Origin of the sequence: Kushneria pakistanensis, assembly GCF_014652795.1 — a bacterium.
GTDB lineage: Bacteria > Pseudomonadota > Gammaproteobacteria > Pseudomonadales > Halomonadaceae > Kushneria > Kushneria pakistanensis.
In genome coordinates, this window is record NZ_BMZM01000001.1 from 115,344 (window position 1) to 170,831 (window position 55,488).

Sequence of the window (55,488 nt, forward strand, 5' to 3'; positions counted from 1 at the left end):
AACAGCTGATAGGGGCACTGTCATGTCACTGATTGCACGCAGTGCCACGACCGATGACGTCGATGCCATTGTGGCCATGGCAGAGGCTGCCCGGCCGGCGCTGACCAACCTGCCGGCCGACCGTGCGCGTCTGTCCGCGCGACTGGCGTCGAGTCAGGCGGCGCTGTTTGCCACCATCGAGCGCCCCGGCGACGAGCAATATGTGCTGGTGGCCGAAACCGATGAAGGCGAGATCATCGCCACGGCCACGATCAAGGCGCAGGCGGGGGCACGCGAGGCCTATTACACCTATCGGCGCGAGACGCTGATCCACGCCTCGCAGCAGCTCGATGTGCGTCGCGAGGTGGATATTCTCTCCATCTCGCATGAGATGTCGCACGCCTCGCTGCTGTGTGCGCTGGCCACGACCGATCATGCCTGCGCCGATCACGCCCGACAGCTGCTGCGCGCGGCGCGCCTTGCCCTGATCGCCCGCTTTCCCGAGCGCTTTGCCCCGACGGTGTTCGTGGCGCTGTCCGGCTATCGTGACGCCGGGCGTACGCCGTTCTGGGATGGCGTGGGGCGGCATTTCTTCTCGCGGGACTTTGACGACATCCACCGGGCGGCCAGTCTGGGATCGAGAAGCTTCATCGGGGAAGTCATGCCGCCGTTTCCGCTCTACCTGCCGCTGCTGGACGACCAGGCCCGCAGCGCCATCGGCCGGGTCGGTGACAACCACGCCAGTGCGCTCGATGTATGGCAGCAGGAGGGCTTTGCGCTGTCGCGTCATGTCGATCTGCTCGATGGTGGCCCGCTGCTGGAGGCCTCGCGCAACCATCTGCCCCGCGGCCAGTGGCTGACCGTCCAGATCGGTGAGCGCCCAGGCGAGGGGCGCCCAGGCGAGGGGCGCTGTGCCGAGTCGCTGTTGATCGCCAGCCAGCGCACGGGCGATTTCAGGGCGCGGATCGTTACGAAAACCATCAACGAGCGCGGGCAGTGCGTGCTGGACGCCGCCAGTGCGCGGGCGCTGGCGGTAGCCGCCGACGAGCCCGTTCTGGTCCTTCCCGTGGGGCAGGCCGGCAATACGGAGGCCCTGTCATGCTGATTCGTCCCATCGAAGAGGGCGATATTGATGCCCTGCAGGCGATCGCCGTCGAGACCGGCCCCGGATTCACCTCCCTGCCGGACAGCCGCGACTTCCTGATCGACAAGATCGCCCACGCCCGCGAGAGCTTTGAGCGCTCTCACGATGTTTCCAGGAAGACGTCTGATGCGGCGCTTTACTTCTTTGTGCTCGAGGATGAGCGCCAGCCCCCGGGCAGCGTCGAGCGGTTGGCCGGCTGCTGCGCGATCGAGGCACGCGTCGGGCTTGAGGCGCCGTTTTATCATTACCGCATCGGGCAGCTGGCGCACTCTTCCAGTCATCTGGAGCTGCATCGCACGCTGGACACGCTCTTTCTGTGCTCTGATCACACCGGCTCTGCCGAGGTCTGCTCGCTTTATCTACGCGCCGCCTGGCGCGGCGAGGCACAGCGCCCCATGCGCAACGGCACGCTGCTGTCCCGGGCGCGGTGGCTGTTCATGGCAGGCTTTCGGGAGCGTTTTCCGGAGCGTGTGCTGGCCGAAATGCGTGGCCGCTTTGATGATCAGGGCAAAAGCCCGTTCTGGGAGGCGCTGGGACAGAAGTTTCTGCCCATCGAGTTTCGGCGTGCCGATCATCTGACCGGCATGGGCGAAAAGGGCTTTATCGGCGAGATGATGCCGCGCCACCCGATCTGCACCTCCTTTCTGCCCCAGGCCGCCCGCGAATGCATCGGCCAGGTGCATACCCAGACCCGCCCGGCGCTGGCGATGCTCAACCGCGACGGGCTGCGATTCGAGGGCTATATCGACATCTTTGACGGCGGCCCGACCGTGGAGGCCTACATTGATGATGTGCGCTCGATTCGCGACAGCCGGACGGCCCGGGTGGTCGTTCAGACCGGCCTGGAGCAGGACGAGCGGCCCGGCTGGCTGGCGGCGACGACCGGCGCCGCGATCGACTTCCGGGCCGGCTGGGTCGGTCGCGGGCCGCAGGCGGAGGTGATTGCCCTGACCCCTGAAGAGGCGCAGCGTCTGAACGTTGCAGAAGGGGACACGCTCAGGCTGCTGGCGACCTGAGCACGCCATGTTCACGGAGGACGAGATGAGTATCGAGATCACGCAGCAGCTTCTGGTAGGTGGGCAATGGGTGTCAGGGGAAGGCGACGCTTTTGACAAGCACGACCCCGTCAGCGGCGAGCGGCTCTGGCAGGGCAGAGGGGCCAGCGCCACTCAGGTGGACCGCGCTGTTATCGCCGCCCGGGAAGCCTTTCCCGCCTGGGCACGACAGCCGCTTGAAGCGCGTATCGCGCTGTTGGAAGCCTTTCGCGAGCGTCTTGAGCACTACCGCAACGTGCTGGCCGATACCATCGCCCGGGAAACCGGCAAGCCGCGCTGGGAGGCCGGCACCGAAGTCCAGGCCATGATCGGCAAGATCGCCATCTCGATTGCCGCCTGGCATGAGCGCACGCCCACCCGAGTGCGGGACAACGCCGGCGTGCGCGCGGTGGTGCGCCACCGACCACATGGCGTGATGGCGGTCTTCGGTCCCTACAACTTTCCCGGGCATCTGCCCAATGGCCATATCGTGCCGGCGCTGCTGGCCGGCAACACGGTCGTATTCAAGCCCAGCGAGCTGACCCCGGCCACGGCCGATCTGGTGCTCTCCTGCTGGCAGGAGGCCGGGCTGCCGTCGGGCGTGATCAATCTGGTGCAGGGCGGTATCGAGACCGGTCAGGCACTGGCCGGTCACGCCGGTATCGACGGGCTGCTCTTTACCGGCAGCGAAGGCACCGGCCGGCGGCTGCATGAGGGTATGGGCGGTCGGCTGGAGACGGTGTTGGCGCTCGAGCTGGGCGGCAACAACCCGCTGCTGGTGCATGACGTGCCGGACAATATCGAGGCGGCGGTGTTGACCATCGTCCAGTCAGCCTATCTGTCGGGTGGCCAGCGCTGCACCTGTGCGCGACGTCTGCTGGTGCCGGAAGGCGACCAGGGGGATCGACTGATCGAGGCCCTGCAGCGCAGTCTTGCCACGCTGGTGGTCGGACCGCAGTTTGACGGTCTCGACGGCCACGGTGAGCAGGAGCCGTTCTACAGCGGCCTGGTATCGCCCGCGGCGGCGCAGAAAATGCTCGATGCCCAGCAGCAGCTTGAATCGATGGGCGCGCGGGTGCTGTCACGCATGGCGTTCGTGAAGGAGGGCGCCAGTCTGGTCTCGCCGGGTCTGATCGATGTGACCGGCATCGACGTGCCGGACGAGGAGTACTTCGGTCCGCTTTTGAAGGTCACCCGTTTTAAAAACTGGGAAGCCGCCATTGATGAGGCCAACAATACCCGCTTCGGGCTGGCGGCCGGGCTGATCGGCGGCACGTCAGACATTTGGGAAGACTTTGTGCTGCGCATCCGCGCCGGCATCGTCAACTGGAACCGTCAGACCACGGGTGCGGCCAGCGATGCGCCCTTTGGCGGCGTGGGGGCCAGCGGCAATCATCGTCCCAGCGCCTGGTACGCCGCGGACTACTGCGCCTGGCCGGTCGCGTCGATGGAAAGCGACACGCTGGTACTGCCTGATCAGCTGCCGCCGGGTGTCACGCTGGCAGGCCTTGATGGCCCGGAGGCAACCTGATGAGGGGCGACATGAGGAAAAGACGCCATGAGTGATGCCCTTGAGATCAACTTTGATGGCCTGGTCGGGCCGACGCACAACTACGCGGGACTGGCACAGGGCAATCTGGCCTCGAAACGCCATGCCGGGCTGATCTCCAACCCGCGTGAGGCCGCGCTGCAGGGGCTTGAAAAGATGAAGGCATCCATGGATGCCGGCTTTCCCCAGGCGGTGCTGCCGCCGCAGCAGCGCCCCGACATGGGACTGCTGCACCGTCTCGGCTATCGCGGTGCGCCGGAGGAGGTACTGCCGCGGGTGGGCAGCGAGTCGCCGGAGCTTTTGTATGCCGCCTGCTCGGCGGCGGCGATGTGGACTGCCAACGCCGCCACCATCACGCCGTCACGCGATACGCTCGATTCGCGTGTGCATGTCACGCCGGCCAATCTTCAATCGGCGCTGCATCGCTCGATCGAGTCCGCTCAGACCGCGCGAACGCTGAAGGCGATCCTTGCCGATGACAGATACTTTGCCCACCATCCGGCGCTGCCTGCCACGCCCTGGTTTTCCGATGAGGGGGCGGCCAACCATACAAGGCTGTGCGCTGAGCATGGCGGGCCGGGCGTGCATCTTTTCGTCCATGGCGACCCGGCCCCGGACACGATCGCCGCCCCGCAGCGCCATCGCCCGCGTCAGACACTCAGAGCCTGTCGGGCGCTGGCGCGTCAGCACGGACTGAGCGATCAGCAGACCGTTTTTGCCCAGCAGCATCCGGCGGCCATCGACGCCGGCGTGTTTCACAACGATGTGATCTGTGTGGGCAACGGGCCTGTCCTGCTCTATCACGAACGCGCCTTTTTCGATGAGCGCGCTGTCCTTGAGGCGCTGCGCGACCGGCTGGCCGCGCGCGCCGACGGCCAGCCCCTGATTTCCATTCGAGTGCCCGAGGAGGCGGTATCGCTGGACGCGGCGGTGGCGAGCTATCTCTTCAACTCCCAGCTTCTGAGCCGGGACGATGGCAGCATGACGCTGGTCGTACCGGGGGAGTGTGAAGCGGATGAAGCCGTCTGGATGACGATCCAGAGCCTGCTGCTGGGCGGCAACAATCCCATCAGCGAGGTAGTGGTGCGCGACGTCAAGCAGAGCATGCGCAACGGCGGCGGCCCGGCGTGTCTGCGCCTGCGCGTGGTACTCAACGACGCCGAACGCCAGGCCATGAGCGGGCGCGTCATGCTCGATGATGATCTGTACCGGGATCTCACCGACTGGGTCGGGCGTCACTATCGCGACCGATTGACGCTTGACGATCTCGCCGACCCACAGCTGGCGCACGAGTCGCTGACAGCGCTGGACGAACTCACGGGGCTTTTGACGCTGGGCTCGATCTACCCCTTTCAGATGGAAGGGCCGGCGGGATAGGTCCATGTTAAAACCATGGTAGTCGCGTGCGGGCGTGCACCAACGCTGACACTGCAGGGCAGTCCATTGCGACGACATTCCATTGCAACGACAGTCCACTAATACGACAGGGAGGTCATGACATGAAGGCAAGGGCACTGGTACTGGAACGACAGAACGAGCTGGCACTGCGCGAGATTGATCTGCCTGACGAGGTCGGCCCCGATGATGTGCGCATCAGTATGCACACCGTGGGCATCTGCGGCAGCGATATTCACTACTACACCCACGGCCGCATCGGCCCCTTTGTGGTCGAGGAGCCGATGGTGCTGGGCCACGAGGGCGCCGGCACCGTTACCGAAGTCGGCGCCAATGTCACCACGCTCGCTCCCGGTGATCGGGTCTGCATGGAGCCGGGCATTCCTGACTCGACCTCGCGCGCCTCGAAGCTTGGCATGTACAACGTCGACCCTGCCGTTCGCTTCTGGGCCACGCCACCGGTTCACGGCTGCCTGACGCCCGAGGTCGTCCACCCGGCGGCGTTTACCTTCAAGCTGCCGGACAACGTCTCCTTTGCCGAAGGCGCGATGGTCGAGCCGTTTGCGGTGGGTATGCAGGCGGTGGTCAAGGCGCAGCTTCAGCCGGGCGATACCTGCGTGGTGACCGGCTGTGGCCCGATCGGAATGATGGTGGCGCTGGCCGCACTCGCCTCCGGCGCCAGCCGGGTGGTGATCTCCGATGTGGTCGACGACAAGCTCGACATTGCTGCGGGCTACGAGGGCCTGATCCCTGTCAATGTGGCTCGCGAGTCGCTGACCGAGCGTGTCGAAGCGCTGACCGGCGAGGGATGGGGCGCCGATGTGGTGTTTGAAGCCAGCGGCAGCCCGCGGGTGTATGACGATGCCCTCGCCTGTGTCCGTCCGGGCGGTGCCCTTGTGCTGGTGGGCATGCCGGTCGAGAAGGTCAGCTTCGATGTGGTGGTGGCCCAGACGAAGGAAGTGCGCATCGAGACAGTCTTTCGCTACGCCAACGTCTATGATCGCGCCATCGAACTGATTGCCTCCGGCAAGGTCGATCTCAAGCCATTGATTGCCGAGACCTTTGATTTCGAGCAGAGCGTGGCGGCCTTTGATCGCGCTGTCGAGGCGCGTCCGACCGACGTCAAGCTGCAGATCCGCCTTGCTGACGACGAGCCACGGTAACCTGACGTTCAAGGGCGGCCTGCCGGTACTTCGACGGCCAGGACGTTCGGGCCCGGGTGCGTTAAGCTTGATCACTTTTGTGAACTGTTCTGGAGTAACCCGATGTTTCTGGTCTGCGGTGAGGCCCTGTTTGATTTCTTTTCCGATGAAGGGCAGATCGCCCCTGAGGCGTCATCGCTGTCGTTCACGGCCGTGGCCGGCGGCTCGCCCATGAATGTGGCCATTGGGCTTGCACGTCTTGAGCGGCAGTCCGCCTTTTTTACCGGCCTTGCCCCGGACGCGCTGGGCGAGCGTCTGCGCGCGGTGCTTGGTAGTGAATCGGTCAATACCGACTTCATGGTCGAGATCCCCGGTAGTGCCACCACGCTTGCCATGGTCACCCTCGATGACAACGGCTCGCCGCGCTACGTCTTCTATAACCAGTGCGGCGCCGATCGCATGCTGGAGACGTCGCATCTGCCGTCAAACGTTGAGGCGGTACATGCCATTCACGTCGGCTCCTACGCACTTGCCGTCTCGCCCACCAGTGAAACGCTGGAGACGCTGGTCGCTCGTGAGCGTGAGCGCTGCCTGATCTCGCTGGACCCCAATATTCGTCTCAAGGTCGAGCCCGACGTGGCGCGCTGGCGCGAGCGTATCGACACCTTTGCGGGGCATGCGCATCTGATCAAGATCAGCGATGAAGACCTGGCTGCCCTCTATCCGGAGAAAAACCCCGAGGATGTGATCCGCGGCTGGCTCGGTGAGCGCTGCCCGATGGTGATCATGACCCGCGGCGGCGAAGGCGTGACGCTGTTCACGAAAGACGGCACCGAGTCGTTCACGCCCGAGTCGATCAGGGTGGTGGACGCTGTGGGCGCCGGCGACAGTTTCATGGCAGCGCTTCTGGCATGGCTTGACGAGCAGGGGCTCGCGACGCCTGAAGGCCCCGGGCAGCTGACGCAGAGCCAGCGCCGCGAGATGGTTGAATTTGCCATGCGCGCGGCAGCACATACCTGCCAGCAGCGCGGCCCGGATCTGCCGCGTCGCCACGAGATCGTGACGGCGTAAATATCATTGCAACGGTTCACTTGAGACGACAAGGAGGCGCTCAATGCCATATCGCATCGTATCGCTGATCGGGAGCGTACTGATCTCCACCGTGGCGCTGGCGGACGCGCCCGCCTCGCATGATGCTCATGCCAGGGGTGGTGAGGCCGACCAGGCCGCGCATGCCTTCAGTGAGGCCAACCAGCGCATGCATCACGACATGGCGATCCGCCCCAGCGGCAACGTCGACATGGACTTCGCCCGCGGCATGCTGGCCCATCACCGCGGCGCGGTCGACATGGCGCGCATCGAGCTTGAGCACGGCAACGACGAGCAGATGCGCGCACTGGCGCGTGAGGTGATCGATGCTCAGCAAAAGGAAATCGATCTGCTGGAGCGCTGGATTGCCGAGCATGACGACCAGTTGGAAGAGTAAGCCCTTCAATCATTGTCCGTCATGATGGCGCCAGGCATGGCAGTGAGGCGACCCTTGAATACCCCTGTTCAACAATGAGAAAAAACGAGAGGACCCATGAAAGTCGGTCTGCTGCAATGTGATGATCTGGCGCCCCATGTGGCCCGCGTGCATGGCAACTATCCGGCCCTGTACTCGGGTCTTTTGCATGCAGTGGACCCGACTATCGAGTTCGTGACCTGGCGTGTGCATGACGGGGAACTGCCCACCGATCCTGGCGCGGTGGATGCCTGGCTGATCTCCGGCAGCAAGGCCGGCGTGTATGAAGATCAGGCGTGGATCAGGTCGCTGCTGACGCTGATTCGCCGCCTGTATGCGCAGAATCGAACGGTGGTCGGCATCTGCTTTGGTCATCAGGCCATGGCCCAGGCGCTCGGCGGGCGTGTGGGCAAAAGCGATCGTGGCTGGGGCGTGGGGGTGTCGTTCAACACCGTGGTGGGTCACACATCCTGGATGACGCCCTGGCAGGCGGGGCTGGATCTGATCGTGAGCCATCAGGATCAGGTGCTGGCACTGCCCGAGGGCGCCGAGGTGCTGGCGGAAAGCCCGTTCTGTCCGTATTACCTGCTGCAGTACGGCCCCCGCTTCATGAGCGTGCAGGGCCACCCCGAGTTCTCCAGGGCGTGCAGCGCTGATCTGATGGCCGACAAGGGCGACAGATTGCCCGACCGGCGCCGCCGCGAAGCCCTGGCCTCGCATCACGCGCCGGTAGATGATCACGTCATGGCGCGCTGGATCGTCAACTTCATGCGCGAGGGCCTGGTACCCTCGCGCCATGCCTCTGACGCCGAGTCCGGCGGTTAGCCTGCCATCAGCCAGTCACCGGGCTCCGCCACGCCGGCAAGCGTGGCGCCGTCTTGTTCACCGAGAAGATCAAGCGCCTGAGGCCCGTCGGGGAGTGCGGCGATATCGCCCATCAGCGAGGCCATGATAGCGGCAGGATTGAGCGCGGGTGGCAGCAGTCCGAACCCCTTATCAAACGATGGCTGGTCTGGTGCCTCGGTGGATGCGTCATCAAACGCCAGTGCGAGGGCAATGAACTGGGTGCTCTGGCTGTCGCTGAAGTTGTCATCCGAGGTCAGAATCAGGCTCTGGCGGCCATCGGCCAGTACCGGGCCGAACGTCATGCCTTCGACGTTGTCCGGCTCGAATCCGTAGTCGTTGAGGCTGGTCAACAGCGTTTTCTGGACCGGGCGAATCATGCCAGCGGCGTCTTCAAGGCTGTCGAGGTGACTGATATCGGTGGCCTGTGAGAGATCGATCTCGTAGAGGCGAATATCGTTGCCGGCGCCTTCGGCAAAGCCGCGCTCCAGCGTCAGCAGATGGTGCTCATCGAGTGCCAGCATCTCGACCAGCCCGTTGGTCGAGAACCCATCCTCAGCAACAGGCGCCTGCGGCGTCGGCTCGACCGGGTAGAGATACTGCCCCAGCGCCTTGCCAGTGTCGGGATCGAAACTCAGGATGCGCGACGCACTACCGGTATCGAGCGCTGCGGCGGGGCCATCCTGGGCCAGAGCGTTTTCGGTGGCGGTGAACAGGCGCTCGCCGTCCGGCGTCAGGGTGACGCTTTCCAGCGCCAGATTGTTGCGAACGCCCCAGGTGCCGTCGCCATCAGGGCTTAAAATCTCCGGCAGTTCGATGGCATCGATCTGCTCGCCGTCCCGGGCGAACAGATTCACGAACGGATCAATACGCTGGTTGCTGTCACCCTCGGAGGCGATATACAGCGTGCCGTTGTCGGTGAGGGCGATCGCTTCGGGGTCGATCTCGCCGGCCGCCCAGGGCTCGCCGCCGGGCTGGCGCAGGGTGGTGACATCGGTCAGGCGGACATCGCCATCATCGAGATGGCCGTCTTCAAGGTCGATACGCAGGCTGTAAAAGCGCGCATCGTTGTATTCACTGCGATCATCGGAAATGGCCAGGTATTCGCCGCTGACCGGGTCACGGGTCAGCCCCGACAGTCCGCTCAGGGTGGTGCCCTGAAACTCGGTGCCGCTTTCAAAGGCGGTCTGGCCGATGAAGTCAATGTCCTTGACCTGCGTGTCGCTGTCATCAATGGCGAGATCAGCCCATACCAGCCGGTGATCGGAGGCGTCCGCCTGTTCGTGACCGGCTTCCCCCTCGACCGGCCAGAACACGCCGCCGTCCAGGCGGGTCAGGCCGTGGGCCGAGGGCAGCACGTAGTCCACGCGCAGGTTGCCGGGCGCCTCGTCGTTGAAGTCGGCCGTATCAAAGCGCGGATCACCGCGATGGGTGGCATTCGCGCCGCCCTGTTCAAGTGCGGCAACCACGCCGCCCTCGCTGTCAGGCGTGAGGCCGGCGGCAATCAGCGGATGGCCGAGCAGCTGCTGGGCGGCCCCCGGCAGGCTGTCGCCATCGAGCGGATCGACGTTCTGATCGCCGGCAATCACGAAGCGCGCATGGGCATCAAGGCCACCGCTGCGCCCCTGGTCATCCATGAGGTAGTCACCCTTGCCGGGGGTGACGTAGTCGGCCCAGAGGCGAATTTCGTCGGCATTGCGCAGGCCATTGCGATTCTCGGGGCCATCAAAGGTCGGCGGGGTGGGGTGGGAGGCGAGCAGGTGCACGATCTCGCCGTTCACGTTGATCGGAATGTCCCAGTGGCTCTTGGAGGAGAGCGGCAGCACGTCCAGTGCCGCGTCCGGGTAGTAGTCGCCTGACTCGGGCGTCTCCGGATTGCCCGGCAAACGGGCTCCCGGCATGTCCTTCCAGAGGAAGTCGCCAAAGGTGCGAATGTCTTCACTCTCGAGCGGATAGCGTGACAGCACCAGCATGCCGTACTGCCCGGGAAACTGACCAAACCCCAGCGCATCATCGGCGTAGCCCGGCGCGCCGGGAGTGGTCACTGCCTCACCGTTGCCATCCAGATCCACGCCGGAGGCCACGCCGGTGTTGACCGGGGCGCTGAAGGCATAGGGGTAATCAATGCCCGGCGCATCGCCCTGGGGCGTGCTCAGGTAGTGCTCGCGAAAGAGTTCGGCGGCGGCAGGGTCGTAGTCGAACTCGTTGATCAACAACACGTCCGGTCGGGACTGCTGGATGACAGCGGCGATATCGCGTGCCTGAGCATCGCCGTCGATCAGATCCTCGCGCAGTGCACCGGCGCTGTCACGGTTGAGGGAGGCATTATAAGTGGCAACGCGGATACCCTGGGTCGAGGCGGTCATGAGAGCTCCTGGCAGTCGTGGGGCAGAAGAACACCGCTTGAGTATTGGCGCTCGTCATGACAGTGCGATGGCGCTCCGGTATCCGTGGGTAACGCGATGCGGCGTTTGCGTTACCCACGGATCGGCTTGGGTGCCTATTCCAGCGTGAGCTGTTGACTCTCCTTGAGGGCGGCCGTGCGGCTGTAGGCAAAGTCGTTATCCCCGTGGCGTTCGATGAAATAGACCGGTAGTCCTTCGCGGTCGGCCACGCGGGTACCTTCCTCGCGTCCCAGACAGAGCATGGTGGTGGCCCAGGCATCGCTGACGGCGGCCTCGGTACCAAAGACGGTGGCCGACACCAGATCGTGGGTGGCAGGGGTGCCACTGCGCGGGTCGATGATGTGGCCATAGGCATGGCCGCTGTCATCAAAATAGCGCCGATAGGTCCCTGATGTGTTCAGCGACAGCCCCTCGCGGTCGGTAAGGGTCACGATATTGCCGGCCCGACGTTCGCCCGGCGTAGGTGATTCGATGCCCACACGCCAGGGCTCGTCGTCGGGCTTGGCACCGCGAATGCGCATGTCACCGCCCAGCTCTGCCAGATAGTCATGGATGCCATGGGCTTCCAGCATCGCAGCGATGCGGTCCACGCTATGGCCTTCGCCCATCGAGGAGAGATCCAGCGAGAGCTCGGGCACCGTTTTGCGAATCCGCGACTGATCGGCATCGATCTCGAGATGCTCAAGACCCGTATGGGCCATCACCTCGTTAATCTCGTCCTCCGAGGGCACCCGGAAGTTCTGATTCTGAAAGCCCCACAGGGCAAATAGCGGGGCGACCGTCGGGTCGTAGCAACCTTCGGAGCGTTCATGCACCCGGCGGGCAATCTGCAACAGATGGATAACATCCGGTGGTGCCTCCTGCCAGTCAGTGCTGCGGCTGGCGTTGAAGCGTGAAATCCAGGAGTCGTCGCGATAGGTCGAGATCTCCTGATCGATCTGCGCGAGCACATTGGCCAGATCGGTTTCGATGGCATCTTGAGACGGGGCGTCCTCGCCCCACCACTTGACGTGATAGGTGGTGCCCTGCGCCTCACCCTGGGCCAGTTCGATCTCGGGGATGCGGTCACAGCCTGCCAGCAGCAGGCCGGCAATGATGGAAGCGAAGGGGACAAGCGCGCGTGTATTCATGAGCAACCATTGACAGAAGTGAACCCGGTCTCACGATCATGACGGTCGTGAATCGGCCATCCATTGTGCGTCATCGCGACGCGCAGCTCCATTCAGGTTACGCTGAGGGCTTGTCGCCACGTCGAAGGAGGGGAATATGCCACTGGATTCGCAGTTTGGACGCTGGCTACAGGAGGCTGCCGACAGGGCGCCGGATGTCAGCGCCATGAATGTTGCCCAGCGTCGCGCTGCCGCCGATCAGGCCAACCTGAAAATCCAGCGCCCGCCGCTGGCCTATCCGGTGGCGGAAATCCGGGATATCAGTATTCCCGGCCCTGCCGGCCCCATGACGCTGCGCCTTTATTACCCCTTCGTGCATGGCTCGGGCGGTCCGCGACCGGTCACGGTGTTCTTCCATGGCGGCGGGTTCGTGACCGGCTCGCTTGCCACCTATGACGTGATCTGTCGCGCGCTGTGTCGGGCATCAAAAACCATCGTGGCCTTTGTGGAATATCGTCTGGCCCCCGAGCATCCCTTTCCGGCGGCACCGGACGATGCGCTGGCAGCCGTACGCCATATCGGGCAACACGCTGCCGATTTCGGCGGTGACGGTGAACGCCTGGCACTCGCCGGTGACAGTGCCGGCGGGCTTCTGGCAGCGCTGACGGCCCTGCGGGTACGAGATGAAGGGGGCCCGGCGTTGTGCGGGCAGTGTCTGCTCTATCCCATGCTGGATGTGCAGCGCGAGGGAACGGATTCACTGACCCGCCATGCCAGCGGTTATGGTTTCACCCGCGAGGCCCGCGACTGGTATGTCCAGCAGTATCTGCCCGATGAAGCGGCGCGCGCGCATCCCTTCAACACGTTGCTTGAACGACAGGATCTGGCGGGCCTGCCGCCGGCGCTGGTCATGACGGCCGAGTTCGATCCGGTCTGTGACGAGGGCGTGCGCTATGCCGCGCTGCTCGCCGGGCAGGGCGTGCTGACACGCCACAGTCACTACTACGGCATGATCCACGCCTTCATTCGTCGGCTCGGCCAGCATGCGCAGGCCGACCAGGCCATCGATGAATGTGGTACCTGGCTGCGCCGCGTGCTGGTTTCTCCTTCCAACTGAGATCATCTCGGCTTCCTTTTTGCCGACGGTGACCCTGGTCTACACCACCAGGGTCCATCGGTTAGATCGCCCGGCCGTGTGATGAAGGCTAAATGGCACCGTTTTTAACGACTGCGACCTTGGTCTATGCAACCAAGGTCCATCTGTTGACGCCTCCAGCGTGTGAATAAGCTCTGCGGGTTACAAAAACCTCACAGGTGACCGTGGCCGCACTTTACCGGATCGGACTGATCCGGGATGTCGCGTGCGCAAGGGTCAAGGAGAATATTGATATGGTGACCTTTCTGGCAGGGATCGTGCTGCTGGTGGTGGGGTATTTTACCTACGGCAAGTTTGTAGAGCGCGTCTTTGAATCCAATCATCGTCGTCCCACCCCGGCGTATACCATGCGCGACGACGTTGACTACCTGCCCATGGGCACCAAGCGCAATGCGCTGATCCAGCTTTTGAACATTGCCGGTGTCGGGCCGATCTTCGGGCCAATTCTGGGGGCGCTGTATGGACCGGTGGCCTTTATCTGGATCGTGGTGGGCTGCATCTTTGCCGGCGCCGTGCATGACTATCTCACCGGCATGATCTCGATTCGCAATCACGGCGCGCATCTGCCTCAGCTGGCCGGCAAGTTCCTGGGCCGGGTGATGAAGCATGTGGTGAATTTCTTTGCGCTGCTGTTATTGCTGCTGGTGGCCACCGTGTTTGTGACCGCGCCGGCCACCCTTTTGGCCAACATGCTGCCCGTTTCATTGACCGTGATTACGCTGGCAATCTTTGCCTACTATCTGCTGGCCACGCTTTTGCCCATCGACAAGGTCATCGGACGAATTTATCCGTGGTTTGGCGCGCTTTTGGTGTTCAGCGCCGCCGGCATTGGCATCATGATGATCGTGCGCGGGGCGCCGATTCCGGAACTGAATTTCACCAACATGCATCCGGACAATACGCCCATCTTCCCGCTGCTGTTTCTGACCATCTCCTGCGGGGCGCTGTCGGGCTTTCACGCGACGCAGACGCCGATCATTTCGCGCACCACCGGCAACGAGAACAACGGGCGCAAGATCTTCTACGGCATGATGATCACCGAGGGCGTGATTGCCATGATCTGGGCGGCAGCAGCCATGAGCCTGTTCCATGGTGACACCAGCCTCTCGCAGGTGCTGGCACAGGGCGGGCCGGCGGCCGTGGTCCAGAGCGTGTCGGTCAATCTGCTGGGCGCCGTGGGCGGTACGCTGGCCGTACTGGGCGTTATCGTGCTGCCGATCACCTCGGGTGATACCGCGTTTCGCAGTGCGCGCATGATCATTGCCGACTATCTCCACATCGGCCAGCGTCCGCTCGCCAAACGCATCATGGTGGCCGCACCGTTGTTCGTGATTTCCTACGGTCTGACCCATATGGACTTCACGCTCCTGTGGCGCTATTTCTCCTGGGCCAACCAGACCACGGCGGTCATCGCGCTCTGGGTCGCCACCATGTATCTGATCCTGGCCAAAAAGCCCTACTGGCTGACGCTTCTGCCGGCGCTGTTCATGACCATGGCGACGTTTACCTATATCGCCTGGGCACCGATCGGGTTTGGTCTGCCATTGACCGTAGCCTACATCGTGGCGGCGCTCGGCACGGCTGTGGCACTGGCGCTGTTTATCAAGCGGGTGCGCAGGCTCTCGGGCGGCATCTTTGCCGTGGATGAACCGGCAGAGCCTGCCTCACGCGGGGAAACACTTGCCGGTGCGGCGGTCTGATCGCCTGATCGTGACTGCCGAGACAAAAAAAGCCCCGTCACTGACGGGGCTTTTGTCGTTCAGGGCACGATCACGGCAGAGCGGTCGTTATTCCTGCGCCTGCGGGGCGTTGGTGCCGTCTTCGTTGAAGTATTTATCGTGGATTTCGTCATAGGTCCCGTTGGACTTCAGCGTGGCCAGTGCCTCGTTGAATTTCTCGGCAAGCGCCTTGTCGCGCTGACGGAAAGCAATGCCGAAACCGTCGCCAAAGTACTCCTTCGGCTCGGTCATCAGCTCACCCATGGTCTTGTACTTGCCGCCCTTGAGCAGGGCCGCCTGACCGGTGGGGTAGTCCAGAAAGGCGATATCAAGACGTCCGGTTTCCATATCGACCGCCACGTCATCGGCGCTGGCATAGCGCTGGATATTGGCCACATCGCCAAATTTGTCGGTCACGTAGCTGTCCTGCACGGTGCCACGCTGTACGCCAATGTTCTTGTCCTTGAGGTCACTGGATTCAACGCCTGCCATCTGCGTTGAAGAGGGCGCAAACCAGGCAGACGGCGGGACCAGGTACGGATCGGAGAAGAGTACCTGTTGGCGGCGTTCGTCGTTGATGGTCATCGAGGACATGATGGCGTCGAACTTGCGCGACATGAGTCCCGGGATGATGCCGTCCCAGCCCTGCTCGACCCAGTTGCACTTGAGTTCGGCCTGTTCACACAGGGCGTTGCCCAACTCGATGTCAAAGCCTGCCAGCTCGCCGGAGGGCGTGCGGTACTCCATGGGCACGTAGGGAATATCCACGCCGATGCGGACCGTGTCGTAATCACGCGCCTGTGCCGAACCGGCAGCGATCGCTGCCCCCAGCAGTGAAACCGTCAGTAGTCTTTTCATCATTGTCTCTCTTTTAAAGGGGCCGCCCGGCGCCCCGGGACGACGCTGGATTATCACCATGATCACCCCGATGGATGCAAGTGCTGTAACAGCATGTAAGGGATGATCATGGTGACAGCGTGGCGCGTCAGCGCGGCTGTAGATGTGCCAGCATGCGCTTTTCCAGCAGTCTGAAAAGGCCCTGGATCGAGAAGCTCAGCACCATGTAGCACACCGCCACAAAGATGAACGCCGAGAAGGGCGCATAAAAGCGTGCATAGATGTTGTAGGCCACGCCGGTCAGATCGGCAATGGTCACTACGCTGGCAATGGCGCTGGCATGCAGCATGAAGATGACCTCATTACCATAGGCCGGCAGGGCGCGGCGCAGGGCACTGGGCAAAATGATGCGGCGATAAGCCATCATCGGCGACATGCCATAGGCGCGCGCGGCTTCCAGCTCGCCGCGCGGCATCGCCTTGATCGCACCGTAAAAGATCTCGGTGGTGTAGGCCGCCGTATTGAGTGTAAACGCCAGCAGGGCCGGGTAAAGCGGGTCCTTGATCAGCGGCCACAGGATGCTTTCGCGAGCGCCGGGAATAAAGGCCAGCCCGTAGTAGGCGATATAGAGCTGGATCAAAAGCGGCGTGCCGCGAAAGACCCAGGTAAACAGCCAGATGCTCTTGCTGATCGCCCGGATCGGGCTGGCGCGGCCGATGGCCAGCGGGACAGCCAGAAACAGGCCAAGCACCAGCGAGATAAAGACCAGCTGGACGGTGTTGACGAAACCCTCCCAGTACTGGGCCAGCGTCGATGGCGTAAAGATGGCGTTGTCATTGAGCCAGGGGGCGAGGGACTGCAGCAGTTCCTGCATCAGTGCTCCTCCTCGAACCCGGCGTTATAGCGCTTTTTAAGCCACTGCATGCCGATTTCCGAAAGTGACGTGATGGCCAGATAGCCCAGTGCTACCGGAATCATGAACAAAAAGGTCTGATGGGTGGCACGGGTCGCTTCTGCCGCCACGCGGACCATGTCGGACAGGCCAATGATCGACACCAGTGCGGTGGTCTTCAACAGCACCATCCAGTTGTTGCCCAGACCCGGCAGGGCATGGCGCATCATCAGCGGAAAGCGGATGCGACGAAACAACAGCCAGTTGCTCATGCCAAAGGATTCGGCCGCCTCGACCTGGCCGCGATCCACTGCCAGAAAGGCGCCGCGAAAGGTTTCGGCCATATAGGCGCCAAAGATCAGCCCAATGGTGATGACGCCAGCCACGAACGGATCAACGTTGATGAAGATGTCCCAGCCCCAGCGGTCGTAGATCATGTCGGTGAGCTGGTTGATACCGATCTGGGCGCCATAAAACAGCAGCAGCATCAGTACAAGATCTGGCACGCCGCGAATGATAACGGTGTAGATAATGGCCGGCAGACGCAGGATGGCCAGCCGTGACAGGCGTGCGCTGGCGGTCACAAGCCCCAGCACAACCGCCAGCAAGAGCGACAGCACGGCCAGCTCAAGGGTCAGCAGGGCGCCCTCCAGCAGACGCGGCCCATAGCCCTGAAAATCGATCATGAGAGCCTCCTCAACGCCCGCGCGGGGCAAGGAACTGACGCAGGCGTGCCGAACTCGGGTTGCCCAGCACTTCCGAGGGATGCCCCTTTTCCTCGACCATGCCCTGATGCAGGTAAACCACCTGATTGGAGACGTCGCGGGCAAAGTCCATTTCGTGGGTGACCACGATCATGGTGCGTCCTTCATCTGCCAGTTCACGCATGACCTTGAGCACATCCCCGACCAGTTCCGGGTCGAGCGCCGAAGTGGGCTCATCAAAGAGCATGACCTCGGGCTCCATGGCCAGCGCCCGGGCAATGGCGCCGCGCTGCTGCTGGCCGCCGGAAAGCTGCGCCGGATAGTAGTGGGCCCGGTCGGCAAGCCCGACCCGCTCCAGCAGCGCCATGCCCTGTTCCATCGCACGGGCCCTGGGAATGCCGCGCACGTGGACGGGCGCCTCGATGACGTTGGCGATCAGCGTCATGTGCGCCCAGAGATTGAAGCCTTGAAAGACCATCGACAGCCGCGTGCGAATACGCTCGAGCTGGCTTCTGTCGGCAGGTTCGCGCCCACGACGGGTCTGGCGAAAGCTGATCGGTTCACCGTGGACGATGATATCGCCGCTGTCAGGGCGCTCGAGCAGGTTCATGCAACGCAAAAAGGTGCTTTTGCCTGAGCCGGAAGCACCAATCAGGGTGATCACATCGCCCTTTCTGGCTTCCAGCGAAATACCCTTGAGGACTTCGTTGTCGCCAAAGCGTTTATGAATATCGCTGACGATCAGCGGAATGGAGGCGTCGGCCAAGGCACTCTCCTGAATGTTGTCATTCGTGGTATGAAATCATGCGACAGGCCGTTTTCGATGTGGCGACCCGAGGTGTTTGGCGGCGCATGTTAACAGGCCCGACCGGTGCGCGCCCGTCTGATGGAATCATCTGCTGTCGCAGGGCGCCTGTGGCACGGGCCGGGCCAGCAGCAGGGCACGAGCCCCACGCTCGACATTGGCATTGGGAAACACCACATGGACTGGCGCTTCCCTGACGATCCAATCGCCCTGGATGCCGTCACGGGCCAGACAGGCGCCCGGCGCGAATTCGGTAAAGTTGGCGATATCGTCGGCAAGGCAGAGGCTGAAGTCGTCACTTTCGCGCATGACTTCATCCACCACTTCAAAGCGCACGAGTGACGCCCTGCCCGCTGTCTTCAGGGAAGTGCCGGCAATGCGCGCGCGCAGCAGATCCAGCATCGGCGAGAGCGGTTCAAGATCATTGCTGCCAAAGGGCGCTACCCGCCCCAGTTCCAGCGTAAAGCTCATGGCACCGTGATAGTGGCGCGTGTAGTGCGAAAAGGTCCAGCTGTGCTGATGCTGTGAAAGCCCGGCCTGAATGCCGGCCTCGGCCAGCAGCTGCCAGACATCATCCGGGGTCGGGGTCTCGCTGAAGGGTTCCACCGCAAAGCGGGGGTAGCGGCTGTCACGAATGGCGGTATGCATGTCCATATGCAGCACGGGACCGGAAATGTCCGTCATGAAGCGATCCACTGCCTGCATCAGTTCCCGGGCGCGCAGGCATTCAAGGCGCTCGTCATCGCGCAGCAGCGTGTCGCGCTGAAAGCGCCGATTGAGATTGGTGTCGATATAGCGTTTGCCGGCGGCAATGGCACGACGGTTGCCCATGATCAGCAGGGCAGGCGCTCCGACACGCAGCTGACCGGCATCAAGGGCTGCCAGCAGCTCGCCAAACAGCTCGATCGGGGCGGTCTCGTCACCATGGATGCCGGCCGAAATAATGGTGGCACCCGCTGCAGGATCAGGCGCTTTGGGCATGAGCGCCAATACCCCGGGGGCATGCTCGATCACCGATACGCCTGGCAATGTGCCGGCATCCGACCACACTGTCAGCTCATCGGCTGCAATAAAATCAGCAAAGTAATCACTCAGCGACATGTCCGCTCCCCGTCCGTTGCAATAAGCATCGTGTAGTGTATGCCAAAGCCTGCGTACCAACGCCTGTTGTTGGAATTGCCTGTTGTTGAGATCAGCTGTCAGAACTCTGGAGAATCATCATGAATGCCCGGCTGGAGCAGCAAACGCTGAAGCGCTCGATCGTGGCAACGCTTGTCGTGTCACTCATGGGGATCGGCTTTGGCGTGTTATCAGGCTCGGAGTCCATCCTGTTTGACGGCATGTTCTCGGCCATTGATTCGGTCATGTCGGCGCTGTCGCTTTTTGTCGCACGCCTTGCCATGCGCGAGACCAGTGATCGGTTTCAGCACGGCTTCTGGCACCTGGAGCCGCTGGTGGCGGCACTCAACGGCGCCATTTTGACGCTGTTGTGTCTGTATGCCTTTCTCAATGCCGTGCAGGGCATCCTCAAGGGCGGTCACGATCTCGCTTTCGGCCCGGCGCTGGGTTATGGCCTGGTGGTCGTCGTAATCTGTTTTGCCATGTATCGCATGGAACAGCGCGTCAACGCACGCATCGATTCGGTCTTTATCCGCATTGATGCCCAGAGCTGGCTGATGGCCGGACTGATCACCTCAGCGCTGATCGTGGCCTTCGCGCTGTCGCTGGCCATTGAGCACACGGCCTGGGCCCGCTATACGCCCTATGTGGATGTGGTGCTGCTGGCCGTGCTGACGCTGTGCTTTTTGCCCGTGCCCGTCGGCATCGTGATCCGGGCCATGAAGGAGGTGCTGTTGATCGCCCCGCGCGAGCTGGACCAGCAGGTGCACGCCGTCATGGAGACGATCATGCAGCGCGAAGGGTTCCGGCACTACTACAGTCATGTGGCACGCACCGGGCGTGGTCATTTTATCGAGATTCACATCCTGACCACGCCGGACTTCGCCGCGCACGAGGGTGTGGCCACGCTGGATGACGTTCGCACACAGATAGGCGCTGCGCTGGACATCGCCCCGCAGCAGCGCTGGTTTACGGTCTGCTTTACCGCCGATGAGCGCTGGATGTAATCAAGAGGGCGGGCATGGTGTGATGTGTCATGTCACCACCAGGGTTTCAAAGACGACAGTGTCGAACACAAGGGCTTGAAACACGAACGCTTGAAAGGAGTCACGGTGATGAGAGAGCGAGGCAGAACCCGCAGATTGCTGGGCATGGGCGCCCGTACCGGTGGCGCCGTATTGCGCTCGCGGATGGGACGTGACGCCGGCTGGGACGTGCTCGGCGAGCAGCTTTTCAATGAGCTTTCCGAGCTCAAGGGTCCGGCCATGAAGCTGGCCCAGATCATGGCGCAGTGGGATGACCTGTTGCCCCCGGCGCTTGCCGAGCAGCTGGCACGGCTGCAGCGTCAGGCCCGACCCATGCCATGGGAGGATATTCGCCGTACCCTGGTGGATCAGTTTGGTGATCTTGAGGCGGCCTTTGAGAGTATCGAGACCACACCCTTTGCCAGCGCTTCCATGGGCCAGGTGCATCGTGCGGTCACCAACGACGGCGAGACGCTGGTACTCAAGGTGCAGTACCCGGGCCTTGAGCGTGTGCTCGAGCAGGATCTGGTGCAGGTGCGTCGCATGATGCGTCTGATGCGCTGGATGAAGGTGCCCCAGGCACGTCTTGATGCCATGTTTGACGAGTTTGCAGACAGCCTGCGCAAGGAGCTTGATTATCGCGCCGAGTTCGACGCGCTCACGCGCTACCGGGAACGCTACGCCGACAACGATGGTCTGCGCTTTCCCGAGCCGCTGGCGGACTATTGCGGTGATCGCGTACTGGCCATGCGCTATCTGCCGGGCATCCCCATGCGCGAGGCCGAAGGGCTGGATGACAGCGTGCGTCAACGGCTGTCGGCCAATCTGGGCGACTGGCTTACCGAGGAGCTTTTTACCCATCGGGAGCTGCACGCTGACCCGCATGCCGGCAACTTTGCCACTGATGAAGAAGGGCGCTTGATCGTCTATGACCTTGGCGCAGTCATCAGCGTGCCCGAGGCACGGCTTCGCTCGATGATGTTATTGCTGGGCGCGGCGATCGATGACGATCCGATGGGCATGGACGAGGCGCTGCGCTCGATGGGCGGACGCCAGGGCGAGGGGGCGCCTCTGGCGCTCTATCGCGAGTCGGCGGCGGCCATGCGACCGCTGTTCGAGCCCGGCGAGCAGGATTTCAGCGATACGCGCATTCACTACCGCCTGCGCGAAATCAGCCCGCGGGTCTGGTCGGCCATGGACCGCCTGCAGCCGCCGGCCGATACCATGCTGCTCTCGCGTACGCTCAACGGCCACTACTGGAACATGGTGCGTTTAAAGGCGCGGCTGGACATGCACGCCCGTACCCGACCGCTGCTGGCCTGGGCACGAGAGGAGCAGTGACGATCAGGCAGCGTCACTGACTGCCGGAGACCAGTTTGAGCCCGACCACCGAGGCAATGATCAGCGCAATAAAGCCCAGGCGGATCGGGCTTTTCGATTCGCCCCAGAAGAACATGCCCAGAAGGGCACTGGCCACCGTGCCAATGGCGGTAAAGACAGCGTAGGCGATTCCCAGACTGATCTCGCGCATGGCAAGGGAGATGAACAAAAGCGACAGGCCGAAGCCGACGATCAGCATGGCAAGGCCCTGCCGGCGCGAGCCGCGGTTGAACTTCTCGATGCCAGTCACGCCGACCACTTCCATCAGTCCCGAAATGATCAATGCGAGCCAGTACATGTTGCCTCCTCATCGCTGGATGAGCCGCTGGAGGAATAGAGCTTGAGGCCGATCACGCCGGCCAGCAGGGTGGCAATCAGTATCAGCGTCAGGGCATTGAAGGGGGCGCCCAGAAAGGCGATATCCACCAGCACGGTACCCATCGCGCCCAGGCCGACAAACACGGTGTAGACCGTGGTGGTGGGCAGGGTGCGTGCCATCCAGGTCGCCAGTCCCAGGCTCAGGGTAACCAGCACCAGTGTGGCCAGCCACTCGACCGGGCCCTGGGCGTATTTGGCGCCCAGGGCCCAGCCGATTTCACACAGTGTGGCCGGCAGCATCAGCCACCATTTTGATGTCAGCAAAAAAGCCTCCAGCCTGCGCCGGGCAGGAGTAGGTAAATGAAAGCGGTATGGAAGATGGATCTACGCGGGGGCATGTGACACCGACATCAACGCCTGCGTATCAAAGCCGTTGTTCTCGGCAATCCGGTACATGTGCGACAGCGTGGTCTGATCCACGTCGGGGCGTCGTGCCAGCAGCCAGAGATAGCCATGATTGGGGCCGGCCACGATGGCATGCTCATAGGCCTCATCGAGCCAGAGAATGTTATAGCCGGCATAAAAGGGGCCGAAAAAGGAGACGCGAAAGCGCCCAACGTTGTGGTCCTCTTCAAAGAAGGCCTTGCCCTCGGCTTCATCCCACTCGTTGTCATCGGGGTTAAAGCCGCGATTGGTCACCGCCACGCCACCATCATCGCGCAGGGCGTAGTGCGCCGTGACCTGTTCCAGCCCTCGCTCGAAGCTGTGATCGAGTCGCGCCACCTCAAACCACAGGCCCAGATAGCGATCCAGCTCGAAGTCTTCAACGGCCCGACACCCTTTCGGGATGCCTGTTTCACCGCCCATGGCGCTCGCCAGACTTCCCAGTAATCCCTTCAGATCGGCCATGTCAGGCATGTCATGCTCCTGTCAGTGACAATGGATGCAGCATCGATTTATTCGATGCATTCGGTTCGGGTCGCCTCAAGTCTAGCCATTGCCGGCCGATGTTGTGCATTGAGTCGCGCCGTTACGGTGCAGGTGATGGGCACGGGGCCCGCAGGGAGAGACACATGGCATCGCAGGCAGGCTGGAGCGAGATCTCATCGGAGGAGCACACGGCTTCTCAACATAACGCGAAAGCGACACAGCGTCGCCGCGCCGGGTTCAGCCTGGGTAACTGGACGCTGAGAAAGAAGATGTTCGCCATTCTGGCCCTGATGTGGGTTGGCATGCTGATCCTGGTGACCAGCATGGCCTGGAATGCGCGCAGCATGATGTTTGAAGAGCGCCAGCGCAGCCTTCAGGCCACCGTAGGCGTGGCGCATACGCTGTTTGAGCTTTACCAGGAGCGCGCCAATGCTGGCGAGTTCACCATGGACGAAGCACGTCGTCGGGCGCTGGACGCGCTGGGCGGTCTGCGCTTTGGTGATGATCGCCAGAACTATATCTTTGCCTTTGATGATCGTGCCCGGGTGCTGTATCACCCGCGCCGTGCCCAGGGCGAAGACATGTCCACCTATACGGATCCCAACGGCGTTGCCGTGTATGGCGAGCTTTTGAAAGAGGCGCTGGCCAGTGGCAGCGGCTTTGTCAGTTATGACTCCCGCGATGCCAATGGTGAAGAACTGCTGCCCAAGCTGGGCTATGTTGAGCGCTTCGCGCCCTGGCAGATCAATCTGGCAGCCGGGGTGTATACCGACGACATCCAGAGCGCCTTCATGGCCAAGCTTTTGCAGTACATCGGACTGCTGGCGCTGGTGGGTGCAGCGCTGACCACGGCGTTTTTGCTGCTGACCCGCAATATCTATCGCGGCCTGGGCGGCGAGCCTGCCTACGCCATCGAACGTGTGCGTGAAATCGCCGACGGTCGACTGGGGGCCCGACTTGAGCTGCGAAGCGGCGATCAGACCAGCCTTCTTTACCATATCGAGCATATGCGCGCCGAGCTTGCCGAGACCATCGCCAGCATTCGTCAGGCCAGTGAATCGATCGATGTAGGTGCGCGTGAAATCGCGGCCGGCAACAATGATCTGTCAGCGCGTACCGAGCAGCAGGCTGCTTCGCTGGAACAGACAGCTGCCAGCATGGAAGAGCTGACCGCTACCGTGCGTCAAAACGCCGACAATGCGGCTCAGGCCACCCGTCTTTCCCAGACGGCCTCCAGCGAGATGGATGGCGGGCGTGAGGTCATTCAGCGTGTGGTAGCGACCATGGGTGAAATTCGCGAAAGTTCCAGCAAGATCAGTGAAATTATCACCATGATCGACAGCATTGCCTTCCAGACCAATCTGCTGGCGCTCAACGCGGCGGTGGAAGCGGCGCGTGCCGGTGAACAGGGTCGCGGCTTTGCAGTCGTGGCTGGTGAGGTGCGTCAGCTTGCCAGCCGCTCGGCAACGGCTGCCAGCGATATCAAGGCACTGATCGAGCGCTCGGTATCGCAGGTGGCCAGCGGCACCACGCTGGTCGATGAAGCTGATGCCACCATGGCGACCATCACGCAGAGCTCGCGTCGGGTCAACGATCTGATGGCCGAGATTGCAGCGGCCTCGAAGGAGCAGACCAGCGGTATCGAGCAGGTCAACCAGGCTGTCAGCCAGATGGATCAGGTGACCCAGCAAAACGCTGCGCTGGTCGAGGAGGCCGCAGCCGCTGCGTCCTCGCTGGAAGAGCAGTCCGGTCGTCTGTATCAGTCGGTGGATCGTTTCAGGATCTGATTCCGGCTATCTGCCGACATGACAGGGGCCGCATCACGACAGTGATGCGGCCCTTTTTATTATGGTGATCGCCGGCTATCGCGGTGACAGCCGGTGGTTATGATGATAGCCGGCGAGAGCCGGTCAGCCGTTTTTGATCGCCTCGGCAATCACCTCGCCCAGCTCGCCGGTCGTGCCCCTGCCGCCCAGGTCCGGCGTCAGCGGGGCGTCACCCGGGCCTGCGGCCAGTACGCGCTCGATGGCCTCCACCACCGCCTTGCCGGCGTCCATATGGCCCAGGTGCTCCAGCATCATCGCCGCCGACCAGATCTGGCCGATCGGGTTGGCAATCCCCTTGCCGAAGATGTCCGGCGCGCTGCCATGGACCGGCTCGAAAAGGCTCGGGAAGTGACCTTCGGGATTGATGTTGGCCGACGGCGCCACGCCAATGGTGCCGGTACAGGCCGGGCCCAGATCGGAGAGGATGTCACCAAAGAGGTTGCTGGCCACGACCACGTCGAACCAGTCCGGATGGAGCACGAAGTTGGCGGTCAGAATGTCGATGTGGAACTTGTCGACATTGATGTCCGGGTAGCCCCTGGCCATTTCCACCACGCGCTCGTCCCAGTAGGGCATGGTGATCGAGATACCGTTGGACTTGGTCGCAGAGGTGAGCTTTTTGCGCGGGCGGGTCATGGCCAGTTCAAAGGCGAACTTCAGGACGCGGTCGATGCCGGTGCGGGTCATGACCGTATCCTGGATCACCACTTCGCGGTCGGTGCCTTCAAACATTTTGCCACCGACGCTGGAATACTCGCCTTCGGTGTTTTCCCGTACCACGTAGAAATCGATATCACCCGGCGCACGACCCGCCAGCGGGCTCTTGATACCGGGCATCAGCTTGCAGGGGCGCAGATTGACGTACTGATCAAAGGCGCGACGAAACTGCAAAAGCGAGCCCCACAGCGAAATGTGATCCGGCACGCGATCGGGCATGCCAACGGCGCCAAAGAAGATTGCGTCCATGCCGCCAAGCTGGTCACGCCAGTCATCAGGCATCATTTTGCCGTGGCGCTCATGGTAGTCGCAGCTGGCGAAATCGAACTCGGTAAAGTTCAGATCCAGACTGAAGCGGTGCGCGGCGGCTTCAAGCGCGCGAATGCCTTCGGGCATGACCTCGTTGCCGATGCCGTCGCCGGGGATGACCGCGATATTGTGGCTCATGTGCTTCTCCTTGTAGTGACTGTACAGCCAGTGATCGATCAGACAGCGCCCGCAGGGGCGTTAAAAAAGGACAGCGTTTCGTCGATGATCTCGTCGGGACACTCTTCGGGCAGGTAATGACCGCAGGGCAGGGCGCGACCGCTGACGTCCAGTGCGCAGGCGCGCCACAGCGTCATGGGATCAAAAAGCTTTTCGATGACGCCGTGTTTACCCCACAGCACCCTGAGCGGACAGCGAACGTGATGGCCGGCCTCGCGGTCGTGTCGGTCATGCTCGAGATCGATGGTGCTGGCGGCGCGGTAGTCCTCGCACATGGCGTGCGCCGTACCCGGCAGCGCCATGGCGTCCCGGTAGGCCTGCAGGGCCTCATCGGAAAACGGCGCGAGCCCTGCGTGGCGGTTGCCCATGACGCCGTCGATCCAGGCGCGCGGGTCGGCCTCGATCAGTCGTTCCGGCAGCGGCGCAGGCTGAATCAGCATGAACCAGTGGAAGTAGGCGCTGGCGAAGGCGCGATCGGTGCGCTCGTACATGTCCAGCGTCGGTGCGATGTCCAGAAACATGGCGCGCTCGATACGCTCCGGATGATCCAGACACAGCCGGTGGGCCACGCGGGCGCCGCGGTCGTGGGCCAGTATCGAGAAACGATCGAGCCCCATGGCCTGCATCAGCGCTACCATGTCACAGGCCATGGTGCGCTTGCTGTAGGTGACATGCTCGGCATCGCCGGTCGGTTTCGAGGAGTGACCATAGCCGCGCAGGTCCACCATCACGACATGAAAGTGTGCCTTCAGTGCAGGTGCCACCCGGTGCCAGATGACATGGGTCTGCGGATGGCCGTGCAGCAGTAGAAGGGGCGGCCCCTCGCCACCGGCGCGCCCGTGCAGGGTGACGCCATTTACCTCCAGATCGAACGTCCTGAACATTTCGAGCATGACAGGCTCCTGCCGTGGCGGACTCATGGGGTGACTGGCGCATGAAAGTACTGGCGCATGAAAGTACTCTAGAGGATTCGTCGGCGTTTATAATCAGGCCATCAGGCAATTGATTATTGAACAAGAGTGGATAATTGACGGAGAGCAGTCATGAAGGCCATCAGCGATCTGCACTTCTTTCAGGTGCTGGCCCGACATGAGTCGATGACGCAGGCCGCGCAGGCACTGGGGCTGTCGCTGTCGGCGGTCAGCAAGCGGTTGGGCCAGCTGGAGAAGCGTCTGGGGGTACAGCTGATGCGCCGGACCACACGGCGTCTGGCGTTGACCGGCGAGGGAGAACGCTATCTGCAGCGTGGTGCCGTGCTGCTTCAGGAGCTTGACGAGCTGGAAGCCTCGCTGGGCACTCAGCGCCATGCCCTGTCCGGTCGGCTGCGGGTCAACGCTACCTTTGGTTTCGGGCGTGCCCATGTGGCCCCGTTGATCGAGCAGTTCACCCGCAAGCATCCGGAAGTGGACGTCATGCTGGATTTAAGCGACTACCCGCGCGATCTGCTGGCACACGAGCTGGATATCAGCATCATCGTGGGACCGCCGCCGGATTCCCGATTGCGGGCCAGACGGCTGCTGGCCAGTCGACGCATTGCGTGCGCCTCGCCCGAGTATCTTGAACGCGCCGGCTGGCCAGAGACGCCACAGGCGCTTGCCCATCACAACTGTCTGGTCGTGCGCGAGCGTGAGGCCGGCTTTGATGACTGGCGCTTTATAAAGGGTGGGCAGGAAAGCCGCGTGCGGGTCAGCGGCACAATGAGCAGCAACGACGGTGAGAGCGTGACGCGGTGGGCCATGGCCGGGCATGGCATCATCTATCGTTCCTGGTGGCAGGTACAAAAGCCGCTGGCGCAGGGCACACTCAAAAGACTCCTGCCCGAGTTTGAGACGCCGCGCATGGATTTCGTGGCGGTGCATCGCCAGCAGCGTTTTATTCCCGAGCGAATTGCCCGTTTTATCGATGCCATGGCAGCGGGGCTTGCCGAGCGTCTGCCGCCGCTGCCGTCATGAGGAGCTGATCAGCTGTTCAAGCGTTCCATTTCGCTGCGATATTCGCGACCCAGACGCGTTTTCTCATCTGCTTCAAACTTCTGTCCGGCCGAGATGAAAAACTGGCTCTCTTCATCTTCAAAGTGATGCAGCGCCATGTCCTGCAGCTTTTTGGCATAGCCAAGCCAGGCCGAGGAGCTGAAGTCGGTGCTTTCCATCAGCTCGATGACCTCATCCATTTCGTGATGCTCGGCGATGCCATGGCGGGACTTTTCGATGCCATTGTCATAGGCCATCAGCGGACTGTAAAAGTAGCGCTCTTCGGCGGCTTCATGGGTCTGCAGGGCGGTCTTGACGCGCTTGAAGAGTTCTTCGCGGCCGTCACTGTCACCATGGGTCTTGACCAGCAGGTCCAGCAGCGTGCGCTGGATATCGTGGTCCTTGCGGATTTCTTCAAAAATGGTGCTCATGGGGCGACTCCTCGAATCAGGCGCTCAACAGGTCGGGGGTAATATCACGACAGTCAGGTTATCGGATATTGTATTTTATGATGCAGGTTAACAAAGTGTTGCGATGTCGCCTGCAGTGTAGTTCTCGCCGCACCGAAATGCCTGTCACGGTACGGCTCTGGTAGACTCCGTCGGCTACAATGCGCGCATGGTATCGAGTCCTTCGATACGTTTGCGCAACCAGGTTTGTCAGGTGCAGTCATCGGCCCTTTTGCAGGCCAGCACCAGGAGGAATGGCTTGAACATTTTGATGTTCACCAACACCTATAGCCCCATCGTGGGGGGCGTCAGCGAATCCGTGCAGCGGTTCGTTGAATGTTTCAGGGCATCCGGTCATCGGGTGCTGGTCGTGGCACCCACGCTTGACGGTCAGCCCGAAACGGAAACCGATGTCATTCGCGTGCCCGCCATGCAACGTTTCAACGGCAGCGATTTTTCCCTGCCGGTCACGATCCCCGGCTCACTCGATGACGCCATTCGGGATTTTGCCCCTGATATCGTGCATTCCAATCACCCCTTTCTACTGGGGGATACGGCCGTGCGCGTGGCTCAGGGGCGTGGTTTGCCGCTGGTATTTACCCATCACACGCTCTATGAGCACTACACCCACTACGTTCCGGGCAATTCACCGGTGATGCAGCGCTTTGCGCTGGCACTTTCCAACGGTTATTCAGAGCTCTGCGATACCGTGATTGCACCCAGTGACAGCATTCGCACCATTTTGCGCGAGCGCGGTGTGCAGACCACGCTGGAGGTGGTACCCAGCGGTGTGGATATCGAACGCTTTGCCCAGGGGGATCGTGGCCGCTGGCGCACGCATTTTGGTATTGACGACAACGTGCACGTGGTAGGCCACGTCGGGCGGCTGGCCCAAGAGAAAAACCTGCCGTTTCTGACGCGCAGTGTCTGCCAGGCCCTGAGTGACTACCCCGACATGCACTTCATGGTAGTTGGCGATGGCGATGAGCGGGATGCCATCCTGACGCAGGCGCATCGGATGGGCGTGGGTGATCGGGTTCACCTGACCGGTGTGCTCAAGGAGCAGGCACTCATTGATGCCTACCACGCCATGGACAGTTTTGCCTTTGCCTCGTTTAGTGAAACCCAGGGGATGGTGGTGGTCGAGGCGATGGCGGCCGGGCTGCCGGTGGTGGCACTTGATGCCACCGGCGTGCGGGAGGTGCTGTCCCATGAGCACAACGGGCTTTTGCTGTCAGAACAGGACGAACAGGCGTTTGCGGCAGCGCTGGGCAGCCTTGTGGATCCGGCGCGTTGTCAGCGTCTGCGCGAAGGGGCCATTGCCACGGCGGCGAACTTTGAGACCTGCAAGTGCGCCGATCAGTGTCTGGCGGTCTATCAACGGCTCTTGAGTGCCCATCAGGCAGAGGCCGACCGCTCGGACAGCGATCAGACAACCTGGGAGCAGGCGCGGGCGCGCCTTGAAGCGGAATGGAACCTGCTGTGTCACCGCGGCACGGTATTGCGTCGTGTCTTTGGTGGCTCAAGGCGGGTGGTGCCCCGCATGCGCCCGGCACCGCCTACCGGTCAGCGCGTCCCCATGATCGAGGGCAGCCTGACCTCACTGTCCAGAACACCCGGCGCACACGCTGACGCCAGCACGCCGACCACGCCCGGGGCGGTGACCCTGATGCAGCTCAGGGACGACCTTGAAAGCAATGCACACTCCGAGGGCGACAAGCCCTGATAGCGCGGCACCGGCAGCGCTCAGATCCGCTGCCGGCGCCGTGAGACCCACCGAAAGAAAAGCCCCAGCACCATCACGCTGGCCACCGCTGCGACCAGCCAGACGAGATCGTCCAGGCTGCGTGAGCGGATCAGCTCGCCCAGTCGACTGCCGGCCACCGTCACGGCAGCAAGCCCCGGCACAATGCCGATGACCGAGCCAATCATGTAGACCCCGTAAGGCATGCGGCAGGCGCCGGCAATCATGTTGGTAAAGGTAAAGGGTGCCAGCGGCAGCAGGTTGAAAACGATCATGGTCCGGATGCCGTGACGCGAGACGCTGCCGGCCAGACGATGAATGCGCTCGCCGCCATAGCGGGTCAGCAGTTCCCGGCCCAGCGCTCGCCCCAGCAGCCAGGTGGCCGTGGAGGCCACCATGGTGCCCAGCAGTGCATAGAAAAGCCCCCACCAGGGGCCGAAAATCAGCCCCGTGGCGCCGACCAGTACCGTCAGCGGGAACATGATCAGGCTGCCGATCATGTAGGTCAGCATCAGCACCGGCGGTGCCCACCATGATTCGCGCAGCCGCATGGTTTCACCCAGCCACTGCTCGAGTTTTTCGGGCGTGATGGCATCACCCATGGCCAGCCACTGCCAGAAGCCGCCCAGCGCCACCATGAGCGCAATCACAATAATGACAAGCCACACACGCCTGGTCATGACAACGTCGTCCGCAGCCGATAAGGGCCACGAGTCTAGTCAGGCCGGGCAAGGGCATCAACCGATGCTGTCATCATAATGTCAGATGCCTGTGGCAGGTCAGGGTGTCGATGCTGCAATCGGCACAGTTGCCGCGTTGAATGAGGTGTGCCAGGACATGCTCAGCGCCCAACGCTGACCAGCGAGCGTATCGGACGAGCGGACTCACAGCCGGACGCGCTGGCGGCGCGTTCAAACAGATAAGCGTCCATGGCCAGGGCCTGGTGCGAGACAACGGCATTGAAGCGCTGCGGGGCACGAGTATCGCCGGCGCCCAGCGCCACGAACAGGGGCAGCAGATGCTCGTCGGTGGGATGGGCGCGTACCGCTGCCGGTGCCTGGCGGCGATAGTCCAGCAGCGCGGCATCGTTGCGCTGCGCCATCTGTTGACTGATCCAGGTCTGGAAGGTGTCCACATAGCCGGCAACATCGGCTTGATCACCCCGGGTATCGCTCAGGTTGTGAGTAATGCTGCCCGAGCAGATCAACAGGGTATCGTCATCCAGCGCCTGTGCCAGCTGTTGTCCCAGGTAGTAGTGCCAGTCGGTATCATGACGCGCGCTGATGGAGATACCTACCACCGGGATGTCAGCCTCGGGGTACAGATGACGCAGCGGTACCCACATGCCGTGATCCAGCCCCCGCTCGGGGTCGACCCAGGACTGCAGGCCGGCAGCACTCAGGCGACAGGCGATGCTGCGCGCCAGTGTCGGCTCGCCTGCAGTCGGATAGTCAAGGTCATACAGCGGCGCCGGAAAACCGTGAAAGTCATGAATCGTGGCAGGCTGCATGCTGCCGGTCAGGCGGGTAGGAAAGCTCGACCAGTGTGCCGAGGCAACCACAATACGCGATGGGCGCTTGAGCTGGTCGGCCAGTGCCCGCCAGGCGTTGGCGCTTTCGCCCTGGTCCAGGGCTTCCATGGGCGAGCCATGAGAAATAAACAAAACCTGTGCCATGTCAGGAACTCCGGTCGTTGGACAATCAGCGCTGTTGGATAAGACGAGAGAGGGTCAGTCTTCCGCCATCCAGCAAGCTCAAAGCCAATGCCGTGACGGCGAGAAATACCGGATATTCCCAACCACCGTCGGGTGCGGTGAACATCCAGCCATTGGCCAGGTGCGGCATGCTGGCGCCGGCCAGCTCGGCGGCCAGAATCAGCGCTACCCAGCGCACTCGAACGCCCAGAATCAGCAGGACACCGCCGATCAGCTCAAGACCGGTGATAGGCCACGCCACCCAGGCCGGCAGTCCGATGGACTCGAAAAACTGACCCGTGCCTGCCAGGGTCCAGACCAGCAGCTTGGTCAGGCCATGGGCAATGAACATGGTGCCCAGCGCCAGGCGCAGCAGCAGGGCGGCGACATCCTGCCCTGCAGGACGGCTGGAAGCTGTCATGGTGGAGGTGGTTGGCATGGCATTCTCCTGAATGTCTGATTTCTGAATGCCCGCAGTTTGATTGCTTCCTTATGCAAGATAAACATGCTAATCAGAGAGTATTGGTTTTCAATCCGGAAACAATCATGGATACCGTCGCAGCACTGAAGGTCTTTATGGAGGTGGCACAGCAGGGCGCCTTTATTGGCGCCGCCGAACGTCTGTCGATGTCACGCTCCTCGGTCAGCAAGCATGTCGCCTTTCTGGAGCAGCGTTTCGGGGCGCGGTTGATCAATCGCACTACGCGACGTTTGAGTCTGACCGATGCCGGGCGGGAGGTGCTGGCCCGCGGGGAAACCATTGTGCGGGAACTGGCAACGCTTGAGGGCGCGCTGCACGATGATCAGGCATTGCTGGATGGCCGGCTTCGCATCAGCGCGCCGCATGCCTTCGGGATTCGCTATCTGGGCCCCATTCTGACCCGCTACCGACAGGCATATCCGTCCGTTACGCTGGAGCTGGTGCTCAGCGACCGCCAGGTGGATCTGGTCGAGGAGGGCTTTGACATGGCCCTTCGCATTGGGACACTGGAGGACTCGTCGCTGGTGGCGCGTCGCATCGGTGACATTCGCCTGACCCCGTGCGCTTCTCCCGAGTATCTGGCACGTGAGGGGACGCCTCAGCACCCCTGGGAGCTGTCATCGCATCAGGGGCTTCACTATCGCTACGCTCGTCACGGTCAACGCTGGCACTTCAAAAAAGGGGCTACTCACCATAGCGGCACGCCTCAGGCCGGCGTCACCGCCAATAGCGGTGAAGTACTCTGTGATATGGCCATCGCCGGCATGGGGATTACGCTACAGCCCGACTTTCTGCTCCACGAGGCCCTGGCCAGCGGACAGCTGGTGCGCGTGATGCCGGATTATGACCATGACGTGCTCGGGCTTTACTGCGTGTATGCCCATCGCGATCAGGTCACCCCCAGGCTTCGCAGCATGCTGGATCACCTGCATCAGTGGTTTGAACATCACCCGCTGTCCTGAAGGGACCTTTTGATCAGCCCAGGGGCGTGGTCACGCGACTGTGCTCAGGCACCAGGCGATGTCGTTCAAGCGGATTCTGGCCGAAGTAGCGCACCAGCAGCGCGTAAAGGTCGGGCCAGACACCCTCGAGCAGATCAGGCGCGCTGAAAAAGTACTCGCAGCATACGGCGAAGAACTCGCTCGGGTGCGTGGCTGCATACTCGTCAATGGCCGGGACCTCGCCGCGCTCAAGCGTGTCCTGCAGGGCATCCCAGGCGCGCATGAAAGTGTCGTACCACGTTTTTGGATCGATGTGGGCCGGCAGGGCGGGCTGGCCATCGACGGCCATGTTGCCGGTCATGTCGAGCTTGTGGGCAAACTCGTGAATGATGACGTTGAAACCGTGCCAGTCTCCCGAGCGCTCGATGTCCTCCAGCGACAGCACGACCGGCCCGCCCCAGGAAGTTTCCCCCGCGCGCTCATCATCAAACTCGTGCATGACACCAAAGTCATCAAGCTCCTGCACATGACGGCGAAAGGCGCCCGGCACCACGATGATCTCACGTGTATCTCCCAGGCTGGCAAGCGCCTGATGATCCGACCAGCCAAGGCTCATCAATGCGATCTGCGCGGCCAACTCAAGGTGGGCCTCGATGGACCACTCGAGTTCACGGGGCAGTGACAGACGCAGCTCGAACAGCACGCGCCAGCTGCGCACGCCCAGTCTAGCCAGCATGGGCTCGGACAGCCCGGCCAGCAGGGGCAGGTTGGCGTGAACATTGCGCCATGCCGCGTCAGGTAGCGGATGACGCGCCTGCCATCGCTGCCATTTATGCTCCTGCCACCAGCCCATGCTTGCCTCTCAAACCGCTTGTTGATGTCCTGATGATAGAAGAGGAATGCCCGGAAGGTCATTACAGTCCCGGGGATGGCGGCGTCAGGCGCCTTTTACCCATGAAAAAGGGCCTCCCGACAGGGAGGCCCGATGCATGGATGGTTGATCCATCAGGCAGGGATCAGGTGGGTGACCAACCGCGACCTTTCATGCAGTCATCATAGGTCTGATCGTTGTCAGCCTTGTTTTCCATGACCTGGCAATCGGCCTGGTCGGAATGCAGCTGCTGAGAGGTACCATCCGGCTTTTCCCAGTCCGGCCCGCCGGCGCAGCCGCCAAGCCACAGTGTGGTGAGTGCCAGGGTTGCACCGGTCATTAATGCTTTTTTCATCATCGCCTCCTGCTGATAGGAGGATTGGCAGGCATGCCTACCAATCCTTGCAAAAGCTTAGAACAACGGCGTACAAACACAATGATCCACTGGCAACCGATCGTATCAATATGAATCGGGGTTGGAGCCTGATTTCCATGACCAGTCGCGCCAGCGCAGATCAAAAAGATCCTTGCGTCGATCCTTGAGATTGGTCACCGAGCCTTCGCTTCTGACCACGCGCAGGCGTGTCAGGTCAAGATCGGAAAACATCACCATCTCGGTATTGGGCGTGGTCTCGGACATGACAGCATCGTGCGGGAAGGCAAAGTCCGAGGGTGAAAAAACCGAGGACTGGGCATACTGAATATCCAGATTCTCGATCGAGGGCACGTTGCCAACGCTGCCGCAGGCGACCACGTAACACTCGTTTTCGATCGCGCGGGCCTGGCTGCAGTGGCGCACGCGCAGGTAGCTGTTCTTGGTATCGGTCCAGAATGGCACGAACAGAATATCCATCTCCTGCTCGGCCAAAAGGCGCGGCAGCTCGGGGAATTCGACGTCATAGCAGATCAGGATGCCGACCCGCCCGGCATCGGTCTCGAATACCCGCAGCTCGTCGCCGCCTTCAACGACCCAGTCGCGCCGCTCCTGCGGGGTAATATGCAGCTTGGCCTGACGTTCGATGTTGCCATCGCGATGACAGAGATAGGAGACGTTATAGAGCTTGCCCTCGCTGTCTTCCTCCATCATTGAGCCGGCAATGATATTGATGTTGTAGGAGATTGCCATGCGCGAGATTTCGGTCTTGAAACGCTCGGTAAAGCCGGCCAGAAAGTGAATGGCCTTGATCTGATCGGATTGATCGGTCAGTCCCATCAGCGGCGTGTTGAAAAGCTCCGGGAAGACGGCGAAGTCGCTCTGGTAGTCGGCGATGGCGTCAACGTAGAACTCGACCTGCTGCAGCACCTGCTCGACCGAGGCGAATTCGCGCATCTGCCACTGGACGGCGCCGACCCGCACCTGGGTCTTGCGTGATTCCAGTACGCGCGCCACCGGCTCATAGAGGATGTTGTTCCACTCAAGCAGGGTGGCATACCCCTGCGAGCGTTCGTCTTCCGGCAGATACTTCTTCAAAAGGCGCTTGACCAGGAAGTCGTTGGCCAGCTGGAAGGAGAGAATCGGGTCGTAGATCTCCTTGCGCGAGACCTGATCGATGTACTGCGTCGGCGACAGCACGGCGGCGTGCTCGAAGTAATTGGGAATGCGACCACCGGCCAGAATGGCGCGCAGGTTCATGGAGCGACACAGGTCCTTGCGCGCTTCATACAGGCGTCGTCCCAAACGATAGCCGCGGTAGGCCGGGTCGATCAGCACATCAAGACCGTACAGGGCATCGCCCTTGGCGTTGTTGAGAATGATCTCGCGGTTGCCGATCAGGTCATCATACTTGTGGGGATTGGAGAAGGTTTCATAGTCGACCAGAACGGTCAGGGCGACGCCAACGATGCGCTCCTCATCCTCGATCACGATCTGACCGTCGGGGAATTCGGCGATCAGTCGGTCAATGGTGTGCTTTTCCCAGGCCCCGCCAATGTCGTTATAGACAACATCCATCAGCACCTTGAGTTTGGCGTAATCCTCGACTTCAAGATTACGCAGATTGAGATGCAGGTCTTCGATCGACATGGCGATCCTTGCTCCAGAAAATGTCGGTCACGGTAGACCTCAGTCTAGCATGAGGCAGGACAGGCATTTAAAAGTGATGCCTCCGGTCGGGATGCACATGCCAAAACCGCGCCAGACCGGGCGTTTGTGATAGAGTGCGCGCGCCCTTTTTGCAAGGGGCCATGAACCTCATCCCGACCCTGCTGGATCGGGCCTCACTCTCTGCCTGTGGTTGCTGCGTCATGAATGCCATTGTCATCTCCATTCTTGTCATGGTCGGCCTGAGCCTGGCACGCGTGCCAGTCGTGGCGGCCCTGATCGTGGCCGCGCTGTCCGGTGGTCTTTATAGCGGTCTGTCCGTCCACGAGGTGCTTGATGCCTTCAACGATGGCATCGGCGACGGTGCCGGTATCGCGCTTTCCTATGCCTCGCTGGGCGCCTTTGCCGTGGCGCTGGCGCGTTCGGGCATCACCGAAGGCGTGGCGCAGCGTTTCATCAGGGCACTTGAAGGCGAGCGGACGCAGCCAAAGACGCTGAAGATACTGCTGATCGTGGCGCTGCTGACGGCGGCCGTCTGCTCGCAGAATCTGGTCCCGGTGCATATTGCCTTTATTCCCATCGTGGTGATTCCGCTACTGCCGGTATTCAACCGCTTGAGGCTCGACCGGCGGCTGGTAGCCTGCGTCATCACCTTCGGGATCACCGCGCCCTACATGCTGCTGCCGGTGGGTTTTGGCGCCATCTTTCTCAACGATATCCTGCTGGCCAATATCAACTCGGCCGGTGAGGCCGCAGGGCTTGAGATCACCGCCGGCCAGGTGCCAATGGCCATGGCGCTGCCCATTTCGGGCATGCTGGTAGGGCTTTTGATTGCCGTGTTCATCAGTTATCGCAGCCCGCGCGTCTATGAGGACCGCGCCGTGGCCACTCAGGCGGATGCCGCAGCGCCTGAAAGCGGCACCGACAGGCGTGAGGCCCGCGCCCGTCTCAGGCCCTGGCAGTGGGGGGCGCTTGCGGTGTCGATTGCAGCCACGCTCACCGTGCAGCTCTGGCTGGATTCCATGGTGCTGGGCGCGCTGGCGGGCTTTGTGGTGCTCTCGGTCAGCGGCGTGTTCCGCTGGCGCGAACAGGATGGCGTCTTCACCGAGGGCATGCGTCTGATGGCGACCATCGGTTTCATCATGATTACGGCCGCGGGGTTTGCCAGCGTCATGCAGGCCACCGGCGAGATCGATTCACTGGTACAAAGTGCCCATGCCTTTGGCAGCAGTCAGGCGCTGGCGGCACTGGCCATGCTGATGGTCGGGCTTTTCATTACCATGGGGATCGGTTCGTCGTTTTCGACCATTCCGATCATCGCCTCGCTCTACGTGCCGCTGGCGCTGAGCTTCGGGTTCTCGCCCATGGCGACGGTGGCGCTGGTGGGCACGGCCGCCGCGCTGGGTGACGCCGGCTCGCCGGCATCCGATTCGACGCTGGGACCGACCTCCGGGCTCGCCGCCGATGGCCAGCATGATCATATTCGCGACTCGGTCTTACCGACCTTTGTGCACTACAACCTGCCGTTGCTGGCCTTTGGCTGGATGGCGGCAATGGTGCTTTAAGCGCCTCACATGACCCACGAAGGGCGCCCATGAGGCGCCCTTTTTATTATTACGCAGGGGGCTTGTATGGGCCTGCTATAGTGAGGGATCGAAGGGCAGCAGTCGCGCTGTCTGCAATGAATACCGATATGGGAGGTGCCATGGCACGTATCATGTACGATCTCTGTGGAGAGGATACTTCGCTGCGCTTTTCTCCCTTTTGCTGGCGTGCGGCGCTGGCCATGCGCCATAAGGGACTGACGCTGGAAACCCGTCCCTGGCATTTTACCGACAAGCAGGACATTGCCTTTTCCGGTCAGGAGAAGGTGCCGGTTATCGTCGATGAAGACGAGGAGGTAGTCACCGACAGCTTCGAGATCATGGCCTGGCTGGATCGGAAGTATCCGGGGCCAGCGCTGCTAGGGGATGACATGGCGCGCGCGCGGGCTCGCTTCATGAAACACTGGTCCGAGACGGCGCTTGCCCCGGCGCTGATGAAAATCGCCATTCTGGACGTGTTCTCGATCATTGATCCCAGGGATCAGGATTATTTCCGGCAGAGCCGCGAGCAGCGCTTTGGCATGACGCTGGAAGAATTTCAGGATACCGAGCAGGGCCTTGAGATGCTGGAAAAGGTGCTGACACCGCTGCGTGCCCAGCTTGAAGGCTCTGCCTTTATCGATGGGGATCATCCGGCGGGCGCCGACTATCTGGTGTTCGGGATGTTCATGCTGGCGTATGTGGTCCATGACGGCGCGCTGCTCAAATCCGACGACCCGGTGGCGCAGTGGCACGAGCGCATGCTGGATCTGTTCGGCGGTCTGGCTCGTCAGGCCCCGCGGGTGGGATCACGCTGATCAGGTAGATGTGGCAATGAAAAGGGCCCCGATTCGGGGCCCTTTTTCATGCATTGTCGGAAGGTTTTGCCAGTGCCCGAAGCGCCCCCTGCAATAACGAGAGTTCCTTGCGGGTGGGAGCCGAGCGCTGAAAGAAGTTCTGCAGTCGCTCCAGTGTCTGGGCATGGGGCTGGTTGAGAAAACCGGCGTCTTGCAGTGCCGTGGCCAGAGACTGCTGGAAATGCTGCATCTGCTCGCGACTCGGCGGCAGATCCTTCTGGCGGCTGCTCTCCTGCGTGGCTGTCTCCCGGGTCGGCTGGTGATGTCGAAAGGCCCGATAAAGCTCATGGGCACAGACCTGTACGGCCTGGGAGAGATTGAGAATCGGATAGTCGGGATTGGCCGGCAGACTCAGCTGATGCGTACAGCAGGCGATTTCATCGTTGGTCAGTCCCGAGCGTTCACGGCCAAAGACCAATGCGACCGGCATTTCTTCGGCCAGCGGTATCAGCGCGCGCGCCATCTCGTCACCTTCCTCAAACTGCGGCAGAGGCAGATTGCGAAGACGTGCGGAAAGCCCCACTACCGCGCCGCAGTCAGCGACAGCCTCTTCGAGGCTTTCCACCACGCGCGCTTTTTCCAGCAGTGATTCACCCCCGGCGGCCATGCGGGTGGCTTCCTCATCCGGAAACCTGCGCGGATTGACCAGCACCAGCTGCTCAAGCCCCATGGTTCTCATGGCCCGGGCCGCCGCGCCGATATTGCCCGGATGCCAGGTCTGCACCAGCACGATGCGGATATTTTCAAGCGTTGAAGAATGCTCAGTCATGATCGGACGCTCCCGCGCGGGCAAACTGCTTCAGGGCATCACCTTCCAGACGATAGGAGAGCCACTCCTTTCGAGGCTTCGCGCCAATGGCATCATCAAAATCGATCGCCGGCTGGTTCCAGTCCAGCACCTGCCAATCAAAGCGTGGGCAGTTGTTATCCACGGCAATCGCGGCCAGTGCCTGCATGAGCGTCAGCCCGGCGCCCTGACCCCGAGCACGCTCGGTGACAAAGACGTCCTCGACATAGAGTCCGCGGTGGCCCAGCCAGGTCGAGTAGTTGAAGAAATAGACGGCAAGACCGATCGGCTGGTCGTCCTGTAGCGCGATAAGGGCATGAGCATGCGGACTGTCGCCCAAAAGCGTGGACTGAATCATCGCCTCATCGGCCTTCATCTCGTGCTCGGCACGCTCATAGATGGCAAGTTCGGTGATGAAGTGCACGATGGTGGCGGCGTCCCCGTGGACGGCAGGGCGAATGGTAATGGTCATGATAACGGGCGCATCTAAACGAATTGGGAAGTGCAGGGAGCATAACACAGGCATGAAAAAGCCCCGCGCGTGGCGGGGCTTTCGAAGGGGCTCAGGGAGCCGGGCTTCAGGGGGATGATTACATCATGCCGCCCATGCCACCCATGCCGCCCATGTCACCACCACCGGCAGCTTCCTTCTCTTCCGGATCGTCAGCGACCATGGCTTCGGTCGTGATGATCAGGCCGCCAACGGAACCGGCAGACTGCAGGGCAGAGCGCGATACCTTGGCCGGGTCAAGAACACCCATCTCGAACAGGTCGCCGTACTCGCCGGTCTGAGCGTTGTAACCGAAGTTGCCTTCGCCATCACGGACACGGTTGAGAATGACAGAGGCTTCTTCACCAGCATTGGTGACGATCTGGCGCAGCGGTGCTTCCAGTGCGCGGATGGTCAGCTGAATGCCGTGGGTCTGGTCTTCATTGGCGCCCTTCATGTCACGCAGGCGAGCCGAGGCACGTACCAGGGCAGTACCACCACCGGGGACCACACCTTCTTCAACGGCTGCGCGAGTCGAGTGCAGCGCGTCTTCAACGCGTGCCTTCTTCTCTTTCATTTCCACTTCGGTAGCAGCACCAACGCGGATAACGGCAACACCGCCGGCCAGCTTGGCAACACGCTCCTGCAGCTTCTCGCGATCGTAATCGGAAGACGTGTCTTCGATCTGAGCGCGGATCTGACCAACGCGGGCTTCGATATCGGCTTCAACACCGTTGCCGTCGATGACAGTGGTGTTTTCCTTGGACATGGTGATGCGACGTGCGCTGCCCAGGTGGTCCAGAGTGGCCTGCTCAAGGGTCAGACCGACTTCTTCTGAAATCACGGTACCGCCGGAGAGGATCGCGATATCCTGAAGCATGGCCTTGCGGCGATCGCCAAAACCGGGTGCCTTGGCGGCTGCAACCTTGACGATGCCGCGCATGTTGTTGACGACCAGGGTCGCCAGCGCTTCGCCTTCGATGTCTTCAGCAATGATCACCAGCGGCTTGCCAGCCTTGGCGACATTTTCCAGCACCGGCAGCAGTTCACGGATGTTGGAGATCTTCTTGTCGACCAGCAGGATGTAGGGGTCTTCAAGCTCGACCGCCATGGTTTCCTGGTTGGTGACGAAGTAGGGCGACAGGTAGCCGCGATCGAACTGCATGCCTTCAACGACTTCCAGCTCGTCTTCAAAGCCACGGCCTTCGTCGACAGTGATGACGCCTTCCTTGCCGACCTTTTCCATCGCGTCAGCGATGATCTGGCCGATGGTGCTGTCACCGTTGGCAGAGATGGTGCCGACCTGCGCGATGGCGCGCGAATCGGTGCAGGGAACGGCCATGCTGCGGATTTCTTCGACGGCCTTGGCGATGGCAATATCGATGCCGCGCTTGAGGTCCATCGGGTTCATGCCGGCGGTCACGCCCTTGAGGCCTTCGTTGACGATGGCCTGCGCCAGAACGGTCGCCGTGGTGGTGCCGTCACCAGCCACATCGGAAGTCTTGGAAGCCACTTCCTTGACCATCTGGGCGCCCATGTTCTCGAACTTGTCCTTCAGCTCGATTTCCTTGGCAACGGAAACGCCGTCCTTGGTGACAGTCGGTGCACCAAAGGATTTTTCCAGAACAACGTTACGACCCTTCGGGCCCAGCGTGGTCTTGACGGTATCGGCAAGAACGTTGACGCCGCGCGCCATGCGCTTGCGAGCATCATCGGAGAACTTGATCTGCTTGGCGGACATTACGGTAATTCCTCGATTCTATGTTCGTGTAAAAATTGACGTAAAAGAGGTATCAGCCTTCGAGCACGCCGAGAATGTCGGACTCGCTCATGATCAGAACTTCTTCACCGTTGACCTTTTGTTTCTCAACGCCAAAGCCATCCTTGAAGATCACCTTGTCACCGACCTGAACGTCGAGCGGACGTGTTTCGCCGCTGTCAAGGATGCGGCCCTTGCCAACTGCGAGGATTTCACCGCGGGTCGGTTTTTCCTGCGCGTTGCCGGGCAGAACGATGCCACCGGAGGTCTTTTGTTCTTCTTCCACGCGACGAACGACAACGCGATCGTGCAAAGGACGGATGTTCATTTCTCACGTTCTCCCTGATTGGTTACATGGACTGCTCGGGGGCGCTCAACAAGCGGCTTCCCGCCCCCTGGTTCCGGTGTTACCGGAGTATTTGGGTCGATATCACGACGTGGCAGATTAATGAGGCCGCATCAGATCGTTTCAAGGGGGCGAGGCAATTTTTTTACTCGCGCCGATCCTTGTCGTTTTCAATGATTTCACCTTCAATCACCCGGGTTTGCGAGGACGCGTTCGCCGATGTATCGCGCTCGGGCTGGGTATAGGTATCACCGCTCTTGTCATGGTTGGGATAGTAGCGGTGCACGTTGACGTTGCTGCGCATGAAGCGGCCAAGCAACGCACTGCGGGAGAAGGGTAGCAGGCAGAAGATCGCGATCACGTCGGTGAGAATTCCCGGCATGATCAACAATACGCCTGCCATGATCATGGCTGCGCCACGCTTGAGCTCAAGGCTTGCCACGCCGCCGGTGACCATCTTTTGCTGGGCCTGGCGAAATGAGTCGAGCCCTTCACGACGGATCAGATGCATGCCAAGGGCCGCCGCCAGCACAATAACCAGCAATACCCAGGCGCCGATCAGCTTGCCCAGCACGAAAATCGAGATCAGATCCAGCAATAGAAAGAAGCCGATGGGTAACAGCAGGGGCATGATGTCTTCGCACTCTCGCGTTCGATGTGTTCACAAGGATGCCGTAATCGCTCTGCACTCCTGTGATGGAATTCGAGCACGGCAGCTGTCGATAGCACAGGATACTGGCATGTCAGCGGCAAGAGGTATATGCCCGGATGGCGGCAGGGGATAAAAGTCGGGCAGTCAGGGAGCAGGATGCGAACAGTCAGGAAGTGATACATGCCAGGCAGGACGGCAGCCATGGGCTGCCGCCCATGGGTCGATCAGAGCTCGACGCTGTCGCGCAGCTGCTCGACGGTAGCGCTCCCGATACCGCTGACGCGGCTCAGGTCATCAGCACTTTCAAAGGCGCCGTGGGCCTCACGGTCGGCAACGATGGCCTCGGCCTTTTTCTCGCCAATACCCGGCAGGGCCGTCAGCTCGGCGGCCGTGGCGGTATTGATATTGATGCCTTGCGGCTCGGCCATGAGCGGAGCAGACATGGAAAGCGCGGCGGTGGTCAAAAGCATTGCGATCAGTTTGCGGGTCATGCCGATTCCTTTATGTAGTGGAGGGACATTCAAGGGTATCGGCAGCAATCAATGCTTATTTAGGGATATTTTATATATAACGTTATGTCTTGATGGTGACCGGTGACTATCCCGCCGGCCGGACACAACCCTTATACTGGCGCCTCGAACTACAGGAGCCCGCATGTCTTCCCCACTGATCATCGCCCTCGACCATGCCAGCCTGGAGGCAGCGCTGCCGCTGGTGGACCAGCTCGATCCGCAACGCTGTCGCCTCAAGGTGGGCAAGGAGCTTTTTGTCCGCAGCGGCCCACAGGCCCTGGAAGCCCTGCACCGGCGCGGCTTCGAGGTCTTTCTGGATCTCAAGTTTCACGATATCCCCAATACGGTGGCCGCTGCCGTGCATGCTGCCGCCGATCATGGCGTATGGATGGTCAACGTCCATGCCTCGGGCGGACGGGCAATGATGCGCGCCGCGCGGGATGTGCTCGATCGTCACGCCCTGAATACGCATCTGATCGCCGTGACCGTGCTCACCAGCATGGATGATGAGGCGCTGGCCGAAACCGGCGTGGCTCGTCTGGCAGGGGAGCAGGCGCTGCATCTGGCGGGGCTTGCCCGGGAAAGTGGCATGGATGGGGTAGTGTGTTCGGCCCTGGAAGCCGGCGATGTGGCCGCTCAATGTGGTCATGAATTCCTGCGGGTCACGCCGGGTATCCGACCCGCGTTTGCACAGCGCGACGACCAGAGCCGTGTCATGACGCCGCTTGAAGCCCTCCAGGCGGGCAGTACCCATCTGGTTATTGGTCGGCCGGTGACGCGTGCCGAGGATCCGATGGCAGCGCTGGTGGAGATCGAGCAGGAGCTTTCGAACGCAGGGGCATAAGGGGCGCGCTACTCGCCTTCAAGGCCCGTGATGGGTTTGATGGTGCCCCACTGGCGACAGCTGGGGCAGTGCCAGTAAAGCTGCTCGCCCTGAAACCCGCAGCTCTTGCAGCGATAGCGCGCGCGCTGGGCCATGAGCTGTTCGGTATGGCGCTTGAGCAGGCGCAGGTGCTCGAGTTCATGGTCCGGCACCTCCTTGAGATAGAGGTCCATCAGGTAGTCGATCCCGCGCAGGCTCGGGTTGCGTTGAAGCTGCTCGCTGACCAGTCGGGTGGCGCGCTCGACGCCTTCCCGCGCGCGCAGCCGTTCGGCCAGCAGCAGCACAAAGGAGACATACGGGGCCTTGTCGAGCTGATCCTGCAGGAAATCGATCAGCCCCGCTTCATCGTCAAGCAGATCGAAGGCACGCTGGATGGGAGCCAGGGTAATGGGCACCATGTCGCTGTCCTGATCGCGAATGCGGCGCAGGGCGCGAATCTCGTTGCGGTAGCTGCCGGCGCGGTGCTCGATATCGGCAAAGATCCAGTTGGCGCGCACACAGGCCGCATCAATGGAGAGCGCCTGTTTGAGATGCTTGCGCGCGGGGCCGGGACTGCCTTCCTCGATGGCCTGCTCGGCGAGCTCACAGTGCCAGTGGGCCGCGGCGCGCCTGAGCGGTTCATCCTGACGCACGAGCTGGGGCAGGGCCACATCCAGCGCTGCCTGCCAATCCTTTTCCCGCTCGTAAAGATCGACCATCAAACGCTTGGACGCCGTGGCCGTCTGCTCGTTTTCACACTGACGCGTCAGCGTCACCAACAGACGTTCGGCGCGATCAAAAACGCCCAGACGCATGAAATCGCGTGCCAGCTCAAGCTGCACCTGTTCACTCTGTTCGGGAGTCAGTACGGGGCGCGCCAGCAGGTTCTGATGAATCCTGACGGCGCGATCGGCTTCACCACGCATACGAAAGAGATTGCCCAGCGCAATGTGGGTATCAATGGTATCGCCGTTGACTTCAAGCGCCTGTACGAAGGTTTCGATGGCGCGGTCGGGCTGCTCGTTGAGCAGAAAGTTCAGCCCGACAAAATAGTCGCGTGAAAGGTGTTGACCGGTAAGGGCCCTGTTGCGATAGCGGTAGTGCTTTCGCTCCATGCGACCCAGCCACCAGCCGATGCCGATTGCCGCAACAAGAATAAGGAGCAGCACGGGATCCGGCATTCAGGGGGCTTCCTTGAACTCCTGGACGCGCAGGCGATCCAGCTCCTTGCGCTGTTGCTGATTGTCATGCCGGGCACGCATGAGCGTGGTGCGAAGGCGCAGATAAAGCCCTGACATGGCCACCATGCCCAGCAGTACGCCGACCACCAGCGCTGATAGAAGCCACAGAGACAGTGAAGCAGCGGGGAGTTCCGCCCAGATAACGTCCAGCGGGACGGTTTGCTGGTTACGCACGGCAAACAGCATGCCCAGCAGTAGAACGATCAAAGTGACAACAGCAAGTACCACGCCCTTGAGCCAGCGCATAGCAGATCCCTGGTTTTCCCTGTCCAATTGAAAGCAGTGTAACACCGGCATTGGCATGCAGCGATGTTTACGGCACGTGTCCGGTGCCGTTATAAGGCAGGAGGCATATTGACATAAACCTGATGCGAGAAAGGCTCAAAATCCCTCTTCGCGGCTGGAATTGACCTGCTCGCGCAGTTCCTTGCCAGGCTTGAAGTGGGGGACATGCTTGCCACTGAGGCTGACGGGATCGCCGGTTTTGGGATTGCGCCCCGTGCGTGGCTCACGATAGTGGAGGGAGAAACTGCCAAAGCCACGGATTTCGACACGGCCACCGTTGGCCAGCGTATCGGTAATATCGTCAAGAATCAGGCGAACCGCCGACTCTACCTCCTTGACGGACAGCTCTGACTGTTGCGCGGCAATCTGTTCGATCAATTCGGACTTCGTCATCAGGGGTTCTCCATCCGTCCTGTCGGGAGCCTTCAAGGGCCTTTTGTTTGTCCTCAGCATAGCCGCTAATGTGAGATAAAACAACGCACTACATACGGGCTAAAATTCATGTCAGGTCCGGCTTTCAAAGTTCGAGACAATCATGGGCGTGGCGCGCTGGCTGCGTATAATGGCGCAGGGGCAACCGCCATCTGACAGGAGAGTAACGTGAGCGAACAAAAAGCCTTTGATGCCACGGCGCGCAAGCGTCTTTACTGGCATTCCCGTCGTGGCATGTGGGAGCTGGACCTTATGCTGGTGCCCTTTTTCGAGAACCGTTTCGACGAGCTCAGCGATGAAGATCAGTATGCCTATCAGGCGCTGCTCGCCGAGGAAGATCAGGATCTTTTCCTGTGGCTTATGCGTCGCGAAATGCCCGGCAATCAGGCGCTGGTGCCCATTATCACGCAGATTGTGGATTATGCCGAAAACACCCATACAAGTGACGTTCGCCCGCTCTAGGGTGGCAGCCGGTCTGTACCTGCTGGTCGGTGGCGCCATTGCGCTGGCCTGCGCTACCTGGCTCTCGCCGGTCTGGGCCGCCGTGGTATTTGTCGTACTGGGTGGGCTGGGGTGGCAACAGGCCGGGCACGTGCCGCCACCGCTTCGCACGAGCGGCCATGGCCAGTGGGAGCAGTATCGTCATGGTCAGTGGCACGCCGTGACGCTTGAGGTATCACGGCTGGGACCACTGCTGTGTGAGGTGCGTATCGCGCGTCGCCGTTACGCGCTCTGGTATGACATGGTCGCGCCCGAGCAGTTTCGTCAACTGCGTCGGGCGTTTTTGGATCGACCTCCGGCTAAGGGTCTGCGCGACACGGCTCAGGGCTGAGCGCTGTCGGGGCGCTCGTCGCTCAGGCGCCTGCCACCCACCAGATGATGACGACTGGCACGTTTTCTCAGGCGCGAGCTGGGCAGGCGCTGGATATTGCTCAGATAGCCCACCAGCGCCCGTGCCTGACGAGCCAGCTCACGATTGAGCCATAGGTAGCCACTGGGGCTGAACAGGGCGCGCCCTGAAGAGGAACGCCCGGAGAAGGCGCGATTGACGTAGCGCTGCAGATCCAGTGCTGCGATCTCCAGATCGATCTCCTGACCGGTGCGGATCTGATGGGCCAGCGCTGACAGGGCCCGTGCCAGTATCTGCTGTTCACTGCGCAGCCCCTCAAGACTTTCAATGATGTCGTGGCCATTGCGGGTATCCCAGTGGGTTTCCAGCAGCAGCTCGACGGTGGAAATCATGCGCCGCTCCAGCGACAGCAGGCTGTTGAGTTCGCCGCGGCGCAGTCTCCCTTCCTTGTGAACGGCATCGATCAGACCGCGCTGCTTGATCAGCTGCGTGGTGGTCTTTTTCATCTCTTCGAGTGTCTGATCGTGATCGGCCTCGGTGGCCACGGTATGGGCATAATAAAGGCTTGCCAGGCGGTCGAGGTTGTCGGCCAGCATGAAGCGGAAAAGGTCCGTGGCCTTCTGGGGCAGCACGATGATGGTGATGACGATACCGATGCTGGTGCCCAGCAGCACATCGAAGGCGCGCCATAGCGCAATGGTCAGATCCTCGTTGCCATCGCCGGTCACCATCAAGAGCGTGATGCCAAACATCAAAACGCTATAGCCATAGCGCGAGGTAAAGGTGGCGTGCAGCGCCACGGCAATGGCGGCCAGCGTCAGCACTTGAATGGTGCCTGACGGCGCCGCCGGAATCAGCAGCAATACGATGCCCAGAAGTCCACCCAGGGCGGTACCGATCAGACGCTGCCCGCCCTTGTCGAGCACGCCGCCGACATGGGGCAAATTGCCCATGACCATCAGGGTACTGACCGGCGCCCAGATGCTGTGGGGAATATTGAAAAGCGAGATGATGAAAAATGTGATGCTGAGCGCGATGGTGGCGCGCAGCGTATAGAGATAGTGACGATAACGATAATTGAAGTAGGGATCGCGAAAGCGTATGCGTGCCATGGGGCGCCGGACTGAATGAATGAGTATCCCTATCTTATCGTCGAAGAATCCAAAAACTCGAGGGATAATCCTCTTTTACGGGCGCTCGGGGCGACATGTGCCGCCCCGATATGTGTCATGCCGCACTGGTCAGGCGCTTCTCCATGATCTCCTCGGCAAAGTGGCAGGCCACCCGGGCGCCTTCGACCTCGCGAAGCGCCGGCCGGCTGTCGGCGCATTCGGGACGGGCGTGCGGACAGCGTCGATGAAAGGCGCAGCCCGAGGGCGGTGACAGCGGTGAGGGCAGCTCACCGCTGAGCGCGATCCGGGTCCGACGCTCATCGGGATTGACCGACGGGGTCGCTGACAGCAGCGCCTGGGTGTAAGGATGGCGCGGCGTCTCGAAAAGCGCTTCGCGCGAACCGACCTCTACCGGCCGGCCCAGATACATCACCATGACGTTATCCGCCACGTGTCGCACCACGCTCAGGTCATGCGAAATGAACAGATATGCCAGGCCAAATTCCTCCTGCAGGTCGTTGAGCAGATTGAGTACCTGAGCCTGCACCGACACGTCCAGTGCCGATACCGGCTCATCGAGCACCAGCACCCGGGGACGCAGCATCAGCGCGCGGGCCACGGCAATGCGCTGGCGCTGGCCGCCGGAGAACATGTGCGGATAGCGGTCATAGTGCTCCGGGCGAAGCCCGACACGGGCCAGCATGTCGCATGCCATACGCCGGCGCTCATCGGCCGACGTATTGGTGTTGATGACCAGCGGCTCTTCCAGAATGGTCCCAATGCGCTTGCGCGGATTGAGCGAGCCATAGGGATTTTGGAACACCATCTGCACATCGCGGCGCAGTGCGGCCAGGGTCTGTCGATCCGGATGGGCGGCATCGTGTCCGCCGATTGACAGTTCTCCCGAAGACGGGGTCTCCACCAGGGTCAGCATGCGGGCCAGCGTTGACTTGCCACAGCCGGACTCGCCCACCACGGCCAGGGTTTCCCCGGCATGCAGGGTAAAGCTGACGCCACGAACGGCGTGCAGCTCGGCGCGGCGCAAAAAGCCCTGGCGCACCTGATAGGTCTGGACGAGATCGCGCGCCTCCATCAAGGGGGCAACGGACAGGGATTCATCAAGAAGGTCGGGTCGGCTCATGACATGATCTCCAGATCTTCTTCATTGAGCGGGTGATAACAGCGGACATGACGAATGCCGAGACCGGTTTCGGCGTGCATGGTCACCAGCGCCGGGCGGCTGGCGCGGCAGTCCGGGCGTGCATGGGTGCAGCGCGGATGAAAAAGACACCCCTGCGGGCGGTCATTGATGCCTGGCACTACACCCGGAATGGTCGGCAGGCGCGCCGTACCCGGATGGCGCTCCGGCAGCGCGTTGAGCAGTGCCCCGGTGTAGGGATGGGCGGGCTCGCGGAAGACGTCATGACTGACACCGGTTTCCATCAGCTGTCCGGCGTACATGACAGCCACGCGGCGGGCTGCACCTGCCACTACGCCCATGTCATGGGTGATCAGAATCATCGCCATGCCGCGCTCTTCCTGCAGGCGCATCAGAAGATCCAGAATCTGCGCCTGAATGGTCACATCCAGCGCCGTGGTCGGCTCATCGGCAATCAACAGCCGCGGATTGCAGGCAATTGCCATGGCGATCATCACACGCTGGTTCATGCCGCCCGAGAGCTGGTGCGGGTAGTCATTCAGGCGTTTGGCCGGAGCAGGAATGCCGACCTGGTCCAGCAGTTCGATGGCGCGCTCACGCCGCTGGCGACGGCTGCCGCCTTCATGGGCCCTGATGGCTTCCAGCAGCTGAAAGCCGATGGTAAAGCTCGGGTTGAGGCTGGTGCTCGGTTCCTGAAAGATCATGGCAATATCGTTGCCGGTCAGGCGTCGCCGGGCACGGTCGCTCAGGGTCTGCATGTCCTGGCCGGCAAAGTGAAAACGGCTGGCCTCGACCCGGGCGTTGAAGGGCAAAAGCCCCATCATGGCCAGCATGGTGACGCTCTTGCCGGAACCCGACTCCCCCACGATGCCGAGCACTTCGCCTTCATTCAGGGTCAGACTCAGATCCGAGACCGCGGCAAAGCTGCCTTCATCCGTGTCGAAGGACACGCTGAGCTGTTCAATCTCCAGAAGCGCCATGGCGCTCTCCTGTTGTGAAATGATCGACGTTTGTCGTTGTTGTCGTGTCCGGTCGCTCATGGCCTGTGCCATCAGCGCTTGAGGCGCGGATCAAGCGCGTCGCGCAGCCCATCGCCCATGATGTTGAAGGCCAGTACCGTGATCAGGACCGCAAGCCCCGGGAAGGTCACCACCCACCAGGCCTGCAGCACATACTGGCGGGCATCGGCCAGCATGCTGCCCCATTCCGGCGTCGGCGGCTGGGCACCCAGGCCCAGAAAGCCCAGCGCGGCGGCATCAAGCACGGCATTGGAGAAGCTGAGCGTGGCCTGCACGATCAGCGGCGCCAGGCAGTTGGGCAGAATGGTAATGAACATCAGGCGAAACATGCCGGCGCCGGCCAGCCTTGATGCCATCACGTATTCGCGCTCGCGCTCGGTGATGACCGAGCTGCGCGTCAGGCGCACGTAGTGGGGCAGATAGACCACCGCGATTGCCAGCATGGCGTTGAACAGTCCGGGCCCGAGGACGGCGACCACCACCACGGCCAGCAGCAGGCTTGGGATCGACAGCATGATGTCCATCAGGCGCATGATGAGGGTATCGACCCAGCCACGCAGAAAGCCGGCCAGAAGGCCCAGCAGCACGCCGATGCCCAGCGACAGCGATACCACGATGACGCCGATGGTCATGGAAAGCCTCGCACCGTGGATCAGGCGACTTAATATGTCGCGGCCCAGATCATCGGTACCCAGCACAAAGCGCATTGTGCCGCCGTCCTGCCAGAAGGGCGGGGTCAGCACGCTGTCACGAAACTGCGCAACCGGTGAATAGGGCGCGACCACGTCGGCCAGACAGGCGATCAAAACGATCAGCGCGATAATGACCATGCCGACCAGCGCGGCGCGGTTGCGACGAAAGGCGCGCCACACATCGCGCAGCGGGGAAGGCCGTCCGGGAGCGCGCGCTGCGGGTAAACCTTCATCGAGCTCCGGCACGGCCGCCGGCGGCTGAGGGGTAACCTGTGTCATATCCGTGATCTCCGGGCTCAGCGATGGTGGCGAATGCGGGGATTGATCAGCCCATAGAGCAGATCAACGATCAGATTGACAACCATGACGATCAGGGCAATCAGCAGGATGCCGCCCTGAAGCGAGGGGTAGTCGCGCCGGCTGACGGCATCGATCAGCCATTTGCCGATACCGGGCCAGGAGAAGATGGTTTCGGTGAGGATGGCACCGGAAAAGAGCAATCCGATCTGTAGCCCGATCACGGTCGTGACCGGGATCATGGCGTTGCGCAGAGCGTGGATCGCGATGATGCGCCAGGGCGAAAGCCCCTTGGCGCGGGCAGTGCGGATATAGTCTTCGCCGAGCACCTCAAGAATCGATGAGCGGGTCATGCGCGCGATCACGGCCAGCGGAATGGTCGCCAGCACGATCGTGGGCAAAACCAGATGGCGCAGGGCATCCACGAAGGCGCCGGGCTCGCCGGAGAGCAGGGTGTCGATCAGCATGAAGCCGGTCGGGGTCTCGATCCAGAAGCTTGATGAGAGCCGTCCCGAGACCGGCGTCCAGCCCAGAATCCCCGAGAAGAAGATGATCAGCAAAAGCCCCCACCAGAAAATCGGCATCGAATAGCCGGTCAGTGAGGTACCCATCACGGTGTGATCAATGATCGAGCCGCGTTTGATACCGGCAATCACGCCCAGCGGGATGCCCAGACACACGGCCAGCAGCATGGCGCAAAAGCCAAGCTCGAGCGTGGCCGGGAACAGGGATAAAAACTCATCGAGCACCGGGTTGCTGCTGATCAGGGAGTGGCCCAGATCGCCCTGGACCAGATTGCCCAGAAAGCTCAGGTACTGCTCCCACAAAGGCCGATCAAGCCCCAGTTCGGCCATCACCTGAGCGTGACGCTCGGCCGAGATACCGCGCTCGCCGGCCATGATGGCCACCGGGTCGCCGGGGATCAGATGAACCAGCGTGAAAGTAATCAGGGTGATTCCCAAAAGCGTGGGAATCAGCATCAGAAGTTTGCGAAAGACAAAGCTCAACATAGGGTTATTCCGCCGCCGCGAACGTGTGATCCGGGCCTGCGAGCACGCGCCGACATGGCCTGTGGGCCAGAAGACGTGGTGATCAGCAGGAGTGGGCAGGTAATGAATGACGGCGACGCCTCAGCGCGCCCCATTCATGCCTGAAAATCCGGGGGGGCGTTCAGCCGGTGCCTGATTGGGACAGGCCGGCGGCGCATGTGGCGCGAAGGGTCAGGCGGGTCTTGTAAAGCCGTCGAGCGGAGAGGGTATTGGTCATGGTCATTTGTCCGTACTTGTTATTGTTGCTGCAGCGAACCTGCCTCGTAAGCAGTGTTGCAGTAAGTGATAGACCCTATGCGATTCCCCGGACACTGTCCATGCCCGCAATGACGCATGGACAAGCGTCAGCACCTGTCAGCGACTCTTTCATTGACGTTGTCAGTCGTTTTTTGAAAGATGCCATCAGGCAGGCGACCAGGAAAGCGCCGATGTTTCCAGGCGTGCCGTTCGGCCCACCGGCCATGCCTGGTTGTGATCGCCGTGGCCAAAGGGCAGGCCGTGGTAGAGCGCAATATCATGTGGGGCCAGCCATTCCTGAATGATCGCTTCGAGGCTGGTGTCCGTACCGGTACTGTCACAGTCGGTGAAACTGCCCAGACAGACCGCGCGAATGCGGGTCAGATCAATGCTTGCCAGCAGTTGATACAGATTGCGCTCAAGGCGATACAAGCGCTCGCCCACGTCCTCCAGCATCAGGATCGCCCCCTGAGGCACATGCAGCGCGGCAGGCGTGCCGGCCATGCTGGCAAGCGTGGTGAGGTTGCCACCGATGAGCACACCTTCCACGGGTGCCGTGGGGCCTGCCACGTGCTCGGCGCGCATGTACCCGCCATCCCCTGCCAGTACCGGTGCAATGCTTGTCATGGCCTCGGCGCGCGCCGTTCGAGCCTCACCTTCTGCATGTTCAAGCAGGGCCAGTTCGGTCGTCACCGGCGCATGAATGGCGCGGCGGTCGCGAGCATGGAAGGCACTCAGCAGCACGCTGATATCGGAATACCCCAGCAGCGGCACATCGGGCAGGCGCTGCCAGTCGATGTGATCGATGAGCTGCGCGCAGCCGTAACCACCGCGCAGACACCACACTGCCGCCACGTCCGCTAGGTTGAAGGCCGCGTACAGATCCGTCAGACGCTGCTCAACCGTGCCGGCCAGATAACGATGCCGGGCCCCGGCGTTATCCATGAGACGTGGGGTGTAGCCCATCTGTCCGAGCAGGGTGCAGATGGTCTCGATGCGCTCGGGCAGCACGGCGCCGGCCGGCGCGATAAGCGCTACAGTGCAGGGGCCATCACCCAGCGGGCGCAGTGTGGAGAGTTCAGTGAGAGATGGTGTCATGGCAGTGGTCCGAAAGACGTGAAAAACCCCGCTCGAACGAGCGGGGTGACATCCTACGTCAGGGGGCCTACTCCTTGATATCCACCCCGTAGAAGGTATGCACGCCGGTCGGCTGCACCTGATAGCCGGTGACGTTGCTGCGCACCGGCTCATAAACGATTGAATGGGCAATCGGCAGCCAGGGCATCTGATCGCGGAAGATCTCCTGTGCCTGCACGTAAAGCTTCGCGCGCTCGTCCTGATCGGTGGCGGTCGCTGCCTGGCGCACGATGTCGTCGTATTCCTCGTTGCACCACTTGGCGTAGTTGGAGCCATCACGCGCGGCGTTACACGACAGCAGCGTATTGAGAAAGTTGTCCGGGTCGCCGTTGTCACCTGTCCAGCCGAACAGGCCGGTCATCGCTTCACCCTCGGTGGCCCGACGCAGATACTCGCCCCACTCGTAGGAGACGATCTCGGCATTGACGCCAATATCTTTCCAGTCGGACTGGATGATCTCGGCCATGCGGCGTGCGTTGGGGTTATAGGGGCGCTGTACCGGCATTGCCCACAGTTGGGTCTTCAGGTTTTCAACGCCGGCCTCGGCCAGCAGCTTCCTGGCCTGCTCCGGGTCATGGGGGATTTCCTCGACATTTTCGTCATAGCCCCACAGCGTTGGCGGAATCGGGTTTTTGGCCTTCTCGCCGGCGCCCTGATAGACCGACTCGATGATCGCATCGCGATCCACGGCCATGGAGAGTGCGCGGCGCACCCTGGGATCATCAAACGGCGGTTTCTGGGTCTGGAAGGAGAGATAGCCGATGTTCAGCCCCTCGGCCGATTCCAGATTGATGTTGGGGTCGTTACGCATCGCCTCCAGGTCGGCCGGGTTGGGGTAGACCATGACCTGGCATTCGTTGGCCTGCAGCTTCTGGAAGCGCACCGAGGCGTCAGGGGTGATCGAAAAGACCAGCCGGTCCAGCGGCGACCTGCCTTCCCAGTAGTCCGGATGGGCCTGATAGCGGATATAGGCGTCGCGTTGAAAGCCGGCAAACTGGAACGGCCCCGTCCCTATCGGCTGCTGGTTCATGCGCTCGGTATGGCCTTCCTTCATCAGCTGGTCGGCGTACTCAGCCGAGAGGACCGAGGCGAAATCCATCGCCATGTCGGAGAGGAACGGCGCCGAGGCGCGGGTCAGGTGGAAGCGTACGGTGTGATCATCGACCTTCACGATGCGCTCGATCAGATCCGGCATGCCCATGCCTTCGAAGTATTCATAGCCGCTGCCGACCCCGTGCCAGGGGTGATCGTCTTCCAGCTGACGGTTGAACGAGTAGAGCACGTCATCGGCGTTGAACTCGCGCGAGGGCGTGAAGTAATTCGTGGTCTGGAATTTCACGCCCTCGCGCAGGTGGAAGGTGTAGGTCCTGCCATCATCGGAGACCTCCCACGACTCGGCCAGTGCCGGCTTGATCTCGGTCGTGCCCGACTTGAACTGCACCAGGCGGTTGTAAATGGTGCGTGAGGAGGCATCAAAGGTGCCTCCGGCGGTGTAATGCTGCGGGTTGAAGCCTTCAGGGCTGGCTTCGGAACAGTAAACGAGGGTCTTGGCATGGGCGGTACCGGTGGCTGCGAGCAGCAGGCCACCTGCCAGCAGCAGCCGGCGGGAAGTTGTCTGAGTCATGAGGGTATCTTTTGTATATTGTTGGTTTTGACCGGCAGGGTAGGCCGGTGATCGCCATGGCGCCGACGATGATCGGCACCATGGGTGTAACGTCATGACACAACGTCACGCGTTGAAGCTATGCCGGGGAGATATGGACTGTCAATTGTCACTATCACGGCCAGGGCCTGGACCTGTGTCTAATAGCGACAGCGAATGGTTCAAAAAAGACGATACGAGCGGCGGGCGCGCTGCATGAGGCGATGAATCAGAGCGTCATTTGAAAGCGCAAAACGGGCAAATAAAAGAGGAAACGTGTG

57 protein-coding genes (1 of these 57 cut by a window edge) are annotated in these 55,488 nt (G+C 61.6%); 22 read left to right on the forward strand and 35 right to left on the reverse strand.

Going from position 1 to position 55,488, the window contains the following annotated elements:
• The 9 genes from IE123_RS00435 to IE123_RS00475 form a co-directional block, all read left to right on the forward strand.
• A protein-coding gene (locus tag IE123_RS00435; RefSeq protein ID WP_189513980.1) for an aspartate aminotransferase family protein crosses the window boundary here: on the forward strand, positions 1-9 show its end. It extends 1,206 nt beyond the left edge of the window; the window shows 9 of its 1,215 coding nt (coding positions 1,207-1,215); the start codon falls outside the window, past its left edge; the stop codon is at positions 7-9.
• Between the two features lie 13 nt (positions 10-22).
• Positions 23-1,084 (forward strand): arginine N-succinyltransferase, encoded by a 1,062-nt coding sequence (locus IE123_RS00440; RefSeq protein ID WP_189513982.1) that lies wholly within the window; start codon positions 23-25, stop codon positions 1,082-1,084.
• Positions 1,078-2,139, forward strand: coding sequence for an arginine N-succinyltransferase (gene astA, locus IE123_RS00445; RefSeq protein ID WP_189513984.1), 1,062 nt, complete (start codon positions 1,078-1,080; stop codon positions 2,137-2,139). The genes IE123_RS00440 and astA overlap by 7 nt, the downstream gene beginning before the upstream one ends.
• 31 nt (positions 2,140-2,170) lie before the next feature.
• Positions 2,171-3,688 carry a succinylglutamate-semialdehyde dehydrogenase gene (gene astD, locus IE123_RS00450; RefSeq protein WP_189515798.1) on the forward strand — a complete coding sequence of 506 codons (1,518 nt, stop codon included), beginning with the start codon at positions 2,171-2,173 and terminating at the stop codon, positions 3,686-3,688.
• Between the two features lie 27 nt (positions 3,689-3,715).
• Positions 3,716-5,083 carry an N-succinylarginine dihydrolase gene (astB, locus tag IE123_RS00455; RefSeq protein WP_189513986.1) on the forward strand — a complete coding sequence of 456 codons (1,368 nt, stop codon included), beginning with the start codon at positions 3,716-3,718 and terminating at the stop codon, positions 5,081-5,083.
• Between the two features lie 122 nt (positions 5,084-5,205).
• Positions 5,206-6,264 (forward strand): NAD(P)-dependent alcohol dehydrogenase, encoded by a 1,059-nt coding sequence (locus IE123_RS00460; RefSeq protein ID WP_189513988.1) that lies wholly within the window; start codon positions 5,206-5,208, stop codon positions 6,262-6,264.
• 102 nt (positions 6,265-6,366) lie between these two features.
• Positions 6,367-7,314 carry a carbohydrate kinase family protein gene (locus IE123_RS00465; protein ID WP_189513990.1) on the forward strand — a complete coding sequence of 316 codons (948 nt, stop codon included), beginning with the start codon at positions 6,367-6,369 and terminating at the stop codon, positions 7,312-7,314.
• Between the two features lie 43 nt (positions 7,315-7,357).
• Entirely contained in the window at positions 7,358-7,729 is a 372-nt protein-coding gene (copM, locus tag IE123_RS00470) for a CopM family metallochaperone (RefSeq protein ID WP_189513993.1), read from the forward strand.
• Positions 7,730-7,825: 96 nt separating this feature from the next.
• Positions 7,826-8,572: a type 1 glutamine amidotransferase gene (locus tag IE123_RS00475; protein ID WP_189513995.1), complete on the forward strand. Its 747-nt coding sequence runs from the start codon at positions 7,826-7,828 to the stop codon at positions 8,570-8,572.
• Here IE123_RS00475 and IE123_RS00480 read toward each other — a convergent pair.
• Both IE123_RS00480 and IE123_RS00485 read right to left on the reverse strand, forming a co-directional pair.
• On the reverse strand, positions 8,569-10,956 hold the full coding sequence (locus IE123_RS00480) for an esterase-like activity of phytase family protein (RefSeq protein WP_189513997.1): 2,388 nt from the start codon (positions 10,954-10,956) through the stop codon (positions 8,569-8,571). The genes IE123_RS00475 and IE123_RS00480 overlap by 4 nt on opposite strands.
• A 134-nt stretch (positions 10,957-11,090) precedes the next feature.
• Positions 11,091-12,125, reverse strand: coding sequence for an FAD:protein FMN transferase (locus IE123_RS00485; RefSeq protein ID WP_189513999.1), 1,035 nt, complete (start codon positions 12,123-12,125; stop codon positions 11,091-11,093).
• A gap of 136 nt (positions 12,126-12,261) precedes the next feature.
• Between IE123_RS00485 and IE123_RS00490 the strand changes: the two genes are divergently transcribed.
• Both IE123_RS00490 and IE123_RS00495 read left to right on the forward strand, forming a co-directional pair.
• Positions 12,262-13,221 (forward strand): alpha/beta hydrolase, encoded by a 960-nt coding sequence (locus IE123_RS00490; protein WP_189514001.1) that lies wholly within the window; start codon positions 12,262-12,264, stop codon positions 13,219-13,221.
• 272 nt (positions 13,222-13,493) lie between these two features.
• Positions 13,494-14,960: a carbon starvation CstA family protein gene (locus tag IE123_RS00495; protein WP_189514003.1), complete on the forward strand. Its 1,467-nt coding sequence runs from the start codon at positions 13,494-13,496 to the stop codon at positions 14,958-14,960.
• Positions 14,961-15,047: 87 nt separating this feature from the next.
• Here IE123_RS00495 and IE123_RS00500 read toward each other — a convergent pair whose 3' ends face one another.
• The 5 genes from IE123_RS00500 to IE123_RS00520 form a co-directional block, all read right to left on the reverse strand.
• Positions 15,048-15,836 carry a transporter substrate-binding domain-containing protein gene (locus IE123_RS00500; protein WP_189514006.1) on the reverse strand — a complete coding sequence of 263 codons (789 nt, stop codon included), beginning with the start codon at positions 15,834-15,836 and terminating at the stop codon, positions 15,048-15,050.
• Between the two features lie 127 nt (positions 15,837-15,963).
• The gene (locus IE123_RS00505) at positions 15,964-16,689 is read right to left on the reverse strand and encodes an ABC transporter permease (RefSeq protein WP_189514009.1); all 726 of its coding nucleotides are present in this window, start codon (positions 16,687-16,689) and stop codon (positions 15,964-15,966) included.
• Positions 16,689-17,393 carry an ABC transporter permease gene (locus tag IE123_RS00510; RefSeq protein ID WP_189514012.1) on the reverse strand — a complete coding sequence of 235 codons (705 nt, stop codon included), beginning with the start codon at positions 17,391-17,393 and terminating at the stop codon, positions 16,689-16,691. The genes IE123_RS00505 and IE123_RS00510 overlap by 1 nt, the downstream gene beginning before the upstream one ends.
• A gap of 10 nt (positions 17,394-17,403) precedes the next feature.
• Positions 17,404-18,177, reverse strand: coding sequence for an ABC transporter ATP-binding protein (locus tag IE123_RS00515; protein ID WP_189514015.1), 774 nt, complete (start codon positions 18,175-18,177; stop codon positions 17,404-17,406).
• Positions 18,178-18,303: 126 nt separating this feature from the next.
• The gene (locus IE123_RS00520) at positions 18,304-19,317 is read right to left on the reverse strand and encodes a succinylglutamate desuccinylase (protein ID WP_189514018.1); all 1,014 of its coding nucleotides are present in this window, start codon (positions 19,315-19,317) and stop codon (positions 18,304-18,306) included.
• Between the two features lie 119 nt (positions 19,318-19,436).
• On the opposite strand from IE123_RS00520, the gene IE123_RS00525 reads away from it, so the two are divergent.
• Together IE123_RS00525 and IE123_RS00530 are read left to right on the forward strand one after the other, a co-directional pair.
• Positions 19,437-20,342, forward strand: a complete 906-nt coding sequence (locus IE123_RS00525) for a cation diffusion facilitator family transporter (RefSeq protein WP_189514021.1) — start codon at positions 19,437-19,439, stop codon at positions 20,340-20,342.
• Between the two features lie 108 nt (positions 20,343-20,450).
• Positions 20,451-21,701, forward strand: coding sequence for an ABC1 kinase family protein (locus tag IE123_RS00530; RefSeq protein ID WP_189515799.1), 1,251 nt, complete (start codon positions 20,451-20,453; stop codon positions 21,699-21,701).
• Positions 21,702-21,714: 13 nt separating this feature from the next.
• Here IE123_RS00530 and IE123_RS00535 read toward each other — a convergent pair whose 3' ends face one another.
• The 3 genes from IE123_RS00535 to IE123_RS00545 are packed head-to-tail and all read right to left on the reverse strand — an operon-like array spanning position 21,715 to position 22,976.
• Positions 21,715-22,038, reverse strand: coding sequence for a DMT family transporter (locus IE123_RS00535; RefSeq protein ID WP_189514025.1), 324 nt, complete (start codon positions 22,036-22,038; stop codon positions 21,715-21,717).
• The gene (locus IE123_RS00540) at positions 22,020-22,382 is read right to left on the reverse strand and encodes a DMT family transporter (RefSeq protein ID WP_229819494.1); all 363 of its coding nucleotides are present in this window, start codon (positions 22,380-22,382) and stop codon (positions 22,020-22,022) included. Before IE123_RS00540 ends, IE123_RS00535 begins: the two co-directional genes overlap by 19 nt.
• A 60-nt stretch (positions 22,383-22,442) precedes the next feature.
• A complete protein-coding gene (locus tag IE123_RS00545) occupies positions 22,443-22,976 on the reverse strand; it encodes a lipocalin family protein (RefSeq protein WP_229819496.1) in 534 nt (177 codons plus the stop codon).
• 155 nt (positions 22,977-23,131) lie between these two features.
• Here IE123_RS00545 and IE123_RS00550 point away from each other — a divergent pair, with 155 nt between their 5' ends.
• On the forward strand, positions 23,132-24,775 hold the full coding sequence (locus tag IE123_RS00550; protein WP_308430174.1) for a methyl-accepting chemotaxis protein: 1,644 nt from the start codon (positions 23,132-23,134) through the stop codon (positions 24,773-24,775).
• A gap of 123 nt (positions 24,776-24,898) precedes the next feature.
• Here the strand turns inward: IE123_RS00550 and IE123_RS00555 are convergent, their stop codons facing one another.
• On the reverse strand, positions 24,899-25,978 hold the full coding sequence (locus IE123_RS00555) for a tartrate dehydrogenase (RefSeq protein WP_189514028.1): 1,080 nt from the start codon (positions 25,976-25,978) through the stop codon (positions 24,899-24,901).
• A gap of 38 nt (positions 25,979-26,016) precedes the next feature.
• Positions 26,017-26,910: an alpha/beta fold hydrolase gene (locus IE123_RS00560; protein WP_189514031.1), complete on the reverse strand. Its 894-nt coding sequence runs from the start codon at positions 26,908-26,910 to the stop codon at positions 26,017-26,019.
• Between the two features lie 150 nt (positions 26,911-27,060).
• Between IE123_RS00560 and IE123_RS00565 the strand changes: the two genes are divergently transcribed.
• Positions 27,061-27,969, forward strand: coding sequence for a LysR family transcriptional regulator (locus tag IE123_RS00565; protein ID WP_189514033.1), 909 nt, complete (start codon positions 27,061-27,063; stop codon positions 27,967-27,969).
• Between the two features lie 8 nt (positions 27,970-27,977).
• Here the strand turns inward: IE123_RS00565 and IE123_RS00570 are convergent, their stop codons facing one another.
• A complete protein-coding gene (locus IE123_RS00570; RefSeq protein WP_189514036.1) occupies positions 27,978-28,418 on the reverse strand; it encodes a hemerythrin domain-containing protein in 441 nt (146 codons plus the stop codon).
• Between the two features lie 277 nt (positions 28,419-28,695).
• On the opposite strand from IE123_RS00570, the gene IE123_RS00575 reads away from it, so the two are divergent.
• Complete coding sequence (locus IE123_RS00575) at positions 28,696-30,162, forward strand: glycosyltransferase (RefSeq protein ID WP_189514039.1); 1,467 nt, start codon at positions 28,696-28,698, stop codon at positions 30,160-30,162.
• 20 nt (positions 30,163-30,182) lie between these two features.
• Here the strand turns inward: IE123_RS00575 and IE123_RS00580 are convergent, their stop codons facing one another.
• The 3 genes from IE123_RS00580 to IE123_RS00590 form a co-directional block, all read right to left on the reverse strand.
• Positions 30,183-30,860, reverse strand: a complete 678-nt coding sequence (locus tag IE123_RS00580; RefSeq protein ID WP_189514043.1) for a TVP38/TMEM64 family protein — start codon at positions 30,858-30,860, stop codon at positions 30,183-30,185.
• Between the two features lie 161 nt (positions 30,861-31,021).
• A complete protein-coding gene (locus IE123_RS00585) occupies positions 31,022-31,855 on the reverse strand; it encodes a DODA-type extradiol aromatic ring-opening family dioxygenase (RefSeq protein ID WP_189514045.1) in 834 nt (277 codons plus the stop codon).
• Positions 31,856-31,880: 25 nt separating this feature from the next.
• Positions 31,881-32,312, reverse strand: a complete 432-nt coding sequence (locus IE123_RS00590) for a DoxX family protein (RefSeq protein WP_229819498.1) — start codon at positions 32,310-32,312, stop codon at positions 31,881-31,883.
• A gap of 107 nt (positions 32,313-32,419) precedes the next feature.
• Between IE123_RS00590 and IE123_RS00595 the strand changes: the two genes are divergently transcribed.
• Positions 32,420-33,316 (forward strand): LysR family transcriptional regulator, encoded by an 897-nt coding sequence (locus IE123_RS00595; RefSeq protein WP_189514047.1) that lies wholly within the window; start codon positions 32,420-32,422, stop codon positions 33,314-33,316.
• A 13-nt stretch (positions 33,317-33,329) separates the two neighbouring features.
• Here the strand turns inward: IE123_RS00595 and IE123_RS00600 are convergent, their stop codons facing one another.
• The 3 genes from IE123_RS00600 to IE123_RS00610 form a co-directional block, all read right to left on the reverse strand.
• Positions 33,330-34,148 (reverse strand): M90 family metallopeptidase, encoded by an 819-nt coding sequence (locus IE123_RS00600; protein WP_189514050.1) that lies wholly within the window; start codon positions 34,146-34,148, stop codon positions 33,330-33,332.
• A 163-nt stretch (positions 34,149-34,311) separates the two neighbouring features.
• Positions 34,312-34,521 (reverse strand): hypothetical protein, encoded by a 210-nt coding sequence (locus IE123_RS00605; protein WP_189514053.1) that lies wholly within the window; start codon positions 34,519-34,521, stop codon positions 34,312-34,314.
• A 105-nt stretch (positions 34,522-34,626) separates the two neighbouring features.
• Complete coding sequence (locus IE123_RS00610) at positions 34,627-36,189, reverse strand: bifunctional GNAT family N-acetyltransferase/carbon-nitrogen hydrolase family protein (protein WP_189514056.1); 1,563 nt, start codon at positions 36,187-36,189, stop codon at positions 34,627-34,629.
• Between the two features lie 221 nt (positions 36,190-36,410).
• Between IE123_RS00610 and IE123_RS00615 the strand changes: the two genes are divergently transcribed.
• Together IE123_RS00615 and IE123_RS00620 are read left to right on the forward strand one after the other, a co-directional pair.
• Positions 36,411-37,772, forward strand: a complete 1,362-nt coding sequence (locus IE123_RS00615) for a Na+/H+ antiporter family protein (protein ID WP_189515810.1) — start codon at positions 36,411-36,413, stop codon at positions 37,770-37,772.
• Between the two features lie 140 nt (positions 37,773-37,912).
• Positions 37,913-38,608 carry a glutathione S-transferase N-terminal domain-containing protein gene (locus tag IE123_RS00620; RefSeq protein WP_189514058.1) on the forward strand — a complete coding sequence of 232 codons (696 nt, stop codon included), beginning with the start codon at positions 37,913-37,915 and terminating at the stop codon, positions 38,606-38,608.
• 46 nt (positions 38,609-38,654) lie between these two features.
• On the opposite strand, the gene IE123_RS00625 is transcribed toward IE123_RS00620, so the two are convergent.
• The 6 genes from IE123_RS00625 to IE123_RS00650 all read right to left on the reverse strand — a co-directional run bounded on the left by IE123_RS00625 (position 38,655) and on the right by IE123_RS00650 (position 43,172).
• Entirely contained in the window at positions 38,655-39,416 is a 762-nt protein-coding gene (locus tag IE123_RS00625; RefSeq protein ID WP_189514061.1) for an RNA methyltransferase, read from the reverse strand.
• Positions 39,409-39,906: a GNAT family N-acetyltransferase gene (locus IE123_RS00630; RefSeq protein WP_189514064.1), complete on the reverse strand. Its 498-nt coding sequence runs from the start codon at positions 39,904-39,906 to the stop codon at positions 39,409-39,411. The genes IE123_RS00625 and IE123_RS00630 overlap by 8 nt, the downstream gene beginning before the upstream one ends.
• A gap of 118 nt (positions 39,907-40,024) precedes the next feature.
• On the reverse strand, positions 40,025-41,665 hold the full coding sequence (groL, locus tag IE123_RS00635; RefSeq protein ID WP_189514067.1) for a chaperonin GroEL: 1,641 nt from the start codon (positions 41,663-41,665) through the stop codon (positions 40,025-40,027).
• A 52-nt stretch (positions 41,666-41,717) separates the two neighbouring features.
• Entirely contained in the window at positions 41,718-42,011 is a 294-nt protein-coding gene (locus IE123_RS00640; RefSeq protein WP_189514070.1) for a co-chaperone GroES, read from the reverse strand.
• A 163-nt stretch (positions 42,012-42,174) separates the two neighbouring features.
• Positions 42,175-42,660, reverse strand: coding sequence for an FxsA family protein (locus IE123_RS00645; protein WP_189514073.1), 486 nt, complete (start codon positions 42,658-42,660; stop codon positions 42,175-42,177).
• 245 nt (positions 42,661-42,905) lie between these two features.
• Positions 42,906-43,172, reverse strand: coding sequence for a ComEA family DNA-binding protein (locus tag IE123_RS00650; protein WP_189514075.1), 267 nt, complete (start codon positions 43,170-43,172; stop codon positions 42,906-42,908).
• 163 nt (positions 43,173-43,335) lie between these two features.
• On the opposite strand from IE123_RS00650, the gene pyrF reads away from it, so the two are divergent.
• A complete protein-coding gene (gene pyrF / locus IE123_RS00655) occupies positions 43,336-44,037 on the forward strand; it encodes an orotidine-5'-phosphate decarboxylase (protein ID WP_189514078.1) in 702 nt (233 codons plus the stop codon).
• An 8-nt stretch (positions 44,038-44,045) separates the two neighbouring features.
• Here the strand turns inward: pyrF and lapB are convergent, their stop codons facing one another.
• The 3 genes from lapB to IE123_RS00670 form a co-directional block, all read right to left on the reverse strand.
• Positions 44,046-45,236 carry a lipopolysaccharide assembly protein LapB gene (lapB, locus tag IE123_RS00660; RefSeq protein WP_189514081.1) on the reverse strand — a complete coding sequence of 397 codons (1,191 nt, stop codon included), beginning with the start codon at positions 45,234-45,236 and terminating at the stop codon, positions 44,046-44,048.
• Positions 45,237-45,542: a lipopolysaccharide assembly protein LapA domain-containing protein gene (locus tag IE123_RS00665; protein WP_189514084.1), complete on the reverse strand. Its 306-nt coding sequence runs from the start codon at positions 45,540-45,542 to the stop codon at positions 45,237-45,239.
• A 135-nt stretch (positions 45,543-45,677) separates the two neighbouring features.
• Complete coding sequence (locus IE123_RS00670) at positions 45,678-45,974, reverse strand: integration host factor subunit beta (protein ID WP_189514087.1); 297 nt, start codon at positions 45,972-45,974, stop codon at positions 45,678-45,680.
• A 207-nt stretch (positions 45,975-46,181) separates the two neighbouring features.
• Between IE123_RS00670 and IE123_RS00675 the strand changes: the two genes are divergently transcribed.
• Positions 46,182-46,475, forward strand: a complete 294-nt coding sequence (locus tag IE123_RS00675; RefSeq protein WP_189514089.1) for an FAD assembly factor SdhE — start codon at positions 46,182-46,184, stop codon at positions 46,473-46,475.
• Position 46,476: 1 nt separating this feature from the next.
• A complete protein-coding gene (locus tag IE123_RS00680; protein WP_189514092.1) occupies positions 46,477-46,845 on the forward strand; it encodes a hypothetical protein in 369 nt (122 codons plus the stop codon).
• Here the strand turns inward: IE123_RS00680 and IE123_RS00685 are convergent.
• The 7 genes from IE123_RS00685 to IE123_RS00715 all read right to left on the reverse strand — a co-directional run bounded on the left by IE123_RS00685 (position 46,836) and on the right by IE123_RS00715 (position 55,189).
• Positions 46,836-47,975, reverse strand: a complete 1,140-nt coding sequence (locus IE123_RS00685) for an FUSC family protein (RefSeq protein WP_189514096.1) — start codon at positions 47,973-47,975, stop codon at positions 46,836-46,838. The two genes, IE123_RS00680 and IE123_RS00685, sit on opposite strands and share 10 nt — an antisense overlap.
• A 115-nt stretch (positions 47,976-48,090) precedes the next feature.
• A complete protein-coding gene (locus tag IE123_RS00690) occupies positions 48,091-49,116 on the reverse strand; it encodes a dipeptide ABC transporter ATP-binding protein (protein ID WP_189514099.1) in 1,026 nt (341 codons plus the stop codon).
• Positions 49,113-50,114, reverse strand: a complete 1,002-nt coding sequence (locus IE123_RS00695; RefSeq protein WP_189514102.1) for an ABC transporter ATP-binding protein — start codon at positions 50,112-50,114, stop codon at positions 49,113-49,115. The genes IE123_RS00690 and IE123_RS00695 overlap by 4 nt, the downstream gene beginning before the upstream one ends.
• 71 nt (positions 50,115-50,185) lie before the next feature.
• Entirely contained in the window at positions 50,186-51,124 is a 939-nt protein-coding gene (locus tag IE123_RS00700; RefSeq protein ID WP_189514105.1) for an ABC transporter permease subunit, read from the reverse strand.
• Between the two features lie 17 nt (positions 51,125-51,141).
• Positions 51,142-52,152, reverse strand: coding sequence for an ABC transporter permease subunit (locus IE123_RS00705; protein WP_189514109.1), 1,011 nt, complete (start codon positions 52,150-52,152; stop codon positions 51,142-51,144).
• 441 nt (positions 52,153-52,593) lie between these two features.
• Positions 52,594-53,526: a S66 peptidase family protein gene (locus tag IE123_RS00710; RefSeq protein WP_189514112.1), complete on the reverse strand. Its 933-nt coding sequence runs from the start codon at positions 53,524-53,526 to the stop codon at positions 52,594-52,596.
• Positions 53,527-53,593: 67 nt separating this feature from the next.
• Positions 53,594-55,189, reverse strand: coding sequence for an ABC transporter substrate-binding protein (locus tag IE123_RS00715; RefSeq protein WP_189514115.1), 1,596 nt, complete (start codon positions 55,187-55,189; stop codon positions 53,594-53,596).
• Positions 55,190-55,488 lie beyond the last annotated feature (299 nt).

Excerpts from the sequence above, each read along its gene's own strand:
- IE123_RS00440 (WP_189513982.1), top strand. The coding sequence starts at position 23 with ATGTCACTGATTGCACGCAGTGCCACGACCGATGACGTCGATGCCATT.
- astA (WP_189513984.1), top strand. The coding sequence starts at position 1,078 with ATGCTGATTCGTCCCATCGAAGAGGGCGATATTGATGCCCTGCAGGCG.
- astB (WP_189513986.1), top strand. The coding sequence starts at position 3,716 with ATGAGTGATGCCCTTGAGATCAACTTTGATGGCCTGGTCGGGCCGACG.
- IE123_RS00460 (WP_189513988.1), top strand. The coding sequence starts at position 5,206 with ATGAAGGCAAGGGCACTGGTACTGGAACGACAGAACGAGCTGGCACTG.
- IE123_RS00465 (WP_189513990.1), top strand. The coding sequence starts at position 6,367 with ATGTTTCTGGTCTGCGGTGAGGCCCTGTTTGATTTCTTTTCCGATGAA.
- copM (WP_189513993.1), top strand. The coding sequence starts at position 7,358 with ATGCCATATCGCATCGTATCGCTGATCGGGAGCGTACTGATCTCCACC.
- IE123_RS00475 (WP_189513995.1), top strand. The coding sequence starts at position 7,826 with ATGAAAGTCGGTCTGCTGCAATGTGATGATCTGGCGCCCCATGTGGCC.
- IE123_RS00480 (WP_189513997.1), bottom strand. The coding sequence starts at position 10,956 with ATGACCGCCTCGACCCAGGGTATCCGCGTTGCCACTTATAATGCCTCC.
- IE123_RS00485 (WP_189513999.1), bottom strand. The coding sequence starts at position 12,125 with ATGAATACACGCGCGCTTGTCCCCTTCGCTTCCATCATTGCCGGCCTG.
- IE123_RS00490 (WP_189514001.1), top strand. The coding sequence starts at position 12,262 with ATGCCACTGGATTCGCAGTTTGGACGCTGGCTACAGGAGGCTGCCGAC.
- IE123_RS00495 (WP_189514003.1), top strand. The coding sequence starts at position 13,494 with ATGGTGACCTTTCTGGCAGGGATCGTGCTGCTGGTGGTGGGGTATTTT.
- IE123_RS00500 (WP_189514006.1), bottom strand. The coding sequence starts at position 15,836 with ATGAAAAGACTACTGACGGTTTCACTGCTGGGGGCAGCGATCGCTGCC.
- IE123_RS00505 (WP_189514009.1), bottom strand. The coding sequence starts at position 16,689 with ATGCAGGAACTGCTGCAGTCCCTCGCCCCCTGGCTCAATGACAACGCC.
- IE123_RS00510 (WP_189514012.1), bottom strand. The coding sequence starts at position 17,393 with ATGATCGATTTTCAGGGCTATGGGCCGCGTCTGCTGGAGGGCGCCCTG.
- IE123_RS00520 (WP_189514018.1), bottom strand. The coding sequence starts at position 19,317 with ATGTCGCTGAGTGATTACTTTGCTGATTTTATTGCAGCCGATGAGCTG.
- IE123_RS00525 (WP_189514021.1), top strand. The coding sequence starts at position 19,437 with ATGAATGCCCGGCTGGAGCAGCAAACGCTGAAGCGCTCGATCGTGGCA.
- IE123_RS00530 (WP_189515799.1), top strand. The coding sequence starts at position 20,451 with ATGAGAGAGCGAGGCAGAACCCGCAGATTGCTGGGCATGGGCGCCCGT.
- IE123_RS00535 (WP_189514025.1), bottom strand. The coding sequence starts at position 22,038 with ATGTACTGGCTCGCATTGATCATTTCGGGACTGATGGAAGTGGTCGGC.
- IE123_RS00545 (WP_229819496.1), bottom strand. The coding sequence starts at position 22,976 with ATGCCTGACATGGCCGATCTGAAGGGATTACTGGGAAGTCTGGCGAGC.
- IE123_RS00550 (WP_308430174.1), top strand. The coding sequence starts at position 23,132 with ATGGCATCGCAGGCAGGCTGGAGCGAGATCTCATCGGAGGAGCACACG.
- IE123_RS00555 (WP_189514028.1), bottom strand. The coding sequence starts at position 25,978 with ATGAGCCACAATATCGCGGTCATCCCCGGCGACGGCATCGGCAACGAG.
- IE123_RS00560 (WP_189514031.1), bottom strand. The coding sequence starts at position 26,910 with ATGCTCGAAATGTTCAGGACGTTCGATCTGGAGGTAAATGGCGTCACC.
- IE123_RS00565 (WP_189514033.1), top strand. The coding sequence starts at position 27,061 with ATGAAGGCCATCAGCGATCTGCACTTCTTTCAGGTGCTGGCCCGACAT.
- IE123_RS00570 (WP_189514036.1), bottom strand. The coding sequence starts at position 28,418 with ATGAGCACCATTTTTGAAGAAATCCGCAAGGACCACGATATCCAGCGC.
- IE123_RS00580 (WP_189514043.1), bottom strand. The coding sequence starts at position 30,860 with ATGACCAGGCGTGTGTGGCTTGTCATTATTGTGATTGCGCTCATGGTG.
- IE123_RS00585 (WP_189514045.1), bottom strand. The coding sequence starts at position 31,855 with ATGGCACAGGTTTTGTTTATTTCTCATGGCTCGCCCATGGAAGCCCTG.
- IE123_RS00590 (WP_229819498.1), bottom strand. The coding sequence starts at position 32,312 with ATGCCAACCACCTCCACCATGACAGCTTCCAGCCGTCCTGCAGGGCAG.
- IE123_RS00595 (WP_189514047.1), top strand. The coding sequence starts at position 32,420 with ATGGATACCGTCGCAGCACTGAAGGTCTTTATGGAGGTGGCACAGCAG.
- IE123_RS00600 (WP_189514050.1), bottom strand. The coding sequence starts at position 34,148 with ATGGGCTGGTGGCAGGAGCATAAATGGCAGCGATGGCAGGCGCGTCAT.
- IE123_RS00605 (WP_189514053.1), bottom strand. The coding sequence starts at position 34,521 with ATGAAAAAAGCATTAATGACCGGTGCAACCCTGGCACTCACCACACTG.
- IE123_RS00610 (WP_189514056.1), bottom strand. The coding sequence starts at position 36,189 with ATGTCGATCGAAGACCTGCATCTCAATCTGCGTAATCTTGAAGTCGAG.
- IE123_RS00615 (WP_189515810.1), top strand. The coding sequence starts at position 36,411 with ATGAATGCCATTGTCATCTCCATTCTTGTCATGGTCGGCCTGAGCCTG.
- IE123_RS00620 (WP_189514058.1), top strand. The coding sequence starts at position 37,913 with ATGGCACGTATCATGTACGATCTCTGTGGAGAGGATACTTCGCTGCGC.
- IE123_RS00625 (WP_189514061.1), bottom strand. The coding sequence starts at position 39,416 with ATGACTGAGCATTCTTCAACGCTTGAAAATATCCGCATCGTGCTGGTG.
- IE123_RS00630 (WP_189514064.1), bottom strand. The coding sequence starts at position 39,906 with ATGACCATTACCATTCGCCCTGCCGTCCACGGGGACGCCGCCACCATC.
- groL (WP_189514067.1), bottom strand. The coding sequence starts at position 41,665 with ATGTCCGCCAAGCAGATCAAGTTCTCCGATGATGCTCGCAAGCGCATG.
- IE123_RS00640 (WP_189514070.1), bottom strand. The coding sequence starts at position 42,011 with ATGAACATCCGTCCTTTGCACGATCGCGTTGTCGTTCGTCGCGTGGAA.
- IE123_RS00645 (WP_189514073.1), bottom strand. The coding sequence starts at position 42,660 with ATGCCCCTGCTGTTACCCATCGGCTTCTTTCTATTGCTGGATCTGATC.
- IE123_RS00650 (WP_189514075.1), bottom strand. The coding sequence starts at position 43,172 with ATGACCCGCAAACTGATCGCAATGCTTTTGACCACCGCCGCGCTTTCC.
- pyrF (WP_189514078.1), top strand. The coding sequence starts at position 43,336 with ATGTCTTCCCCACTGATCATCGCCCTCGACCATGCCAGCCTGGAGGCA.
- lapB (WP_189514081.1), bottom strand. The coding sequence starts at position 45,236 with ATGCCGGATCCCGTGCTGCTCCTTATTCTTGTTGCGGCAATCGGCATC.
- IE123_RS00665 (WP_189514084.1), bottom strand. The coding sequence starts at position 45,542 with ATGCGCTGGCTCAAGGGCGTGGTACTTGCTGTTGTCACTTTGATCGTT.
- IE123_RS00670 (WP_189514087.1), bottom strand. The coding sequence starts at position 45,974 with ATGACGAAGTCCGAATTGATCGAACAGATTGCCGCGCAACAGTCAGAG.
- IE123_RS00685 (WP_189514096.1), bottom strand. The coding sequence starts at position 47,975 with ATGGCACGCATACGCTTTCGCGATCCCTACTTCAATTATCGTTATCGT.
- IE123_RS00690 (WP_189514099.1), bottom strand. The coding sequence starts at position 49,116 with ATGAGCCGACCCGACCTTCTTGATGAATCCCTGTCCGTTGCCCCCTTG.
- IE123_RS00695 (WP_189514102.1), bottom strand. The coding sequence starts at position 50,114 with ATGGCGCTTCTGGAGATTGAACAGCTCAGCGTGTCCTTCGACACGGAT.
- IE123_RS00700 (WP_189514105.1), bottom strand. The coding sequence starts at position 51,124 with ATGACACAGGTTACCCCTCAGCCGCCGGCGGCCGTGCCGGAGCTCGAT.
- IE123_RS00705 (WP_189514109.1), bottom strand. The coding sequence starts at position 52,152 with ATGTTGAGCTTTGTCTTTCGCAAACTTCTGATGCTGATTCCCACGCTT.
- IE123_RS00710 (WP_189514112.1), bottom strand. The coding sequence starts at position 53,526 with ATGACACCATCTCTCACTGAACTCTCCACACTGCGCCCGCTGGGTGAT.
- IE123_RS00715 (WP_189514115.1), bottom strand. The coding sequence starts at position 55,189 with ATGACTCAGACAACTTCCCGCCGGCTGCTGCTGGCAGGTGGCCTGCTG.